The following is a 57,671-nucleotide window of genomic DNA, read 5'->3' on the forward strand; positions in this document are numbered from 1 at the left end:
CATCCAGCACACCGGCAACGCGCTGTTCACCCTGCTCACCCACCCCGGCCAGTTGCGCGAGCTGCGCGACGCGCCCCAGCGGATGGGCACCGCGGTGGAGGAACTGCTGCGCCACGTCCCGCTGATGAACGCCATCAACATCCTGGTCGCCCAGGAGGACTTCACCCTGCACGGGCAGCACATCCGTGCCGGGGACGCGGTCATCCCGGTGCCCGCCTCCGCCAACCGCGACCCCGCCGCGTTCACCGACCCGGACCGTCTGGACCTAACCCGCTCCCCCAACGCGCACATCGCCTTCGGGCACGGGCCGCACGCCTGCACGGGCGGGCACCTGACCAGGATGCAACTGTCCATAGCCATCGAGGTGTTGCTGGAGCGGCTGCCCGGCATCGAGCTCGCCGTGCCGGCGGAGTCGATCACCTGGGACGAGTCCACACCCCTGCGAGCCCCCGCCCGGCTGCCGGTGCGCTGGTGACGTACCCCATCGACCACCCACGACCGGACGAGAAAGGCACGACAGCGTGACGACCGCACCGCGCGAGGACCTGCCGCACTACCCCTTCAGCACCCAGGGCGACCGCCTCGCCCCCGAACTCGGCGATCTGCAGCGCCGCTGCCCCGTGGCCAGGGTCAGCACCAACTCCGGCGGCGAGGCCTGGCTGGTCACCGGCTACGAGCTGGCCCAGAATGTGCTGCGCGAGCGGAAGTTCGCCCGGTCCGTCCTGGGCGACCCCGACGCGCCCGGCCAGGACGCCCCGATCCTGGCGCCCGAACTGCTGGACGCCATGAACCACCTCCAGCAGGCCGGGCTGCGCGACGAAGTCCTCAAGGCACTCGGCCGCAACCAGCCCGAACTCCCCGCCGACTGGGTCGCCGGGATCACTCGTGAGGGCCTGGACGCCATGGTCCGGCAGGGCAGCCCGGGCGACCTCCAGCACCACTTCGCGGAATGGGTCGCCGCCCAGTGCATGTGCCGGTTGCTCGGCCTGCCCTTCGAGGACCACGAATGGCTCGCGGTACGGGCCGACCTCGACCTGACCATGGTGACCCCCACCAACGAGGAACTCGCCCGCAACTGGGAGGAGATCCGCGTCTACATGCACGAGTACATGGCCGCCCGCCACCCCGGCCGGCCACGCGGCCTCGTCGACCGCCTCGCCGACCTCAACGTACAAGGAAACGAACAAGGGAAGGGACTCACCGACGAGCAACTGTCGAACATCGTCTCCGTCCTGTTCGTCAGCGGTTACGAGGACTTCGCCGGCTTCCTGGGCGTCGCGGCACTCAACCTCCTCCAGCACCCGGAGGTGATGGAAGACCTGCGCACCCGGCCGGAAACCATGCCCCAGTGCGTGGAGGAACTGCTGCGCTGCAGCGTCGTCCTGGGCAACGCCATCCCCCGCTTCGTCACCGAGGACGCCAAGATCGGCACCGTGGCCGTACAGCCGGGCGACCTCGTCCTGCTCCAGCTGGACGCGACCAACCACGACCCCGCCGCCTTCACCGACCCCGGCGCCTTCGACCCCGCCCGCTCCCCCAACCCCCATCTGCGCTTCGGCTACGGCCGCCACCACTGCCCCGGCGCCCACCTGGTCCGCCGGCAGTCCGAGACCGCCTTCCGCGTCCTGCTCGACCAACTGCCGGGCATCCGCCTGGCGGTACCGGTGGAGGAGGTGCCCTGGCACCCGAACCGGATGGCGATCATGCCGGCCGGGCTGCCGGTCATCTGGTGACGGCCGACTGAACGGCAGAACGGCCGGGGCAAGCAGGGGCGGGAAGTCCCTGCTTGCCCCGGCCGTCGACGGCCGATGGGGGGATCAGCAGCCGCTGGTGTGGACCGGGCAGCCGGTGATCAGCGCCGCGGCGTGCTCCTGGCCACGGGCGTCCATGGACTCCTCGGGCAGTACCTGCAGCGCGTCGATGTCGTGCTCCATGACGTCAACCTCCTTGGGATCGATGACTGTTGCGAAGGGTCGCGGTCCGGATGGGGACCGCCTCCGGTGGCCGGCAGGACATTGCCGACGACCACCGAGGTCAGGGGGTGGCCGGATACCAGGGGCGGGCGCCGTGGTGCTCGGCGCGCAGGAGCAGGAAGAGGCTGCCGGCCAATCCGGTGGCGTACTCGGCGAGGACGGCCCTGCCGCTCTCGTCCGGTACCAGCAACCGGCCGTCCCGGAGGGTGGTCCGGACGGTGAGGTGTTCGATCAGCTGCTCCGCCCAGGTGCGGTACCGCTGGTCGCCGGTGAGTTCGGCCGCGTCGAGCAGGAACTCGGCATTGCCGACGAGCCCGTGACAGGCGGCGGGTGTGTCGCTGACCCGGCCGGCCAGCACCGCGCGGGCGGCCTGCTCCACCAGGCCGAGGAGGGTGTGGTCCGTACCCCCGGTGGCCCGCCGGAGCCGGACCAGGAAGCTGCCCACCCCGGACGAGCCACTGCACCAGTGCCGGGCCAGGTCGGGGTCGTCGGACAGGTGGCGGGCGCGGTCGACCGGCCAGAGCGCACCGGACGGTCCGGTCCGCGCGGCGGCGGCCATCGCGGCGCCGGCCTCCACCGCCGTGGCGCGGCAGCGCTCGTCCCCGGTCGCCTGCCAGGCGGCCAGCAGGAAGGTGGCGACCCCGGCCGTGCCGTGCGCGAAGCCGTAGTGCCAGGCGCCGACGAGCGTGGAGTCGAAGTCCTCGGGGACGGGCCAGAAGACGCCCTCCGGCGTCCGGCGGGCGGCGGCCAGCAGGCCCTCGGCGGCTTCGGCGGCGCGGGACAGGAAACGCGGATCGCCGGTGGTGCGCCAGAAGTGCAGCTGGGTCAGACCCGATCCGGCGGCGCCGTGGCAGATGTCGGGGTTGGGCCAGTGCAGCGGGAGGTCCAGGGCGAGGCCGGTGGCACGGGCGGCCAGCGCGGGATCGCCGAGCGCGTGGGCGGCGTCGAGCAGGGCCCAGGCGGTGCCGGAGCGGCCGTGGTAAAGGCCGGGGAGACGGCCGGGCAGTTCCTCGTGGCGGACGGCCGTCCAGTCGGCCGCCGCCCGCAAGCCCTCGCGCAGGCCGGGGAGGGCGTCGCCGAACGTGTGCAGGGCGCGGGCCAGGAGGGCGAGCGGACCGGCCGAGCCGTGCTGGACGGCGACCGGGTCAGCGGTGTCGCCGACGCCGCCGGAGGGCCAGAGCCGGTCGTCGTGGTCCGGGCGCATGGTGGCGAGCAGATGGACGAGACCGTCGCGCAGCAGCCGGGCCCGGGGCTCCGGCGCGGCGGGGGCGGCGACGGCAGGGGGCTGGGGGTGTGCCGCGTACGCGCGGGCCCGGGCCAACGTCCAGCGGTCCTCCGGGTCGTCGGCCATCAGACCGAGCACCAGCGGGGCGAAGCGCCGTACCGCAGGATGGTCACGGGCCAGCAGCCGGACCAGGTGCCCCACCCGCTCGGCGTTCGTCCGGGCCGCCACCGGCCTGTCCTCGGCGAACAGCGGGTCCGCACCACTCAGCGCGTGCAACACGGTGGCGCCCAGGGCGTACAGATCGGCGGTGGGCGGCAGGGCCGGTGCCACCCGCACTGCCGTGGGCAACTCGGGTGCCGCGTAGCCGGGGGTCGAGCAGAGCACCCAGCGCTCGCCCTGCCGGGCCGCCGTCTCCAGGTCGATCAGCCGCAGCCCGCCGTCCGGGGTGACCATGACGTTGTTGGGATTGAAGTCGTGCAGCGTGACGCCCTGTCGGTGGGCCGCCTCGACCAGGGCGAGCAGCCCGTCGACCAGCGCGTCGGCCATGGCGAGGTCGGGGCAGGCGCTGCCGGAGCGGACCAGCCGCTCGGCGACCGTACGGCGCAGCGTGGCGCCGGGCACCGACTCGACGGCCAGGAAGACGCTGCCCTGTTGTTCGAAGACCTCGGCCAGGCGCGGCACCACCGCACCGGTGTCCGCCGCCCGGCCGAACCGGCTCAGCAGGGCGGCCTCGTGGCGCAGTACGTCCCGGACGTCGAGGCCCTCGGCCCCGGCGCCGACGTGTGCCCGCGCCTGCTTGATGACGACAGGTTCGCCGGTGGTGGTGTCCTCGGCGCGGAACACGCCGCCCTTGTTGGAGTGCTGGATCGCCTCCCGGACCACGTAACGGTCGTTCAGGAGTACCGGTTTGGGGTCCGCACCGCTGCGCAGCGGTGCGACCGCCCGTTCCGGGAACGGTTCCCCGGCCCAGGCGGGCGGGGTGTACCAGGCGTTGCGCGGGTCCGCGACCCGGCGGCCCGAGGGGTCGGTGAGCCGGGTCGCGAGCACGCCGTCGTTGGTCAGTTCGGCGGCGGCGGAGAACACCCCGTAGCGGTAGTGGACCTGGCTGTCGGGGAGGTAGCGCCGGTCGGAGAGCACGGCGGGGCCGGGCAGGCCGAGGGTGGCACGGTGCAACTCTTCGGCGAGCAGCCGGAATTGCTCGTCGTCCGCCGGATAGACAGTGATGAACTTGCCGCCACCGCCCCGCGCGCAACGGCCAGAGACCAGCTCGGCCACCCGGCCGGGGGTGCCCGCGAACTTGAACCGGGCCCGGTGCGCGAGCAGCACCTCCGCCGCCCGGGCCAGGGTGAGTGCCGCCGACAGCGGGGTGGCCGAGATGTGCAGCTTCCAGCCCTGGGCACGCAGGGTCGCGCCGGGCGGGATGACGTGGCACCAGAACTCTCCCGGTTCGATACGCCAACCGTCGTGTCCGTCGCGGAGGACGGCCGCCCGGGCGATGTCGGTCAGCAGTGCCTCGTCGGCAGAGGGCCTGGTGGCGGCGCTCGGGGCGGATGTCACGATCGTTCGGCCTTCCGGTTGTTCACTGCCCGCAGGGCGGGTGCGAGCAGCTCCTGGCAGGGATCCTGCCGAGGCGGCCGGGTGTGATCAACCTGTTGCCCGTTGCCCGGCCGAACGGGCAACGGGCAACACTCGCGGTCAGCGGCAGGGCGCGAGCCGGGCGAGGCAGTGCCGGACGTCCTGTTCGCGCGCGTCCCCGAGCGATGCGTAGATCGCCCACGCCCGCAGCCAGGCCCGCCGTGCCTGTCGTGGCCGCCCCTGAAGGCTCAGGCAGGCGCCGAGCTGATGCAGGGCATGCGCGGTACCGGCGAACATGCCGGTCCGGCCGTGGAGTTCCAGCGCCCGTCGGTAGCACTCCTCGGCACGCTCGTGTTCGCCCAGCTCGCGGTACGCGGTCCCGGTGAGCGTCCAGGCCGACGCCTGGAGCCACAACGAGCCGTTCTCACGGTGCAGTTCGCACGCCCGGGTCAGGGCCGCGAGCGCCTCGCCGGGCCGGCCCTGGGCGAGGTGCGCCTCGCCGATCCCGGACAGCGCCGACGCCATCCCCCAGGTGTTGCCCGCGGCCGTCAACAGCTCCAGCGCCCGCTCCACCTGCCCGGCCGCCTCCGCCGTGCGTCCCTGACGGTGGCAGGACATGGCGTACCCGAGCAGCACGCCCCCTTCGCCCGCGTGATCCCCGGCGGCGGCGAACCGGTCGGCCGCCCGGCGGTAGTGCCCGTCCGCGGCCGCGTGCTCGCGCAGCCCGGCGCGCGCACTGGCCAGAACCACTTCGGCACATGCCTCGGCCAGCGGACCGCCGTCGGCGGAGGCGGCCTCGCGGGCGGTGAGCCCGGCGAGCAGCTGATCGTGGTGATGGAAGCGCAGGAAGAGGAAACTCCAGAGCGCGTAGGGAAGTTGCCAGGCCACCGCGCTGCCGGCGGCACGCGCGGCCCGGGCGCAGGCCAGCAGGTTCTCGCGCTCGTTCTCGAGCCACCGCAGAGCGTCCGCGGTGGAGGCGAAGCGACGTGGCTCGCAGCCCTCGGGCGGCGAACCGACCGGTATGCGGTGACGCCCCTGTCCCAGCAGTTGGTCGGCCGCGGCCTCGGCCGTGTGCAGGTACCAGGCGAGCACCCGCCCGGTGGAACTGCCGAGCGCTGCCGCGGACTCCTCGTCCCGGGCGCGCTCCAGCGCGTACTCCCGCAGCAGATCGTGCATGCGGTATCGCCCCGGCGCGACTTCCGCCACCAGATGCGCGGCGTGCAACTCGCCGAGCAGCCGCGAAGCGGCGTCGGGCGAGCCGCCCAGCAGCGCGGCCGCCGCGTCCGCCCCCGCCACGGCACCCGGGTGAAGCGCCAGCAGCCGGAAGGCTCTGGCCTGTTCGTCCGGAAGCGTCCGGTACGACCAGGAGAACACCGAACGCACTGCGGTGTCGGTCTCGCCCGGTAACGCCAGTACGTCCAGCCGCGAGCTCGTGCGCTCCAGTTCCTCGGCGAGCACGGCGGCGAAGGCGGGGCCCTGCCGGACCATCCGCTCGGCCGCGATCCGCAGCGCCAGCGGGAGATACGCGCAGTGTCGCGCGATCGCCGCCAGCACCGCATCGGTGCCCGCGGCGTCGTCGATCGCCCGCCGCAGGAGCAGCACGGCCTCACCGGCGGCCAACGGCTCCAGGCTCAGGCGAAACGCGCCGTGCCGCACACTCAGGCCCATCAACTGCCGCCTGCTGGTGACCAGTACGACACTGTCCCCCGCCCCGGGCAGCAGTGGCACCACCTGCGCGGCCGAGTCGGCGTCGTCGAGCACCACGATCACCCGGCGATCGGCGAGAGTGCCGCGCAGCAGCGCCGCCCGCTCGGCCGCGTCGACGGCCATGTCCTCCGGGGCCGCCCCCAGGGCACGCAGCAGCGCCGCGGCCACATCACCGGACGCCGCCGGGCCGTGCGCTCGCAGGTCGGCGAAGAGCACCCCGTCAGGACAGGACGGGCCCAGACGCCTGGCCAGCGCGACGGCGAAGGTCGTCTTGCCGACGCCGCCCATCCCGTCGACCGCGATCACGGCGGGGCGGCCGTGACACTGCGCGAGAAAAGCCTCGATGCGCGCTAACTCCCCGCATCTGCCCCATATCTCCCCCACGGCGGGAAGCTGATTGGGTACGGGATGCCTGCGCACCCTCGCCGCCGAAGCCACCGAAGTCGCCGGCTTCGTGGCCAGCCGGGCCAACTCGCCGTCCGTACCCATGACCTGGTCGCACAGCCGGACCAGTTCGAGGGACGGCGCGCGGGTGCCGTTCTCGACCCGGCTCAGATAACTCTTGCTGAAGTGAACGAGCTGCGAAAGCCGCGCCAAGGACCAGCCGCGCTCCATGCGCAGGGCCCGTATCCGCTCCCCGACCTGCACCCACGCCCCCGCCGTCAACACGCGCCGTTCGAGCGCACATCCTAGCCCGGGGCGATGCCGACGCCGTCGCACACCTCGGGGCAGCAGCACCGGGAGCTGGTGATCGGTGAGCCCTGCCCCAGGAGGCCATGCTGCAGCCGAAGGCCGCCTGGCCCTCTCACCCGGTGGCGAGGATCTGACCGGTGGGGCCGAGGGTGGTGAGCCGCTGGGTGAGCGCGGCGACGGTGCGGCCGTCTTCCCGCTTGCGGTACAAGGCGATTGCCGTGTCGAGGTGAGCGGTGGCTTCCTCGGTGCGCCCGTGGCTTTCGAGGAAGGTGGCGAACTGGGCCCGGGCGAGGCCGTGGAGGTGGTCGTCGCCGGCGTCGGCGCTCAGTTCGACGAGGCGGCGCCAGGTGGTCTCGGCCTCCGCGGTGCGGCCGAGCCGGTCCAGGACGTGGGCCTCGAAGCCCAGTGTGCCCAGGGCGATCTGGGTCAGCGGCCGGTCGGCCAGGAGCTGTCGAGCGTGACGGGCGCGGTGCAGCACGTCCTCGGGCGAGGCGACGGCCATGTCCGCCATGCACATGCGGTGCAGGACGAACGCCTCCAGGAAGGCGTCGGCGGAGGCGCGGGCCGCCTCGAGGGCCTCGGTGAAGGACTGCTGTCCGAGATCGCTGCGGCCCAGGTCGTGATGGATGCCGGCCAGCATGCCGATGGCGATGGTGCGGTGGCGATCGCCCGGCGGGTACAGCCGGAGCGCGCGCTCCAGGTGGGGCAAAGCCTCCTCGGGGCGGTCGAGCTGGCCGAGGACGATGCCCATCGTGGTGTGGGCCCGGGCGGACGTGGCCGGGTCCCGCAGCTGTTCGGCGGCGCGCAGGCCGAGGGTCGCGCACTCGAGCCATGCGCTGATGTCGGTGCACACGTAGTAGCCGGCGGTGTTGTGGGCCAGCCGCCAGGCACGCTCGTGGTCGCGCGACGCGGCGCAGATGTCGATGAGCCTGCGGATCACCGGCGCCTCGGGGCCCCACCAACGCAGCGCGTCCCGGGTGTCCTTGAGCCCGGGCAGGGCGCGGGGCACCTCGCCCACCGGCGGGAAGGGAGTGCGGTCGTCCCCGAAGACAACGGTGTTGGCCACGGCGGTCGCGGCCACGTAGAAGTCGGCGAGGCGCTGCGCGGCCCGTTCGCGATCGCGGGCGGTCAGCTCCTCTTCGAGCAACTGGCCGCAGTAGAGGCGGACCAGGTCGTGGGCCTGGTAGCGGCCGGGCCGGGATTCGGTGAGCAGGTGCAGTGCGGCCAGGTCCGCCAGGGCCCGCCGGCCGACGGCGAGCGAGTCGTCGAGGAGGGCGGCGGCGGCCAGGCCGTCGATCCCGGGACCGGGGTGGAGGGCGAGCAACGGCAGCAGCCGGGCCGCCCCGGACGGCAAGTGGCGTCGACTCAGGCCCAGTTCACGCCGGACGCTCCGGTCGCCGGACAGCCCCAGGGCGCCCAGGCGTGCCTGCTCGTCCTCCAACTCGTCGACGAGGTCGGCCACCGACCACTCCGGGTGCATGACCAGCCGGGCGAGGGCGATGCTCAGGGCAAGGGGCAGGAAGTCGCAGAGTTCGACCAGGCGGCGCGCCGCCTTGGGGTCCTCCAGTGTGCGCTCGTCGCCCAGTCGCAGGCGCAGGAGCTCGTGGGCGGCGGTGGCGGTGAAGGAGCCGACCGCCAGGTACGCCGCGTTCCCCGGCAGGATCAGTCCGTCCAGGGCGTGCCGACTGCACACCACGGTGTGCGCGTACCCTCCTTCCGCGAGGAAGGGAGCGATGTCGTCGGCGCACCGGGCGTTGTCGAGGACGACGAGCAGGCGGCGGTCGCGTATGCGGTCGCGGAAGAGCTCGGCGCGCGCCGCGGTGGCGGCCGGGATCTCGTCGTCCGGTACGCCCATGGCGCGCAGGAAGGCGTGCAGGATCCCGGCGGGGCCGGCAGGCCCCCGGGGATCGAATCCCTGGAGGTCGGCATAGAGCCTGCCGTCGGGGAACCGTTCGGCCGCCGTGTGCGCCCAGTGGACGACCAGCGAGGTCTTGCCGCTTCCGGCCGCCCCGGCGACGACGAGCACGCGCGGCACCCGCGCCCCGTCGTCGGCGCACGCCTCGTCGAGCCGCCGCCGTTCCTCGGGCCGGGCGACGAACCCCGCCGGCGGCTGCGGCAACAGCTGGGGGGCCAGGTACACGGACGAGGGCACGGCCGCCGCGGTGACGGCCGGCTCGGTGCCCGTCACCGGGGCGGCCAGGACGGGGTCGGCGCGCAGGATCCGCTCGTAGAGCGACCGGAGTTCGGGGCCGGGCGTGACCGCGAGTTCTTCGTCCAGATGCCGCTGGGTGTCCAGGTACGCGCCGAGCGCCTCTCCCTGACGGCCGGAGCGGTACAGGGCGAGCATCAGCAGCTCCGTCAGCCGCTCCCGCAGCGGGTGTTGTCTGACCAGACCGGCGAGGACGGGGACCGCCTCCGTGTGACGCCCGAGCTCCAGCCTGGCCTCCGCCAGTTGCTGCTCGGCGCCCAGCAGCAGCTCGGCCAGCCGGTCGCGCTCCCGTTCGGCGAACGGCCCCGGCACTCCGGCCAGCGGGGTTCCCCGCGACAGGCCGAGCGCCCGGGCGAGGAGCTCACCGGCCCGCCGGTGGTCCCCCGCCGACCGGGCGCGGCCGGCCTCGGCGAGCACGTTCTCCAGGACGCCGGCGTCGACGGCGTCGGTCCCCGCCTCCAGGGCGTAACCCCCGCCGGCCGAGACCAGCGGGCCGGAGCCGCTCGCCGTCCGCAGACTGTTGCGCAGCCGGGAGACGTACGAGCGCAGCGTGCCCACCGCCGAGGCGGGCAGTTCCTCTCCCCACACCGCGTACAGCAGCTCGTCGCGCCCGACCGGGCGGCCGTGGTGGAGCAGCAGCGTGGCGAGCACCGCCTGCTGCTGGGGACTGCCGAGGCCGAGCGCGTTCTCCCCGCGCCAGGCGCGCACCGGGCCGAGCACCGCGAACCTCAAGGCGGTGCCGTCTGCCTCCGCCATCACGTACGTACCCCTCGGCATCCACACACAACAAGACAAAATGCTGACGCAAGTTACCCGACGTTACGCGCCCCGCCAAACCGGGCCCTGTGCGCTTGCACGCTCGCGTCAATGATTCGCCAACCTTTCGCCAACCTTTTGGCAACCGCTCCTCGGCACGATGGCGAAGATCCCCACCCGGGGACCGTCAGGTCGAGCGGTGGCCTCGGCACCGACCGGAAGCCACCGCCCGCACAAGGAGCACCATGAAGCTTTACCCCCGTACATCCCTGTCGCCGTCCCGGGGCGCCCGCACAGTCTTCCAGCGCGTGGGCGCCCTGATCGTGGCCTTCGCCATTTCCCTCGGCCTGGTCGGCCTGGCGGGGACCACGGCCCAGGCCGACCCCAGCAGCAACTGGACCAAGATCGACTGGGACATCACGGGTCTGGAGAACGGAGGCGGCAACGCCGCCTCCCACTACTACGACATGGTGAACGCGCTGCACCGCACCGCCGGGCACCACTACGTCAATTCCGTGGACGAGACGACCGGGGACGGCGCCCGCCTGATCGAGATCCGCGTCAATGACAACGGTCAGCAGGTCATGTCGCTGTACCTGTGGGCGGACAACCTGTACTTCGCGGGCTACTGGGTGCCCAACGGCGGGCACTACGCCTTCAGCGGCGTGTGGCCGCAGGAGATGACGCGCATTCTGGGCGTCGGCGTGAACCTCCTGCCCTGGGACGGCAACTACGCCACCATGCCCGGCGGCGGCGCGACCGACCGCGCCGGATACTCGTTCAGCGGCCAGGGCGCACGCGAAGCTCTGCGCCGACTTCAGAACACCACGTCCTACCTCAACAACGGCGGCAACCGCGGCCAGTTGAGCATCGGCCTCATCCAGACCATCGCGATGACCTCCGAGGCCGCCCGGTTCGGCCGCATCTACGACACCGTCTACAACGCCATCAACGCCCGGGGAACGGCTCAGATGGGCGCGGACAACGTCGAGCTGGAGAACAACTGGGACCGCGTCTCCCGGTGGATCTACCAGCAGATGAACAACCTCGGCGGCGGCGTGCTCCAGGTGGCCGGACGACAGTTCACCACCATGTCCGGCTTCATCGCGTTCGCCCGCTACGTCATGATGCACAACCACCAGAAGGTCTGACGCGGACCAGGTACACGCATCGGGACCCGGTGGGTGGTCTCCGGCCTCGCGGCGGGAGACCACCCACCGGCCGTTTTTGCTGCCATCCCCTGCCGTCAACCTTTCGTCAACGTTTCGCCATTCCCCGTCCGGGAGTCTGCTCGCGGCCGACGAGCTCCCTTCGTCGGCCTGCACGGAGAGCAAGGAGGTGTCCCGTGGCACGGGACAGAGTTCGCATATCACGGCACCGTGCGGTGTCGACCGCCGTGGCGGCCGCGGCGCTGGCCGGCGGGCTGGGCCTCGGCCTGGCCCAGCCCGACGCGACGGCGGCCACGGCCCGCACGAGCGGTCCGGTGTCCGGCGGCGCGTGGCTGGCCCTGAAGGACGGTCACCTGGCCTACGGGCAGGACGCGCAGGGCAACCGGATCCCCGACTACTCCTACGCCGGGTACGAGGGCGGCGGCACGTCGTTGCCGAAGGCGCCCGTCAAGGAGACCGTCCCCGCTCCCGGCAAGGGAGACGCGACCGCGGCCGTCCAGGCGGCGATCGACAAGGTGGCCGCGCTGCCACAGGGCTCCGACGGGATCCGGGGCGCGGTCCAGCTCGCGCCGGGGCAGTACCACATCGCCGGGCAGCTGCACATCGGCGCGAGCGGTGTCGTCCTGCGCGGCTCGGGCACCGGCTCCACCACGCTCGTCGCCGACCAGCCGTCGGTGCGGACGCTGGTGACCATCGGGGACAAGTCCCGGTACACCCCCGTCGGCGCCACGCAGCAGGTGACCGACGACTACGTACCCGTCGGCGGCACGACGCTCACGCTGGGCAGCACCGCCGGGCTGAACGCCGGCGACGAGGTCGTCGTCGAGCGCCCGACCACGCAGGCGTGGATCGACGCGATCGGCATGACCGACGCGTGGACACCCAACTGGAGCCTGCGCTCGGAGCGCAAGGTCACCGCCGTCCACGGCAACAAGGTCACCCTCGACATCCCGCTGACGACGGCGCTGGAGAAGCAGTACACCCAGGCGACGGTCTACAAGTACACCTTCCCCCGCATCGACCACACCGGCATCGAGAACCTGAGCCTGGACGGCCAGGCCATGAACGGTGACCCGAACTACGCCAAGTCCTTCTACAACGCGGCTCCTTGGGAGTTCAACGCCGTCCAGGACTCCTGGATCAGCAACGTCACCTGGCGTCACTTCGGCGGCAGCGGCCAGACCTTCCTCGGCCCGCAGAGCCGCCGCATCTCCGTCCTGCACACCCAGGCACTGGACTTCAACACCACTGACTCCTCGGCCCGTTCGGAGGCCTACCTCCTCCAGGGCCAGCAGAACCTGGTCCAGGACTGCGCCGTCACCGCACCCATGATCCACGCCTTCTCCACCTACGGCCGCCAGTCCGGCCCCAACGTCTTCTCCCGCTGCAAGGCGACCCTGGTGGACAAGACCTACGACGCGGGCGGCCACGAGCGCTGGGGCAGCGGCACCCTCTACGACGACGTCCAGATCGACGGCTCGCTGCTGCTCGTCAACAACGGCAGCCGAGGCAGCGGCCACGGCTGGTCCGACGCCAACAGCACGGCCTACAACTGCACCACCCAGCAGTACATGGCCCAGGAGCCCCCGACCGCCCACAACTGGGCCATCGGCTGCACCGGCACGCTGATGAACGGCAGCGACGGCCAGATCGAGTCCAACGGCAAGCACGCCCTGCCCGACAGTCTCTACGACCAGCAGCTCCTCGACCGCCAGGCGGCGGCGCGGAGCCCCCGGCGCTGACACCTTTCGCAGCACACAGCACAGCTGCCGCAGGGCAACCGCCCTGCGGCAGCTGTGCGAACTCCGTTGATAACTTCAAATGCATACTTCCGATGCCTAGCATGACGCGCATGCATCCGTTCGCAACGGAGGACAGCAATGCCCAGCCACATATCAACTTTCAGCCCCGTCAAGTGGGTTGCGGCCACCCTGAGCGACGGCGGGCAGGTGCCGGGAGTCTGGACGAAAGATCTGCTCAACTCCGCCCAGGGCGACTCGTTCTCGCTCCTGCGGCTCGCGGCGGGCGGCGAGTTCACCCGCGCAGGGCACAGCGATGAACGGGTCCTCGTCCTGGACGGACGGCTCTCCATCGCGCCCGGCGCCACCGGACCCGCCGCGGAGTACCGGACCGGGGCCTACGCCGCGCTGCCCGGGTGCGGGCACGCAGTCGTGTCCAGCACCGACGGCGCCCTGGCCCTCGTACTGGCCGGGAAGCGGCTGGGGAATCCGGCCGACGACGTGTTCAGCCCGGAAGGGTGGCTGGAGTCGAGTCCGGGCCAGTGGTTCCGGCTCCTCCTCGACGTCGCTTTCGACGAGAACTTCGACGAACGGGTCGTAGGGCTGTCCCGGTTCGAGCCGGGCTCCTTCTCTCCCCGCCACCCGCACCGCACGGCGCACCGCTTTCTGTTCCTCGACGGTGAGGCCGACGACGAGCTGGTGTTCCCCGACGGGACCCGGCACACGGCGCACCGGGCGAAGGGCGACTTCGTCGACTACCCGTACCCCATCGAGCACCAGACCTTCAGCAGGACCGGCTGCACGGTCCTCTTCCTGCACGAGCCGGTCCCGGCGACGGAAGGGTGATGCGGGTATGGCGGCTCCCGGTCATGCCGTGCCGGCGAGTGTGAGGATGCGGTGGGCGAGGTCGTCGATGCTGTCGGCGTTGATGACCTCCATGGTGGGGATCTCATAGGCCAGTTCGCTTTGCAGGCTGACGACCAGTTCGGTGGCCATGAGGGAGTCCAGGCCCAGCGCGTCCATGCCCCGCGTGCGGTCGATGCGCTCGGGGGCGCACTGGGTGATACGGGCGACGAGGGTGACGAGCAGGTCGGCGAGCTCGTCCTTGCCGATGACCGGGCTGCCGCCGGCCGGCAGGCGGCGGGCTTCGGTGGTCGGGGCGCCGCCGGGTGGCTGGGCCGGCAGGAGTCCGGTGAACCGCGGTGTGTGCAGGATCGGCAGGATCGTGGCCATACGGCTGAAGTCGATGCGTGCCACCTGCAGGACGCCGGGGCCGGCTCCCGGGCCGGTCATGAGGTCGTCGAGAGCGGTGAGGATCCGGGCGGTGCTCATGGGGGCGAGCCCCATGCGTTCCAGTACCTGGATGACTTCGTCCAGGGCTGCCATCCCGACCTCGCCGGAGAGTCCCCAGCCGATGGCCAGGCCGGGGAGGCCGGCCGCCCGGCGTGTGCGGACGATTCCTTCCATGGCCAGGTTGGCGGCGGCATAGGCGGCCTGGGCGCGGAGGCCGACCATGGCGGAGGCGGACGAGTGGACGACGAAGAAGTCCAGGTGTGCGTCGCGGGTCAGGCGGTCCAGGATCCTGGTGCCGGTCAGCTTCGGCGCGAGTACCGCTCGGGCGGTCTCGTCGCTCAGTTCGGTCAGCAGTGCGTCGCCCACGGCCATGGCCGAGTGGATGACGCCGCGCAGGGGCCGCCCGGTGGCGGCGACGCCCTCGAGCACGGCGGCCATGGCGGCCGGGTCGGCCACGTCGGCGGCGTGGGCCGTCGCGGTGGCGCCCTTGTGGGCCAGGTCGGTCAGCAGGTCGTCCGCGCCCGGTGTGGCGGGGCCGCGGCGGGAGACGAGGGCGAGGTGGCGGGCTCCCCGGTCGGCGAGGAGGCCCGCGGCGGCGGCTCCGAGGCCGGTCAGGCCCCCGGTGACCAGGTAGGTGGCGTCCGGGTCGCACACGAGACGCCCGGGGGGTTCGGTGAGGTGGGGCCGGGGGGTGAGGCTGATGACCACCTTGCCGATGTGATGGGAGCGGCGCAGCAGCGCGAACGCGTCCATGACGGTGTCGGCCGGGTGGAGGTGGTACGGCAGCGGGCGGTACGTCCCCTGCTGGACGCGGCGGGTGAGCTCGGCGAAGTGCCGCGCGGACAGCTCTGTCTGGCAATTGAGCATCTGGAGAGCGTCGACGGCGTGGAAGGACAGGTTGTTGCGGAAGGCCCGCAAGGCCAGTCGGCCGCCCGTGTGGATGTCGCGCTTGCCGAGTTCGATGCAGCGGCCGCCGGGCCGCAGGATGTCGAGGTTGCGGGTGATGGCCTCGCCCGCAAGGGAGTTGAGGACGACATCGACGCCCTTGCCCCCGGTCAGTTCGAGCACCTGGTCGGCGAAGCCGAGGGTGCGGGAGTCCAGGACATGGTCGGCGCCCAGCAGAGCCAGCAGCGCGCGCTTGGCAGGACTGCCGGCGGTGGCGATGATCCGGGCGCCGACGTGCCGGGCGTACTGCAGGGCGGCGAGGCCCACCCCGCCGGCCGCGCCGTGCACCAGGAGCGTCTCCCCTTCTCCAAGGCGGGCCAGGTGCTCCAAGGAGTGGTGCACCGTGAAGAAGGCGACCGGAAGGGTCGCCGCTTCGGCGAACGACAGGTGGTCCGGGATACGTCCGGTGCATGCGGCGGGGACGACGACGTGCGAGGCCAGGGCGCCGGGTGCACAGGCGAAGACCCGCTCCCCCGCCCTCAGTTCCGTGCCCGGGCCGGCGGCAGTGACGATGCCCGCGCACTCCAGTCCCAGACTGTGTTCGCCGGGGGCGGGGACTTCGGCGCCCGGTGGCAGGGAGTCGGTGGCCAGCAGGACGTCACGGTAGTTGAGCCCGGCCGCCCGTACCTCGATGGTCACTTCGCCCGGGCCCGGGGCGGGTGGGGCAGGGGCGGGCACCCAGTCCAGGCCGAATCCGAGCCCTGGGCGGCGCAGCCGCAGCCGATGGCAGCGCCCGTCGGCTGCGACGGTGGCGGCGGGCAGGTCGCGTACCCGGGGGACGAAGCGGCCGGCAGGGGTGAGGACGATCTCGTCCTCCGCTGTCGGTGCCAGCAGTTCGCGGACCAGCCGGGTGGCGTCGGTCTCGGGCGACGGTCCTCGTTCGAAGGCCAGCCGTCGGGTGGTGGGCCGGGGCTGTTCGTTGGCGAGGCAGCGGGCCACGGCCCAGGGCACGCAGTCCTCCGGGGCCGGGCGGGCCCCCGCCTCGGGCACGGCTCCCGACAGGCGGGTGACCAGCCACAAGGAGGGGTCGACCGTGCCGGGAAGCCGTGCGCAGGCCTGAGCGATGGCGCGCAGGACGGCGGTGCGGGTGACGGCCTGCTCCAGGACGGTCCGGTCACGGTGCGGGTCGGTCGGGCCGTCGTCGTTCAACTCCGCGCTCTCGCCTGCCAGGAGGAGGACCACGGCGGGCTGGGACCGGTCGGGCCGGAGCCAGGCGCCCCACTGATCGGGATCGGTGACGGCCCGGACGACGGTCACAGGGGCGTCGCCCGCCGAGCCGAGGGCCTTGGCGAGGGCGTGGGCGAGCGGGTCGTCCGGGTGCTCGGCGGCGGCGATCCAACTGGTGGCCGGGGCAAGGGCTGTTCCCGTGGGGGCTGCTCCCTGGGCCGTCCGTCCGGGGGCACGTCGTGCGACGAGGACGGAGTGGTCGGCTTCGGCGCCGTCCGCGTTCAGCTGAGCTGTCTCGTCGAACCCCTGGGCGGCGAGCAGCTCATGCCACTGCCCGGCCGTCAAGAGCGGGGAACGGGAGCGAAGTTCGGCGTCGTCAACCTTCCAGAAGCTCTTCAGCTGGCCGAAACAGGGCAGGAGACGGTCGAGGTTGTGCGTCTCGGCGGCCAGCAGGTGGCCGCCTTCGCCGAGCAGATCGGCGAGGCGGGTGAGGCTTTCGCGCAGCCGGGTGGTGGCGTGCAGGACGTTGTCGGCCACGACGAGGTCGTACGCGCCCGGGGCGAACCCCTGGGTTTCGGGGTCCTGGTCCAGGTCGAGTGGGCGGTAGACGATGTGGTCGTGTCCGGCGAAACGGGCGCGGGCGCGGGGGAAGAACGTCGCGGAGATGTCGGTGAAGGTGTAGTGCGTACGCTCGGGCGGCAGAACGCCGAGCAGCGCCGCGGTCAAGGCCCCGGTGCCGGCGCCGACTTCCAGGACGCGCAGGGGCCGGCCCTCGGGCCAGTACCGGACGAGCTCGCGGACGAGGGCGGTCATCCGGGCTTTGTCACGGCGGGGCACGACGCCGGTGGAGTAGTAGTTCTCCACCCAGTGCCGGTCGCTCTCCCCGAAGAGCATGGCGACGGCGTCCTGACGGCCCACGAGCACCTCGGGCAGCAGAGCGCCGCAATGCGCGTGCAGCACCGCTTCCGTGGCGCACTCCGGGACCGCGCGCAGCAGCTCGGCCAGAACGCCTTGGGGATCGGGGCGGGCAGCCGGCATCCAGCCCCCGTCACCTTCGCCTTCGCCTTCGCGGTGCAACAGCCCCGCACGTTCGGCCTGATCGAGTGCGGCGTGCAGCAGGCGCCGGTAGACGGGGAGCGCACCGGCGCCGATGAGGCTGTCGGGCGTGTAGGCGGCGGCTTCGGGATCCAGAGTGCGGAGCGCCCGGAGGGTGAAGTGCGCGCTCAACTGGTCGATCAGACGGGTGCCTTGGGCGTAGCGCTGTCCGCCCCAGTCCGCTTCCCTGGTGCGCTCGGCCGCACAGGCCAGTTCACGCAGAGCGGGCAGAGGCGGGGCGGGCGCGACGGGGTCGAGCTCGCGCGGTGCTGCGCGCAGGACCGTGGCCAGGCGTCTCGGCGTGGTGTCGGCGGTCTCGAAGCGGCGCAGCCTGCAGCCTTCGGCCTCGGCGGTGACACGGCCCTGATCGTCCAGGAGGCGGATGTCCCAGGACACCTCACGGGGCGTGGCCTCGCGGCGGCGTACGTGGACCCAGCCCTCCGCGGGAGCCTCGTCCCATACCCGCAGGGCCGTGATGGCGGAGGGCAGATAGGGGGCGTCAGGTGTGCGTCCGCCCTGGGCGAGGAGGGGAGCACCCGCCTGGAGGGCCGCGTCGAGGAGGGCGGGGTGGAGCACGTACTGCGCGGGCGTGGCCGGCTCCGGGACACCGGGGAGTGCGTACCGGGCCAGGACCTCACCGTCACCGACCTGCAAGCCGGTGAGGACGGTGAAGGCAGGTCCGTAGGAGATGCCCACGGCGGCGGCGCCGGCATGGGCATCGGCTGCGGAGACGGTCTCCGGCAGACGGGCGCGCAGCGCCCGGATGTCGTCCCGCGCGGGCTGTTGGCGCAGCAGACGGCGTACGACGCCTCGGGCATGCGGGCGCCAGGGCCCGGTGCCGTCGCGGCTGGCGATGCGGACGGTGCCGTCGGCCGCGTCGAGCGAGGTCTGCAGGTGGACGTCCATGGCGGGGTCGTCGAAGGGCAGGGTCAGGGCTCGCTCGACGGCCAGGTCCTCGAGCTGGACGGCTCCTTGGAGGTGGAGGCGGCCGGCGCCCAGGGCCGTCTCGGCGAAGGCGGCGGCGGGCACGACGACCGCACCGGTGACGACGTGGTCGGCGAGCCACCGGTGGCGGGTGGGATCGATGCGCAGGTGCCACAGGGGTTCGGCGTGGGCGGCTCGCTCGCCGAGGAGCGGATGGTGATGCTGCCCGTCGCCGCAGCCCTGCCCGAACCATCGCGGGGAGCCGTGCCAGTGGCGTTCCCGCTGCCAGGGGTAGGCGGGCAGGTCCTGGACCCGGCCCGGCACGGGGAAGAACGCGTCGGCATCGGTGCGGGCGCCGGCGGCGAGCAGGGCGGCGACGGTCCGCTCCAGGGCATCGGCTCCGTCCCGGTCCCGTGACAGGGTGGGCAGTACGGTGGTGGGCCCGGCGTCGTCCACGGCGAGGATGCGGCGCAGGTAGAGGGAGAGAACGGGGTGCGGGCCGATCTCCACGAAGGCGTCACAGCCCGTGGCCGCCAACGCCTGGACAGCGGCCTGCAGTTGCACGGGGCGTCGGACGTTGTGCCACCAGTACTCGCCCGTCAGCGATTGTCCCGGCTGGAGGTTGCCGGTGACGGTCGAGGCGAACGGAAGCGTCCCGGCCCCCGGTTGCAGCGCGGCCAGAGCGGCGCGCAGGTCCGCCTCGACAGGGTCCATGTGCGAGGTGTGAAAGGCGTGGTCCAGGTCGAGCATCCGGAAGAAGACGCCCTGCCCGGCCAGCCTTCCGGCCAGTTCGTCGAGAGCGGTCTCGTCACCGGCGACCGTCACATCACGGGGACTGTTGACTGCTGCCAGCTCCAACAGCCCCTTGAAGAGGTCCAGTTCCTCCAACGCCCTGTCGACAGGAAGGCCCACGGCGGCCATCCGTCCGGAACCGGCGGTACGGCCCTGGACCCGGCTGCGGTGGGTGATGACCTCGGCGGCGGAGACGAGGTCGAGCGCGCCACAGGCGTGGGCGGCGGCGACCTCTCCGACGCTGTGTCCGGCCACACCGGCCGGGCGCACTCCGTACGCCGCCAATGCGGTGGTCAGCGCCACTTGCACGGTGAACAACAACGGCTGGGCGACCTCCGTCCGCGCCTGCCGGGCCGCGTCGGTGCCGTGGGCCAGCTCCTCCCGTACGGACCAGCCGAGCAGGGGTGACAGGACCGCGTCGACCTCGTCGACGGCGTCCCGGAAGGCCGTAGCGGCTTCATGCCCGGATGATGCGGTGAGCAACCGGCGCCCCATTCCCGTCCATTGAGCGCCATTGCCGCTGTAGACGAAGGCGGTCGCACCGCTCTTGAGTACGGGAGCGGGCAAGGCATCGCCGCCGGCGCGCAGGCGGACGGAAGCAGTACGGGCGTCGGCAGCCAGGACGACGGAGCGATAGGGGTGTCTGCCGCGCCGCGCGAGGGTGGTGTGGGCGATGTCGTAGAACGTGCCGGTGTCCGCACCGGTGGTGTCGAGGTGGTCGGCGAGTTCGGTGGCCGCGGCGGCGAGAGCCTCGGGTGTGCGCGCGGAGACCAGCACGGGACGCAGGCCCTCGGGCGGGTCCTGCCGTCGGGCAGGGGCGGGGGCCGGCGCGAGAACCGCATGGGCGTTGGAGCCGCCGAAGCCGAAGGAGTTGACGCCCACCAGCCCACCGCAGGCCGTTGCCAGCGGAGTGGCAGCGGTCACCGGGGCCAGGCCCAGGCGAGGGAAGTCGATGGCGGGGTTGACCGGCAGACCGTGCAAGGACGGCGGGATGACACGATGACGCAGGACGAGGACCGCCTTGAGCAGCCCGGCCAGCCCCGATGCGGACTCCAGGTGCCCGAGGTTGGTCTTGACCGACCCGATGGGCAGCGGCAGTTGAGCGGAACACCTGTGGGCAAGAGCCGTCGAGATGGCCTCGCATTCCAGGGGGTCGCCCACGGGGGTCCCCGTGCCGTGCGCCTCCATGTACACCAGCCCGCGGGCGTCCGGTCCCGACGGTCCGTACACCTGGCGCAGCAGGGCGGCCTGCGCCTGGGCGCTGGGCTGGGCCAGGCCGGGGGTGCGTCCGTCGCTGTTGGTCCCGGTGGCCACGATCACGGCGTGGATGCGGTCGTTGTCGGCGAGGGCCCGGCCGAGCGGCTTGAGGACGAGGAGTACGCCTCCCTCGGCCCGTACGAACCCGTCGGCGGCCGCGGAGAAGGCGCGGCAGCGGCCGGTGGGCGAGAGCATCGACGCCTTGGCGAAGCCGACGAACTCATGAGGCCCGATGAGGATGTTGACTCCGGCGGCCAGCGCCAGCTCCCCGCCGGAGCCGAGGAACGCGCACGCCTGGTGGAGGGCGACCAGGCTCGACGAACAGGCGGTGTCCACGGCCAGGCTGGGGCCGCGCAGGTCGAAGGCGTGGGAGAGGCGCCCCGCGGTGTTGCCGCTCGCGAGCCCGGTCATGGTGTGCCGGTCGACGGTCTCCAGCCGGCTGAGCTGGAGGGTGCCGTAGGCGTGGTTGGACACCCCGACGAAGACGCCGGTGCCGGAACCGGCCAGGCGGGCCGGGTCGATGCCGGCGTCGTCCACTCCCTCGGCGGCCAGCTCCAGCAGGATCCGCTGCTGCGGGTCCATGCGGTCGGCCTCGCGCGGGGAGAGGGAGAAGTACTCCGCGTCGAAGCCCGCGATGTCGTCGAGCACGCCGGCCGCCACCGTGTAGCTGCGCCCGGGCCGCCGCGGATCGGTGTCGGTGAACTCCTGCGCGTCGAACCGTTCGGCAGGCATCCGCGTGACCAGATCCCGCCCTTCGAGGAGCGCGGACCACAGCGCGCCCAGGCTGTTCAGGCCACCTGGGAGGCGAAGAGCGATCCCGACAACCGCCACGTCAGCGCGGCTGTCCGCTGGTGATTCCATTTCCGCCCCCACGACACCAGCCCCCTCAACCGACTTGTCGGAACCTGCCCATGCCGTGAAGGACGGAAAGGACGGGATCCGGTCATTCCCATGAAGGAGCGATGCAGCCTGGCATGGCGCCCGATGATGGACAGGTGAGAGCACTGGGTGACGGGCTGCTGTGGGACCTGACACCCGGACAGGGATGGGGCAGCCCGGATGCCGCGGTGCTGCTCCTCCCCGGAGTGGGGGGCAGCGCCGCGGACTTCGCGCACTGGCCCCGCCATCTCACCCCCGGATTCCGGATCCTGTCCGCTCGCTATCCGGGACGGCAGACCGGCGAAGCGCCTACCGACCCGACAACCGGCCTTGCCGGACTCGCCGTCCAGCTTGCCGACCGCCTGATGCACCACGTCACGGAACCCCTGCTGATCTTCGGACACAGCATGGGAGCTGCCCTGGGCTACGAGACCGCATGGCACCTTGCCCGTCACCGCCAGCCGGCTCTCGCCCTCCATGCCTGCGCCGCCTTCTCGCCACCCGAATACGCGAGCTTCGACCTGAACAGCCGGGCCATGGACGACGACGCCCTGACCACACTCGCCACCGCGCTGGCCATCCCCCTGCCCCGGGGAGAACTCACACAGCGGCACCGGGAGACGCTACGGGCACTGCGTACCGACCTCGCCCTGATCGATGCCTACGACTACGGACCGCACCTCAGACCGCTGGAGTACCCGATCACCGTATGGAGTGCCCGCGACGACACCGTCATCCCGGCCGCCTCGGCCCGGCGATGGCAGCCGATGACCCGCCACCCCCTCGCGCACCACACCCTCCCCACGGCTCACCACTGCCTCAACACCCTGCAGGCCATCGAACCGATCACCGGCGCCCTGCGGCGCGAGATCCCGTGACGACGAAGCGCCCTGACGACGGGCCCCGGCACCAATCTTTCGCCAACATTTCGACAACACCGGAAGGTGAAGGTGGTCCTGCGCACTTCAGCGCACCGATCGCCCGGTGGACCACACGCCACACCGGGCACGTAGGAGGAGCACCATGAAACTCACCGCCACAAAGCGGCAGACCGTACGCACGCTCGCGGTCCTCGGCGCCACCGCCGCGGCGGTCAGCCTCATCGGCGTCGGCCCGGCCAACGCCGTGACCCCCCACCAGCTCAAGCTGTGCAACAAGTCCGGCCCGGGCCGATTCGGCCCCATCGCGGTCTCGGTGGAACTCATCGACCGGAAGGCCTGGGTCCCCAATGTCCAGTCCGGGTACTGCACCACCTTCAACCTGACCGGCAATGGCGGCGAGCGCGCGGCGATCTGGGTCAAGCCCGAGTGGACGTGCGGCCCCGGCGCCTGGCCTGCCGAGACGTGCTTCCCGTACACCCCCTACAACGGAACGACCAACGGCAAAATGATCGGCATCCTGGACAGCAAGGGCACGGACATCACCCTCACCGGCCCTTACACCTACACCCAGCAGTAGCCCCGGCCCGGAACGGCGTCACCGCCACGCCGCCCACCCCTTCACCGCGAACCGGTCGCCGGCGCGCCGCACTTCGGCCGCGCCCGGTCCGGGGAAGTGCGCGGGGAACAGCAGGGCGCCCTGGTCCGCGGCCTCCCCCAGGACCCGGCGCCGGCTGTCCCGTGCGCGGGGCTCGTCCTCGTCGAAACCGGGGCAGTCGTCCGGCTCCGCGATCTGCAGCGGGCTGTGCACCAGATCCCCGGCGAACACCGCTCGTTCCGTGCCGGACCGCAGCCATACGACGGAGGAGCCGGGCGTGTGGCCGGGGCGGGCTCGATACGGAGCCGGGCGTCGATGTCGTAGTGGTCACCCTCCCACAGCACGGTCTGTCCGGCCCGGTGCACGGGAACGACGCTGTCCTCGAAGACATTGGCCATGCCGGGACCGGAGCGGGTCCGGTGTCCGTTGGCCGGGTTCCAGTAGTCGAAATCGGCGCGCGGGATCACGTACCGAGCGTTGGGGAAGGTCGGCCGCCACTCCCCCTCCTCCGTCAGGTGAGTGTTCCAGCCGACGTGGTCGCCATGGATATGAGTGCAGATCACGGTGTCCACGTCCGGCGGGCGGACACCGGCCGCGGCCAGTTCCTCGAGGTAGTGGGTCCTCAGGTGGTGGAAGGCCGGCATGGCCGGGCGCTCCCGGTCGTTGCCGATACCGGTGTCGATCAGGATCGTCCGTCCCGCGCTGCGGATCAGCCAGGTCTGGATCATGACGCGGACCTCGTCGGCGGCCAGGTCCAGGAAGGTAGGGGCGAGCCAGTTCTCGTTCGCCTGCCAGTGCTCGACGGGCACGTCGGGGAAGACGTAGCCGCGGGCGCGGCCTCTGGCGGGCAGCTCCACCACGCGGGTGATCTCCACGTTCCCGAGCACGAGGGTGTCCATACTCCCCAGCCTGCACGCCGGACGACGCAGGGGCGAGCACCGCGCGACGGGCGGCACCGGACCTTACGAGGTGATGACGTGCGGCACGCACCCGCACCGGCCGGCCGCGAGCGGCCTTAGCGTCGACGCATGCGCGTACTCGTCACCGGAGGGGCCGGCTTCATCGGCTCGCACATCGTGTCCGCCCTGCTCGAGCGGGGGCATGAACCCGTCGTCCTCGACGCCCTGTTGCCGTCCGTCCATCCGGTACGGCCCACCGTGCCGGATGGCGTTCCCTGCCTGGAGGCGGACGTACGGGATCCCGTCGGCGTCGCCCGGGCGCTGCGCGGCGTCGACGCCGTCTGTCATCAGGCCGCGATGGTCGGCCTGGGCAAGGACTTTGCCGACACGCCCGCCTATGTGAGCTGCAACGACCACGGCACGGCAGTGCTGTTGGCCGCGATGGCCGAGGCGGACGTGGGCCGTCTCGTGCTGGCGGGGTCCATGGTCGTCTACGGCGAGGGCCGTTACGACTGCCCAGGGCACGGTCCCGTACGCCCAGGTCCCCGGCGTGCCGGCGACCTGGCGGCCGGGCGCTTCGAGCCCCGGTGCCCGCGCTGCGGCGGAGAGCTCGTTCCCGGCCTGGTGGGCGAGGACGCCGCCATGGATCCGCGCAACGTGTACGCGGTGACGAAGCTCGCCCAGGAGCACCTGGCGCGGTCCTGGGCCCGGGCGAAGGGCGGCAGCGCGGTGTCGCTGCGCTACCACAACGTGTATGGTCCCGGCATGCCGCGCGACACCCCGTACGCGGGCGTCGCGTCCTTCTTCCGCTCCGCCCTTGCGCGGGGCGAGGCGCCGCGGGTCTTCGAAGACGGGCGGCAGCGCCGGGACTTCGTGCATGTCGGCGATGTCGCGCTGGCCAACGTGGCGGCCCTGGAGGCGCCGGAGGCGCCCGGCTTCGGCGCGTACAACTGCGGCAGCGACGCACCGCACACCATCGGGGAGATGGCCCGGGTGCTCAGCGCGGCGTACGGCGGTCCCGAGCCGGTGGTCACCGGCGAGTTCCGGCTGGGCGATGTCCGGCACATCACGGCGACCTCGCGCCGGCTGCGCGAGGCGTTCGGCTGGTGCCCGCGGGTGGGCTTCGCGCAGGGCATGGCGGAGTTCGCCCGTGCCCCGCAGCGGAACGCCGCTACCGCGCCCCGGAGTTGACCGGACGACGGCGCACCAGCCATCCCGCGAGCACGGCCGCGCCTGCCACGGCGTACGCCACCGTCCCGAGGAGGTCGGGGTCGGCGACGGCCCGCCCGCCGATGTATTTGGCCGCCCCCGCCATCGCGACGGTGAGCCATTCCCACCGCCCGTCGAGTGCCGCGAGGGCGATGAGGAGGAGCGCGTACCAGGAGTAGCCGGGGGTGGTGAGGAGGAAGGCGGCGCCCGTCACCAAGAGGGCGCCCCGCCAAGGCCGTTCGGGGTCTCCGCGTCGCAGTACGTACACCACCACCGCGGCCATGACGGCCAGGACCGCGGGCTGGGCCCACGAGGGCGGGAGGACGAGCCTGAGGAGGGCATAGCGGTTCTTGACGGTGGGGTCGTCGTAGCCCTCCTCCTGGGCGTAGCCGCCGAGGTAGCCGAGGACCGAGCCGTGCGAGACCAGGAGGTAGGGCAGGTAGGCGAGGGCGGTGACGGCCGCTGCCGGCAGGAGGACGACGAGGGCCCGCCGGAGCCCGCGACCGGCGAGAGCGCCGGGGAGGACGACGGCGGGCAGGAGCTTGGTGGCGATCCCCGCACCGATCAGGGCGCCGCCGCGGACCGGCCGGGCGCGCAGCGCCGTCAGACCGGCGACGGTGAAGAGCACGGCGAGCACGTCGACATGAGCGTTGTTGACGGCTTCGAACGCGACCGCGGGCGACCATGCCCAGTAGGCCGCCCAATGGGCGCGGCCACGGCGGCGCAGGGCGGCGAGCAGGAGCGCGGAGACAGCGACGGACAGGACGGCTCCGCCCACTTGGAACGGTTTGTGCCGCGCCCCGGGCGGCGAGAGCTGGTGGACGAGCAGGAAGTACCCCTCGGCGACGGGCGGGTAGATCGTGTGGACGGACGGGCGGTTGATGCGCGTGCACACCGTCGCACCGACCGTGAACCGTTCGGGGCGTGCGCACTCCGCGCCCCGAGGGAACAGCCAGTCGTCGCGCAGCCGGGCGAGGGCCGGGTCGCCGGGCACGTGGTCGTACGGCGAGATACCGGCGGCCTGCACCCGGCCGTCCCAGGCATAGCGGTACATGTCGGAGCTGGTGCGGGGTTCGGCGACCAGCCCGCTCGCGGCGACGGCCACGGACCCGGCCAGTACCAGGGGCACGACGTACCGGGCCGGCACCCGTCGCAGTGTCCATGCGGCCACGCCGAACAGCGCCCAGGCGGCGGCGTACCAGCCGGTGAGGGCGGCAGGGTCGGTCAGGTAACTGTCGCTGTGGACGGCCGACACAAGAATCGCGGTGAGTGCGGTGAGCGCGGCGATGGTGACGGCGGTGGCGGCAGCGGGGCGGGAGATCACCCCTTCACCCTGGCATCGGTGCGGCGGGCCGAGGGGCCGCCCGGCGGCGATGTCCGCGTTCCGTAAGGTCTTGGAGCCGGTTTCGGGCCGCTGCCCGGGGTGTGATGGGGGCATGAGGTTCCCCCCACACTCCCCCTCCCTCAAGTGGCCCGCGTTCACGGGCCGGTTGCACGACGCACGTACGGCCACGGCGGTGGGCCGCCTGCTCGGGGCGGCCGTCGCGGTCTGCTTTGTGACCGGGCTGATCAGTCACGTCCTGCAACACCCGCCCGCGGTACTGGCGGACGGCCTGCCCAGCCGTCCTGTCTGGGGGTACCGGGTCAGTCAGGGGCTGCACGTGGCGAGTGGGATCGCGGCGGTCCCGCTGCTGCTGGTGAAGTTGTGGACGGTGTATCCACGGCTCTTCGTCCGGCCGCCCGTGCGCTCGGTGCCGCATGCCCTCGAACGGCTGTCGGTCGCGGTGCTGGTGGCCTCGGCACTGTTCGAGCTCTTCTCGGGGCTGCTCAACATCGCGCAGTGGTATCCGTGGCCGTTCTCCTTCGTGCCCGTGCACTTCGCGGTCGGCTGGCTGCTGATCGGCTCGCTGCTGCTGCATGTGGCTGTCAAGTACCCGCAGATCGCGGCGCATTGGAGGCGGCGGTCGGCCGGCACGCTCGCCCTTCCGGCCGAGGACGCCGTCGACCGTCGCTCGCTGCTGGTCGCGACGGGCGCGGCCGTGGGCGCGGTGACGCTGACCACGGTGGGCCAGTCGGTCACCCCGCTGGCGGGCCTCGATCTGCTGGCGCCCCGCCACCCCGGCCACGGGGAGCAGGGCCTGCCGGTCAACCGCACCGCGGCCGCCGCGGGGATCACCGCGCGGGCGCTGCGGGAGTGGCGGCTGTACGTGGGAGGCCCGCGCCCGTACGAGCTCACCCTGGACGAGCTGCGCGCCATGCCGCAGCGTGAGGTGACGCTGCCGATCGCCTGTGTGGAGGGGTGGAGCAAGTCGGCCCGCTGGACCGGGGTGCGGGTGCGCGATCTGCTGGACCGGGCCGGGGCTCCGGAGGGTGCTTTGATCCGGGTGACGTCGTTGCAGCAGTACGGCGCCTACCGGGTCATGGTCATGCCCCATACCTATGCGCGCGATCCCCTCACGCTGCTGGCCCTGGGGCTCAACGGCCGCGCGCTCTCGCCGGATCACGGCTTTCCGGCGCGGATCATCGCTCCGAACCGGCCCGGTGTCCTGCAGACCAAGTGGGTTGCCCGGATGGAGGCGTTGTGATGGGTGGTGCGGTCCGTGTGCTGCTCGGCGTCTGCGGGGTCGGCTTGATCACTGTGGGCGTGCTGCTTCTGCACCAAGGGGACTTCTGGCAGGTCGCCCGCTGGCTGGCGGGTCCGCTGCTCGTGCATGACGGGGTCATCGTCCCGTTGACGCTGCTGACCGGCTGGGCCGTCGCGCGGCTCCCCGCCCGCCGCGCGGTGCGCGGCGGGCTGCTCGTCGTAGCGAGCCTGACAGCGGTCGCCCTGCCGGTACTCCTCCGGCCCGGGCGCACCGCGAATCCGTCCGTGCTGCCGTTGGACTATCCGCGGAACTGGCTGCTCGCCGTCGGGGGCGTCGCCGTGGTGACTCTCGTGGTCGCGCTCGTGGGCGTATTGCGCAGGGGCCGAACCAGCAGGAAATGAGGGCCCGTTGGGCCTCCTGCGGTCAATTGCCGCGCCGCAGGGCGACGAAGGCGCGCCCGGCGGCGGTCCATTGCTCTGTCACGTGCCACCCGGCCGTGCTCGCGTGGCGCGTGAGGGCGGACACCCCGGCGCGGGCCCAGGGGAACACGGGCCCGGCGCGGCCGCGGCCGTCGTCGACGCGGACCAGGTGACGTTCGTCGGCCTCCGCCGCGGCGGCCTCCGCCAGAAGGAGTCCCCCGGGCGCCACGACGCGGGCCACCCGGGCGAGCAGCGCCCGGGGGTCGCCGCCGATACCGATGTTGCCGTCGAGGAGGAGAGCCGTGCCCCAACTCCCCTCGCCTGGCAGGGAATCGAAGACCGAACGGCACAGCGCGGTGCCGCCGGCCCGGCGGGTGCGGGTGACGGCCGCCCGGCTGATGTCCACCCCGAGCACGGGGTGACCGTGTCCGGCCAGCGCGACGACGAGCCTGCCGGGGCCGCAGCCGAGGTCGATGACGGAGCCCTGGCACCGCTCGAGCACCGTCATGTCGGCGGGGACGGCTTCGGCGCACCACCGCTCGATCTCCAGGGGCAGCAGCCAGCCGTCGGCCCGGCGCAGGAAGAGCGGTCCCTGCCCGGTCCGCATCGCATCGGCGTAGGGGTCGCCGTGCCAGGGGGCCGGAACGTGGGTGCGGGTCGCCCGCTCACCGGTCAGCACAGCCGCTCCCCCACCGCCCGGAGGGCCCTGGCGAAGCGGCTGCCGGGCGCCGTCGCCGCGACCTCGGCCGCGTCGGCGGCGGTGTCGACGTCGAGCAGCTCGGGCAGGTCCCGTACCCGGAGCCCCGCGGCCACCAGCCGTTGCCGCTGCACGGCACCGGTCCGCGCGGTGGACATGGGAACCCCGCGGAGCAGGCCGGGCCGTGGCTCGGCCAGGCCCAGGGTCCAGAATCCGCCGTCCCGGGCGGGCCCGAACCAGGCGTCGCACCGCGCCCAGCCGTCCGGCCGAAGGGCCGGGGCCAGCAGCCGCGGTGTGAGCTGGGGAGTGTCCATGCCGACGAGCAGGGCCGGGCCCGTACAGCCGGCGAAGGCGGCGGCGAGCCGTTCGTCGAGGCCGCCCGCGCACTGCGGGACGACCTCGTAGCCGTCCGGCAGCCAGGGGCCGGGCCGGCCGTCGAGGACGAGGACGCGGCGCCGGGCGGGCATGGCCCGTACCGCCCACAGGGTGTCGGCCAGCGCGGCCTCGGCCAGGGCCGCCGCCTCGGCGGGCGTGTAGGGCGGGGTGAGCCGGGTCTTGACCCGGCCGGGCACGGGCTCCTTCGCGATGACCAGCAGCGTGGTGGGGCTCACTGTGCCGCTCCTTCCCGGAGCACGGCCCGCATGTCCCGTACCGCGTGCCACGTTCCGCGCCAGGTGCCGGTCACCTTGGAGGCGCCGGTCCGGGGCAGGTAGGGGACGTCCGTCTCCGTCACCCGCCACCCGGCGTCGGCGGCACGTACCACCATCTCCAGCGGGTAGCCGCTGCGGCGGTCGGTCAGACCGAGCCCCAGCAGCACTTCCCGGCGCGCCACGCGCATCGGTCCCAGATCGCGCAGCGGCAGACCGGTGCGCCGCCGGACCATGCGGGCCAGGGCGATGTTGCCGATACGGGCGTGGAGCGGCCAGGCGCCCGCCCCCTGCGGGCGGCGCCGCCCCAGCACCAGGTCGGCGGCGTCGTCCCGGACGGCCGCGAGGAGACCGGGCAGCAGGCCGGGGTCCAGGGAGGCGTCGCAGTCGCAGAAGCACACGAAGTCGGCGGTGGCGGCGAGCAGTCCGGCGTGGCACGCGGCACCGAAGCCGCGGCGCGGTTCATGGACGACGGTGGCGCCGAGCGTACGGGCCACGTCCGCCGAACCGTCGGTGGAGCCGTTGTCGACGACGACGGCCCGCCAGCCCGCGGGGATCCGTTGGAGCACCCAGGGCAGGGCGGCCGCCTCGTCGAGGCACGGCAGCACGACGTCCGCGGAGGGAGTGGTGGAGTGGGTCACGCCTCCACCCTACGGAGACAATTCCGACATATCGGGCGCAAGGTCCTTACGAAACAAGGACGTTGCCCCGGGCCCGCCGCAGCGCCGCACCGGCCGGCTCCCGGCAGTGCGAGGCTTGAGGGCATGTCCACCGAAGTCCCCGCCGAAGTCCCCGCGCGCGTGCTGGTCGTCGACGACGACCCGACCGTCTCCGAAGTCGTCGCCGGCTACCTCGGCCGGGCCGGCTTCACGGTCGAACGGGCCGCCGACGGCCCGGCCGCGCTGCGCCTCGCCGCCGCCGTCCACCCCGACCTCGTCCTGCTCGACCTGATGCTGCCCGGCATGGACGGCCTCGAGGTCTGCCGCGTCCTGCGCGCCGCCGGCCCCGTCCCCGTCCCCGTCATCATGCTGACCGCCCGCGGCGACGAGGAGGACCGCATCCTCGGCCTGGAGGTCGGCGCGGACGACTACGTCACCAAGCCCTTCAGCCCCCGCGAACTGGTGCTGCGCGCCGAGGCCGTGCTGCGCCGCGCCCGCGCCCTGTCCGCGGCACCGGCCCCGGCACCGCCCCTGCGTGCCGCCGGGATCACCCTGGACCCGGTGGCCCGCGTCGCCACCCGGCACGGCGGCGAACTCGCCCTCACCGTCCGCGAGTTCGATCTCCTCGCCCATCTGATGCGCCACCCGGGCCGGGCGTTCGGCCGCGAGCAGCTGATGCGGGAGGTCTGGGGCTGGGAGTTCGGCGACCTGTCCACCGTCACCGTGCATGTACGGCGGCTGCGCGCCAAGGTCGAGGACGACCCGGCCCTGCCACGGCTGATCCACACGGTCTGGGGCGTCGGCTACCGCTTCGACGCCGCCGGTTTCGACGCCACCGGCGAGGCCGGGGACGACGATGCGTGACGTCCTGCTGATCGCGCTCTACGCGCTCGCCGGTGCGGCGACAGCCGGGGCACTCGGCGCCCTCACCCTGTGGCGGCTGCGTCACCGCTCCGTCGCCGTCTCCCTCACGGTGGTGGCCGCGGTCTCGGTGACGGCCATGTTCGCCGGCACCCTCAGCGTGGCCCGGGCGATGTTCCTCTCCTCCCACGACCTGACCGTGGTCACCATGGTGTGCGCCATGGCCACCGTGGTGTCGCTGGCCACCGCGCTGCTGCTCGGCCGCTGGGTCGTCGCCCGCAGCAACGCCCTGACCGTGGCCGCCCGCGACTTCGGCCACAGCGGCAGCTTCGCCGCCCCCGGCGGCGGGGCCACCGCCGAACTCACCGCCCTCGGCCGGGAGTTGGCGGCGACCAGCGCCAAGCTCGAGGAGTCCCGGGCACGGGAACGCGCCCTCGACACCTCGCGGCGCGAACTGGTCGCCTGGATCTCGCACGACCTGCGCACCCCGCTGGCCGGGCTGCGCGCCATGGCCGAGGCGCTGGAGGACGGCGTGGCCGAGGAGCCGCGGCGCTATCTCCGGCAGATCCGGGCCGAGAGCGACCGGCTCGACGCGATGGTCGGCGACCTCTTCGAACTCTCCCGCATCCACGCGGGCGTTCTGCCGCTCAGCCCGAGCCGCATGTCGGTGTACGACCTGGTGGGCGACGCCCTCGCCGGGGCGGAGCCGCTCGCCCGGGAACACGGCGTCCGCCTGGTCGGGGAGCGCGTGGACGCGGCGCCCGTGGAGGTCGACGGCAAGGAGATGACCCGGGTGCTGGGCAATCTCCTCGTCAACGCCATCCGCCGCACCCCCGCCGACGGCACGGTCGCCGTCGCCGCCCGGCAGGAGCCGGGCGGCGTCGTCCTCTCGGTCACCGACGCCTGCGGCGGCATCCCCGAGGACGACCTGCCCCGGGTCTTCGACACCGGCTGGCGGGGCTCCGAAGCCCGTACGCCCCCGGCCGGGGCGGGCCTCGGCCTGGCCATCGTGCGCGGCATCGTCGAGGCCCACGCGGGCCGCGTCACCGTCCGCAACGTCCCCGGCGGCTGCCGCTTCGACGTCTCCCTGCCGACGGCACCGTGAGCCACGCGCTCAGGTACGAGCCTGCAACCCGGCTGCCGGGCTCCCGACCGGCTCCCACCGGCCGTCGCCGATAAAATGTCGGAGGAGAGGTGCCGTCATGACCGAACAGATCACCTGCCGCCGAGTCTACGAAGAGACCTCCTCCAAGGACGGCAAGCGCGTACTGGTCGACCGCGTCTGGCCACGGGGCATGCGCAAGGAGGACGCGCACCTGGACGAGTGGCTGCGCGACGTGGCCCCCTCGACCGGGCTGCGGAAGTGGTACGGCCACGAGCCCGGCCGTTTCACCGAGTTCCGCCGCCGCTACCTGACCGAACTACGTGACACCGAACACCGGCAGGCCGCGAAGCACCTACGGGACCTGGCCTCCCACCACAGGCTCACACTGCTGACCGCCACCAAGGACGTGGACCACAGCCAGGCCGCCGTCCTCGCCGAGTGGCTGGCCGGGAAGCCGTGACTGGCGCTCACGAGCGCTCCGACCCGGTTCCCCGGACCTTGCCGGCGCCGTGTCGCCGGATCTGGTCCCGGTTGGTGAGGATGTGCTCGCGCATGAGGAACTCGGCCCGGTCGGGCGGGCCATCGACGAGTGCGTGGACGATGCGCCGGTGGTCGGCGAGGGCCTGACGGACTTCGTCGTGGGTGAACCACCGGGCCAGTTCGCCGTGTTCGCGGTGCATGGCGGCGTCATGGATCCGCGCGGCGCGACGCGCCTGTTCCACACCCTGGACGAGGTAGGGATTCCCTGCCGCGGCGAGGATGGTGTTGTGGAAATCGAGGTTCAGATCGAGCCATCGGCCCTGCTGCTCAGCGGTCCACTCGTCATGTTCCACGACCTCGGCGGCGCGGTCGAGGTTGGCCGTCAGCGACTCCACGGTCCCGGCGGGGACGCCCTGGCCGGTGAGCGTGCGGCATGCCATGCCTTCCAGCGCGATGCGCATGTCGAAGGCGTGCAGCACGTCGGCGAGGCCGAACTGCCGCACCACGTACCCGCTGTGCGGTGAGTAGTCCAGCAACCCCTCGCTGGCCAGCACCTGCAGCGAATCACGGACGGGCGTGCGGGAGACGGACAGCAGCTGCGCGAGAGCGCGCTCCTGCAGCCGGCTTCCCGGAGGGAACTCGCCGTCGAGCACTTTGACACGCAGCTGTTCGGTCACCGACTGCGTCGTGGTGGAACCCGTCATGCGACCACCCTAGACAAACGATCACCCCTCATCCAATGGCATGCCATTGAGGCCAGATCTCGCGAACATCTTGACGCATCTCCCTGCACAGGCGAAGGATGGCATGCCATCGGGGGACTTCAAGCGAAAGGAGAGACCGTTGTCGCACGACAATCCGGCGGCACGTCTGAAAGAACTCATCACCGGCCCGGAGTTGCTGGTCATGCCGGGGGTCTTCGACCCGCTCAGTGCCAAGCTCGCCGAACAGGCCGGATTCCCCGCAGTCCAGTGCACCGGACTCGGCATCTCGGCCGTGCACCTGGGCTACCCCGACTACTCGATGCTGTCGATGACGGACATGGTCACGTTCACCGAACGCATCGTGCGCAGCGTGGACATCCCGGTGATGGGCGATGCCGACGCGGGCTTCGGCAACGCGGTCAACGTGCACTACACCGTCCGGGCCTTCGAACGGGCCGGGGCCGCGGGCATCAATCTGGAGGACCAGGTCACGCCCAAGAGGTGCGGCCATCTCGACGGCAAGCAGGTGATCGGCCTCGACGAGGCGGTGGCGAAGGTCCGGGCGGCCGCGACGGCCCGCCGCGACCCCGGCTTCGTCATCAACGCCCGCACCGACGCACTGCCGGTCGAAGGCATCGACGGCGTGCTGCGTCGCGGGAACGCCTATCTGGAAGCCGGTGCCACGATGGTCTTCGTCGACGGCATCTGCTCCCGGGAGCAGATCAGGACCGCGGTCGAGGGCATCGACGGGCCGGTCGCCGTCAACATCGTCGAAGGCGGAAAGTCCCCGCACGGCCTGACCTTCACGGAGCTGCGGGAGCTCGGCGTCGCCCGGGTGAGCCTGCCCGGCGTGCTGCTGATGTCGGCACTCCACGGCATGCGTGAGGCGTTGTCGCGCGTACGGGCCGACGACGGCACCTGGAACCTGCGCGACCTGACGATGCCCTTCCGCGAAGCCCACGACCTCGTCGGCACACGGGAGATCGAGCGGTTGGAGGCCCTCTGCTATGCCCGGTGACGGACGGTCCATCATCGACAAGATCTGGGACGAGCACCTCGTCACCGAGCTCGACGACGGCACGTCCCTGCTGCACATCGACCGTGTACTGCTGCACGAACGCAGCGGCGCGATGGCACTGCGGAGCCTGCGCGAGGAAGGCCGCCAACTCTACGACCACAGCATGGTGTTCGGCACCATGGATCACGTGGTCGACACCCGGCCGGGCCGCGGCGACGCGACCCCGGTCCCCTCCGGAGAGATGTTCATCCACGGCTTCCGGGACGAGGCCCGCGCACGCGGCATCACGCTGCTGGACATCGGGGACGCCGAACAAGGCATATCGCACGTCGCCTTCCCCGAACTCGGCGTCGCCCTCCCCGGGGCGACCATGGTGTGCGCCGACAGCCACACCTGCACCCTCGGCGGAGTGGGCGGCCTGGCGTGGGGCGTGGGCGTCACCGAGATGGAACACGCGCTGAGCACCCAGACGTTGGCGGTCCGCCGTCCGCCCACGATGCTCGTCCGCTTCGACGGCCGGACCGCCGACGGCGTCCACGCCAAGGATCTGATCCTGGCGCTGATCGCACGCATCGGTGCCGCGGGCGGCCGCGGACACGCGATCGAGTTCGCCGGTTCCGCGATCGCCGCGATGGGTGTCGAAGGGCGCATGACCCTGTGCAACATGGCCGTGGAATGCGCCGCTTGGACCGGCCTGGTCGCCCCGGACGGGATCCTGCTGGACTACGTGCGCTCTCGCCCGTACGCGCCGGCCGGAAGCTCCTGGGAGCAGGCGGCCACGGCCTGGCTGTCACTGCGCAGCGACGCCTGCGCCCGCTACGACCGTACTGTCGCCATCCCCGTGGACGAGCTGCCCCCGCAGGTCACTTGGGGCACCAGCCCGCAGCACGCGGTGGGAGTGGACGACCGGATACCCGACCCCGGCCGTCTCGCCGACCCCGCCGCCGCGCGGCGTGCGCTGGCGTACATGGACCTGGCCCCGGGCCGGAAGATGCGGGACGTGCCGGTGGACGTGGCCTTCCTCGGCTCGTGCACCAACTCCAGGATCGGCGACCTGCGCGTCGCCGCTCGGATCCTGCGGGGCCGGAAGGTCGCCGACGGGGTCCGCGCGATCTGCATCCCCGGCTCCGGCTCGGTCCGGCGCGCCGCGGAACGCGAGGGCCTGGACAAGGTCATCACCGAAGCCGGCTTCGAATGGCGGGAGCCGGGCTGCGGCTTCTGCTTCTTCGCCGGGGGCGAGGGATTCCCCGCCGGGGCGAGGACGATCAGCTCGACCAACCGGAACTTCGAAGGACGCCAGGGACCCGGCGTGCGCACCCACCTCGCGAGCCCCGCGACCGTCGCCGCGTCCGCCATCGCGGGACACATCTCCGACCCCCGGGAGTTGCTGTGACCGGTGATCCCCTGACCACCGTGCGCGGTGTCGCCGCCCCGCTGCTGCGCGCCGACATCGACACCGACGCCATCGCACCGTCCCGCGTGCGCGTCACCTCGCTGAGCAAGAGCGGCTACGCCAAGGCCCTGTTCGCCAACTGGCGCTTCGACCGGCAGGGACGCGAAGACCCGGACTTCGTCCTCAACCAGGAACCGTACCGGCAGGCATGCGTGCTCGTCGCCGGCCCCAACTTCGGCTGCGGCAGCTCCCGCGAAACGGCTGTGTGGGCCCTGCGGCAGTCCGGATTCCGCGTGGTGATCGCGCCGGGTTTCGGCGCGATCTTCGAAGCCAACTGCTTCCGCAACGGCCTGCTCCCGCTGACCCTCCCTGCCCGGGAACACCACGCGCTGGTCGCGGAGATCTTCGACGCCCAGGAGCGGCCCGAGGTCCACGTGGATCTGCGGCGGTGCCAGGTCAGGGCCGCCGACGGTCCCGTCCACCGCTTCCACGTGGACCGGCGCGGCCGCCGGCTGCTGCTCGACGGTCTCGACACCATCGGGGAGACGCTCCTGCTCACCGACTCGATCGAGGCGTTCCGTTCACGGGACCGGGCCGAACGCCCCTGGATCCATCACACCCCCGCGGTCAGGCCAGTTCAGCGGTGATCTGCCAGAACGGCAGCTGAACCCGGCCGTGTTGGTCGACGGACACGATGTCGGCGCGCTCCGGGGTATCCGATACGGCGGGTACCAGGTTCTGCCAGGCCTGCAGGTCCAAACCGGTCGTGTAGTGGCGGTGCTCCATGCGCCGGATCGTCCAGCCGTCGCGGAAGGCCTCGCGCAGGCCGCGTTCGCCCATGTCGGCCGACAACTCCAGGAGAGCGGCCAACTCGGCGCGGAAGCACAGGACATGAAGCCTCGCGCCGGGCGCGCACACCCGGCGCAGGGCGGCGAGGTACGCCCGCCGCTGATCGGCGTCCAGGCAGTGCAACATGGCGCTGTCGACGACCGTGCGGAAGCCTTCGGGGATGCCGTGCAGTTCCGTCGCGTCGGCGACCGTGAAGGTCGCCGGGCTGCCGGCGGCAGCGGCCTTGGCCCGGCAGCGCTCGATCGCGGACGGTGCGACGTCGAAGGCGGTCACGTCATGGCCGCGGCCGGCCAGGAACAGGGCGTTGTCCCCGAGCCCACAGCCGCATTCCAGAACCGGCCCGGTGATCTCGCCCGCCGCGTCCAGCTCGACGACCAGCGGCTGGGGGCCGTCCAGTTGCCATGGGATCAGTTCCGACCGGGTGCCGTCCGATCCGTAGGCGATCTCACGCCCCTGGTACAGCGCCTCGAAGTCCATCTCGACCATCCGACCCTCACCTCTTTTAGTAGACGGGGGTGTTCACTAAAGCGAGTGTAGGCAGGAAGGAACGCCGGCGTCTACTGTCGAACCCATGACGGAAAGCACGACGCCCGGCCGAAGCCGCCGCCGGGGTACGGAACTTGAGCACGCGATCTACGTCGCGACGCTCGACGAGCTGGCCGCGAACGGCTATGGCCGGCTCACCATGGAGGGCGTCGCCGCCCGCGCCGCCACGGGCAAGGCCGCGCTCTACCGGCGCTGGCCCGGCAAGCGGCCCCTGGTCCTGGACACCCTGCGCCACGCCCTGCCCCCACTGCCCGAGACGGACCCGGAGCGCTCGACCCGGGAGAACCTCGCCGACGCCTTCACCGCGTTCTGCGACGTACTGGCCGGCCGGACTCTCCTGCCGGGCATCGAGTTCGTCGGCGAGCTGCTGCGCGAGCCGGACCTGCGGGCCCTGTTCGCCGACGGGATCGTCGCACCGCGTCTCGAGCGCATCGAAGCCATCCTGCACGAGGGCGTGCACAGCGGCGAGTTGGCCCCCGAGGTCCTGCACCCGCTGGCCGCCCGCACCGGCCCCTCCCTGATCCTGCACACCTTCCTGCTCACCGGCGAGCCGCCGAGCCCGCAGGAGCTCGGCCTCATCATCGACACCGTGCTCCACCGGGCCACCCGGCAGCCAGGTCCTACGGGGTGATGCCGGCGTGGATACAGAAGGGCTGGCCGGATGGGTCGAGGAGGACGGTCCAGTGCTTTCCGCCGGGCTGGTGGGCGGGCTTGGTGGCGCCCATTTCCAGCAGCCGCTTCTCGGCCCCGGTGACGTCGGGGAAGGAGAAGTCCATGTGGAACGGCAGCTCGTCCTCGGGCCAGTTGGGGGCCTGGTAGGAGGGGGATGTATAGAAGAGGTACATCGCCCCGTTGACGTAGAAGCCGCAGGCGGCCTCGTTGCCGTCCTCGTCGGGGTAGCTCTCGGTGACGGTGGCGCCCAGGGCGGTGGCGTAGAAGTCGGCCAGGGCGCGGCCGTCGCGAGCCCACATCGCGTGGCACATGATCGTCCCGTTCAGGGGCCCGCCGGTCCTCGTCGTCATGGTCAACGGACGACCTTGATGCCGAAGTGGCCGCCGAACTGCTGGCCCAGGCCGAAGCCGATCGCGGAGTGCATGTGGGCGTACATCTCCATGCCGCGGGCGCACACGAGCGGGCCGAGGTCGAGGATGTCGGTCCAGCCGTAGGACTTCAGCAGATCGGTGGCCTGCCGCTTGGCGTCGGCGTCCTCGCCCGCGACGAACATGGTGTGGTCTCCGCCGCCGACACCGGCCGGGTCGACGACGGTGGTCTGCTCCTGGGTGACGAAGGACTTGACGACCTTGGTCCGGGGCAGGGCGCGCTGGATCTGCTCACCGAGACTGTCGATGTCCACCGGCTCCAGCTTCGGCATGATTCCCCACGGGGTCGGCCAGGGGTGCTCCGGCTCGTGCTGGTAGACGAACGGGACGGCGTAGTCGATGAGCGTCTTGCCCGCGAGCTCATCGGCGATGGCGGACAGGGCCGCCACCGCGTTGTGGCCGTCGATGCCGCTGATGACCAGTCCGTCGGCGGCGGCCGCGGCCTCGCCGAAGGACAGCAGCGTGATGCCGGGGTGCTCGGCCAGGAACTGGCCGAAGGGCGCGTTGCCCATCATGTCGGGCTCGGTGCGGGCCAGCGTGGCCTGCGGATCGCGGGTGCCGACCACCACCTCGTGGCCGAGTTCGAGCAGCTTGGCGATGTGGGCACGGGCACCGCCACCGGTACCGAGAACGGCGATCTTCATGGGAATCCTCCTGGTTTGCTCCGTGTGGGCAGAACCCACGCTAAGAGGATTTGAGGACAACCTGTGTCCTTTGACACGGGCATCATGGAATTCATGACGAGCGACATGACCGCCCGCATGCTGCGGCTGCTGTCCCTGCTGCAGACCCGCCGGGAATGGTCCGGCGCCGGCCTCGCCGAACGGCTCGGCGTGACCGTGCGCACCGTCCGCCGTGACATCGACCGGCTGCGCGAGCTGGGCTACCCCGTCGACAGCGCCCGGGGGCATGCCGGCGGCTACCGCCTCACCTCCGGCAGCGACCTGCCACCGCTCCTCCTCGACGACGACGAGGCCGTCGCCATCGCCGTCGCCCTGCGCACCACGACCGGCAGCGGGCTGTCCGGCATCGACGAGAGCGCCCTACGGGCCCTGGCCAAACTCGAGCAGGTCCTCCCCCGCCGTCTGCGCGGCCAGGTCGGCGCCCTCCAGTCCTCCCTCACCGGCATCACCTGGGAGGAACGCGGGCCACGCGCCGACCCCGCCCTGCTGGCCGCCCTCGCCGTCGCCTGCCGCGACCACGAGATCACCGCCTTCGACTACACCACCCGGCACGGCACCGGCACCCGGCGCCGCGTCGAGCCGTGCCACCTGGTCGACTCCGGCGGGCTCTGGTATCTCGTCGCCCACGACACCGAACGGGACGACTGGCGCCTCTTCCGCCTCGACCGCATCACCGACGCCGTACCCACCGGGCGGCGCGTCGCGCCCCGGCCCGTCCCCGGCGGCGATCCCGCCGCCTTCGTCGCGGGCCGGCTGTCCGCCGCCCCCACCCGCTACCGCGCCATCGCCACCGTCCACGCCCCCGCCGACCACGTCCGCGCCCGTACGCGCGACCTGGCCACCCGCCTGACGCCCGTCGACGAACACACCTGCCGCGTCGACGCCTCCGACGACTACGTGCCCCGCATCGCCCAGATCCTCGCCAGGCTCGACGCCGACTACACCCTGGACGCCGATCCGGAGGTCGTTGCCCATCTCCGCGCCGCCGCCCACCGCGCGCTGCGTGCCGTGAGCTGACCTCCTTCGCAGGCCGCACGGATCCACACACAGTTGAAGGTCATAGCACTTCTCGGAATCGCTTCACCACCGCCCTGAAGGGCGATGCACTGCGATTGGCCTCGGTAGCAGCGCAACGGCACATACCCCGGCGCGTATGCCGTCCGTCACTGGGCGGGGAGCTGGGTGCACGCCTCGGCGACGCAAGGCTCCAGGAACTCGAGGTGGTTGCCGACCTTGTCGAAGGTGTGGAGACGGTCGAAGCCGGGGAGACCGTCCTCCCAGGTGACCGGGTGGCCCTTGTCTTCCAGGCGCCGTGCGAGATCTCCGAGGCAGCGCACCAGGATGGCCGGGTGTGCCCTGCGGAACGGGCGGAAGTCGCTCTCCACCACCAGGTGGACCTCAAGGCGGCCGCCGCGGAACCGGCAGCCGTCCAGGTTCCCCAGTTCGACGGGCTTCTCCAGCTCGGCCATCCCCAGGAGGTCTCCCCAGAACACCCGGCTCAGGCCCTCGCCGCCCGGCGGTATGGCGAGTTGGAGGTGGTGCACACCGTCGAAGGCGAAGTCGAAGGCGTAGTCATGGATGGCTGCGGCGGTCATGGTGTCTCCTCCCCGGCCGCTCGGTCGTACGGACTTCACGACGCCGCCTTCGACGGTTCGAACGCGTACCCGGTCTGCCCGGCGTCCGTGATGACGGCCCCGTACCGGGAGCCGAGCTTGCGCCGCAGGCGTGCGATATGCGTGTCGACCGTACGTGTCTCGCCGACGGCGGAGCGCTGCCACACCAGCTCCATCAACTTCTCATGCTTGTACGGGCGTTGGGGATGCGTGGCGAAGTGGGCGAGGAGTTCGAACTCCATGCAGGTCAGCTTGACCGGCCGGCCGTCCGCCGAGACCGTGCGGCGTTCGAGGTCGAGGACAAGGCCGCCCACGCGGTGTACCGGTGCGTGCGGAGACTCCATGTCGTCGGCAACCGCCGACGGCCGGCGGTCCAGATGCCAGTGCAGGTCGCTGACCGCGGGCTCCAGCCAGACGAGGGAGAGCAGTTGCGACAGGACGGTGACGATGGGGCCCTGCGTGGCGAAGCCGGCCTCCAGGAGCGCGGAGCCGGGCGTCTCACTCCGGCTGGACATCTCCGTCAGGCACACATCGGGGCCGGTCAGGGCCCGGGTGAGCCGGGCCCGTACCCGAGGTTCGTCGACCGTGTCGCACATGACGTGGGCTACGCCGTGCAGGGGGGCGTTGACGGTCGCGTACGAGGCACTGTCAATGAGACGTTCGACGGTTTCCTGCAGGAGTCCGGCTGGAAGGAACATGTCGGAGTCTCCTCTCTGTTCAAGGCTGTCAGGCGTGGGACAGCACGGCGGCTCCGGCGATGCGGCGCGCGGCGGGCAGGGGCAGGCCGGTGAAGTGCGAGAGCCAGTGGGCGTCGCGCCCCTGCTGGGCGAGGATGTAGGCGAGGTGCACCCGCGGGTCGTACGCGGCGTGCGGGGCATAGGGCCGGGGGCAGGTGCCGGGATCGTCGAGCCGGTAGGTCCGCTCCGGTCCGTCGCCCAGCACCAAGTTCACGTGCGGGCAGGCGTATTCGGGGCAGCGCCTGCGGCCGACGGCCGGCGGCAGGCACTGGCGGGTCGGCGCGGAGAGCTCGGCACGGTGTGCGAGAAGGCGCACGGTGCCCTCCCTTCTCCATGGGAAGTCGTCGGGCGGGTCGGAATGCGGGGAAGAGGACCGTCGTGACACAGGACAACGCCCCGGACCGGCATCAGGCCGTACGGATGCCAGGGCGGTGCCGCGCGTGTACGCGGGAAAGGTGATTACCTCACGCCAGGCCGGAGCGAGGGCAGGCAAAAGCGGGGCCTACTGTGGCCCGGACTGCTCGGACTGCAATCCATGTCTCTCGCCTCCTCCCGGCCGGGGCGCACGCGGGCGCCGTGATGGACGCGGCAAGGAGCGGACCGGCCGGTACGGCCGACTCACCCCAACTCGTCAGAGCTTTGGCACTGCACGGCGTAATCCCCTTGCCGGGGAAGCCACTTGGGGTCACCCCTTAGGCCGGGGAGACCTGTCCTGAACCTGGGCGTCTCTCGACGTCGTGGGGTCAGTGGCCTGTGTCCGTGCAGACGCCTCACCGAACGAGGTGCCTCATACGGTCCGAGCGTAGCGCCGCAGTTGTGCGTGCGCGCAAGCGTTTGACCCAACTTTGACGCCCCCGCAACAAATCGGGCATCCGGCTACAACGCGTTCTGGGCGCCGGGTTCCAGGGTCAGTTCACCGTCGTCGTGGTCGTAGTCGTACAGCTCGGCGTAGCGGCCCCAGTCGATCGCGGTCTCGAGCTGGTTGCGGGCCTCCTCGGCGGAGAAGCCGCGCCGCAGCAGGTCCAGGAAGAAGCCTTCGCGCAGGGTGTGGCCCTCGGTCGCGGCCAGGGCCTGGACGATGGCGCGGATCAGGGGCGCGCGGGTCGCGGCGTGGCGGGCGAAGAGCTTCTTGCTGGTGAGGATGTCGGCCGCGGAGAACTCGCGGCCGGTGTCCGTGATGGTGATCCGCGGGCCGTCGACCCGGGCGAGGCCGAGCATGACGGCGGCGTCGACGAGCGGGAGGAGGTCGTCGACCTCGAAGTTGAGCTCGTCGGCGATCTCCGCCAGGCCGTCCTCGCCTCCGCGGGCGATCAGGATCTCCAGCAGGCCGGCCAGTCCGCCGACGCTGACGTCCGGCAGCGGGGCACTGATCGGGGTCGGCGCGGGGGCCGGGCGGGCCGGGCCGCCCGCCGGTGCCTCGACGGCCTCGGCAGCCGCTGCCTCGCGGCCGGTGAGGATGGCGTAGACCGTGTCGACGAGGGCTTCGAAGCGGGGGTGATGACGGTCGCGGGGACGTGGCAGGCCGACGGTGAGTTCGGCTTGGATCCGGCCGGGATTGGAGGACAGCACCAGGATCCGGTCCGCCAGCAGCACGGCCTCCTCGATGTTGTGCGTGACGATCAGGATCGACTTCACCGGTGCCTCGTGCCCCTCCCACAGGCCGACGAGTTCGGTTCGCAGGTTCTCGGCGGTCAGCACGTCCAGGGCGGAGAACGGCTCGTCCATCAGCAGGGCGTCGGGCTCGACGACGATGCCGCGGGCGAAGCCGACCCGCTGGCGCATGCCGCCGGACAGCTCCTTGGGGTAGGCCGACTCGAAGCCGTCCAGGCCGATCAGGTCGATCGCCTTCAGAGCCCGTCGGCGGCGGTCCTCCTCGCCGACGCCCAGGGCGGCGAGGCCGAGTTCGACGTTCTGCTGCACGGTGAGCCAGGGCAGCAGCGCGAAGGACTGGAAGACCATCGACACCCCCGGATTGGCGCCGGTCAGCGGAGTGCCGCGGTACGAGACCGAGCCGGCCGTCGGGGCGATCAGGCCGGCGACGCACCGCAGCAGCGTGGACTTGCCGGACCCCGACTTGCCCAGCAGGGCGACGATCTCGCCCTCGGCCAGGTCGAAGCTGATTCCGTCCAGCACCGGCAGCGAACTGCCTTCCGGGGTGGTGAACGCCTTGGTCACCGAATCGGCCCGTACGATCACCGCCCCGGGCGGACGCGGGCTGGAGGGGAGGGCTTCGCTGCTGGACACGGATCCTGCCTCGGGGAGTGGACGGGGACGGACGGATCCGGACGGATCCGGGGGGACGGGATCAGAGGGCGTAGCGGGTCTCGGCCAGCCGGTACAGGCGGCGCCAGAACAGCCGGTTCGCGGCGACGACGTAGAGGCTCATGGAGAAGATGCCCACCATGATCTTCGGGAAGTTCCCGGTGGCGGTGGCTTCGGTGATGTAGGCACCCAGCCCGGTGGCGGTCAGATGGTGCTGCCCGTAGTCGACCACCTCGGCGACGATCGAGGCGTTCCACGCCCCGCCCGCCGCCGTGATCCCCCCGGTGACGTAGGAGGGGAAGACGGCGGGCAGGATGAAGTCCCGCCAGCGCAGCCACCCGCTCACCCGGAACGTGGTCATCGCCTCCCGCAGATCGGAGGGGATCGCCGAGGCGCCCGCGATGACGTTGAAGAGGATGTACCACTGGGCCCCCAGCGCCATCAGCAGCACCGCCCCGAAGTTCAGCGAGATGCCGAGCGCGACGAAGGCGGCGGTGGCGAACGGGAAGAGGAAGTTCGCCGGGAAGCTCGCCAGCACCTGGACCACCGGCTGCGCGAACCGGGTCACCCGGGGGTTCATCCCGATCCACACCCCGGCCGGCACCCACACCGCTGTCGCGGCCACGATGAGGACGATCACCCGCCCGAAGGTGGCCGCGCCCAGCGCCAGCGCGTGGCCGAACGCGCCCAGTCCGACGGTGGAGTTCACATAGCCGAAGGCCTTCCAGGCCCCGTAGGCCACGATCGCGCTGACCACTCCGGCGAAGAACACATCGCCGGTCCGCTCCCGCACCGGGGAGACGCCGATGGCGTGCTCGGCCAGTCCGAACGGCCGCGTCATCCGGTCGAGCGCGGGCCCGAGCGGCTTCAGCGGACGGCCCATCAGCCGCGGCACCTGCGAGCGCCGCAGGAAGTCCAGCACGAAGCTGCGCGGGTGTTCGGCGGCCCCGGACTCCTCCACCCGGAACCGCTCCGCCCAGGCGGTGACCGGCCGCCAGAAGAAGGCGTTGACGCCGATCACCAGCACGACCATCACGGCGATGGCGTAGCCCACCTTGCCCAGGTCCCCCTGGGCGATCGCGGCCGCGGCGTAGGAGCCCATGCCGGGCAGCGCGTACTGGTGGTTGAGCACGGAGATGGACTCCGAGGCGGCCAGGAAGAACCAGGCCCCGCCGAAACTCATCATCCCGTTCCACACCAGGGGGATGACGCCGCTGGGCACGTCCAGCTGCCAGAACCGCTGCCACTTCGTCAGCCGCATCACCCGGGCCGCCTCGTCGAACTCCTGCGGCTGGGAGACCAGTGAGGCGTAGAAGGCGAACGCCATGTTCCACGCCATCGCCGTGAAGATCGCGAAGATGGAGGCGCACTCGAGCCCCAGCTCGGAGCCCCGGAACAGGCTGATGAACGCGGTGACCGTCACCGACAGGAAACCGAGGACGGGCACGGACTGCAGGATGTCCAGCACCGGCAGCAGGACCTTCTCGGCCCTGCGCAGCCGGGCCGCCGCCGTGGCGTACACGAAGGTGAACAGCACCGACGCCACGAGAGCGACGAACATCCGCAGCAACGACCGCGCCGCGTAGAACGGCAGGTTCGACGGATCCGTCGACACCGTCTTGGGCGCGGCGCCCGGCAGAAACGGCGCGTTGAGCGACGGTGCCAGCCGCAGGAGCCCGTACAGCAGCGCCACCAGTGCCACCACGACCACCAGGTCGACCCACCGCAGCGCGGGCCGCCGCCACACCCCGCTGGAGGGAAACCCGCTCGGATCCACCATCAGCTGCCTCCGTGCAGCACTCACGGAACGCCCGTCCCGGTCAGGAGAACACGCCCGGAAGACTTCACGCCGCACCTCGGCCACCGACACGTGGAAAGGCCGCCCCCGCATCGTGCGAGAGCGGCCTTTGGCCTACGGAAAGCGGAGCTTCGGTGTGTCAGTGGCGCTGGGGCTTGCCGCCGCCGGACTGGTCCTTGCCATCCTTCGGTGTGTCATCCTTCGGTGTGTCGTCCTGCGGGGTGCGCGGCTGGGGGATCTGTATGGCTCCCTTGCCGTGTGCGAGTTGCACCTCGCGCTGCACCTTGGGCATCGGCAGGCGTATCGCGAACGCCTGCACGCCGCCGATCTTCAGATACGGCATGACCCATCCCTCCAGGTCGACTCCCGCGAACAGCTTCCAGTCGGCGTTGGCCGCGGCCTTGCCCTCGGTCGAACCGCTGACTCCGCCCTTGACCTCGGTGCGCACGTACGGCGCGGCGATGTCGCCCTTCACGCCCACGCTGCCGTAGAGGCCGAGGTTCGCCTCGGTGCCGAACCGGACCTTCGCGTTGACCGCGGCCGAGGCGCTCGCCTTGAGCGTCGCGGGGGTGAAGTCCGCCTTGGCCTCCGGCTGCCACCCCTCCTTCAGGCTGAACGCGGAGCCGAGGGTGAAGTCGCCCTTCACCGGGTCCTGTTGGACGTCCAGGCTCGCCTTGCCGTCGGCGTCGATCAGGACGTAGCAGGTGAGGTCGATGTTGACGGTGACCGGAAGTTCACCGATGTAGAAGGTCGGGTTGGCGTGCAGGACGACGAACGGTATCCGCACCGGCTTGCCGTTGGTCGTGGGCGCCGTCCGCCCCTTGAAGTGGAACCCCGAGGACCAGTCACCGGTCAGCCGCAGGCCGGCCCCCGAGGGGCCGTCGCCGGAGCCGCCGCCGTAGTAGTTGAAGTCGACCTCGGGTGCGAGCTGGACGAAGCCCTTGAACGACGCCTTGGCGGGGCTCTCCACCCCTTCCCCCTTCGCGTCCTTCTCCGTGTCGACCGTGGTGTCGACGTCTACGCGCAGGCTGCCGAAGGGCAGCTTGAGGCCCTCGGGTCCGGCGTGGACGTTGCCGCGCTTGGCCCAGGAGAACTTCACCCCCGGCACGAGCGAATCGGCCTTGAAGCCGGACGGGTCGACGGGCAGCTTGTTCTTGACCTTGGCGTCGCCCAGCACCGTGGAGAGATCGACCGGGGTGGTACGGACCTCGGTGCCCTTCGGGGTCTTCTTCTCCACCTTCGTGACCTTGGCCAGGACACCCTGGGGCGCGCCGGGCACGGGCTTGCTGGCGACGATGTCGCCCACGGCGACGGACTTCTTCGCCGCAGGCGTCGCCGACGGCCCCGGCGTGCCGGACGCGCCCGGGGTGGCCTGCGCGACGGTCTGGGAGATGACGGCGCGCCCGCTGTCGCGGTCGATGGAGTCGACCTTCACCGGCGACTTCTGCGCCTTGATGCCGCCGCCCGCCGGAATGGCCACCGCGCCGGGCCCGGCTCCCCCGGGGGAGGGTTCGCCGAGGCTGAAGTCGACCCTGGGGGGAGCAGTGGTTTCCCTGGTGTTCGCCGTCTCGTCCGAGGCGTTGGTGGAGCCGCCTTCGAAGGGCGAGCAGGCGGCCAGGGCGAGTGAGAGGGAGGTGAGCAGCACTGGTGCCAGGGCCGCTCTTCTGCGGAGGTTGCGCATGGGGATCCTCATGGGTTGGTGTGAAGGGTCTGTTTTCTCTGCGCGAGAAATGTCGGGAACATGTCAGATCGGGGCATGGGTGGGTCAGTTCGCCCCCGCCGCCAGGGCCTCGAGGTGCGCGGCCGCGGCCGCGGCGCCCCCCGCGGCGCGGAACGACGCGCGCACCCTCCCGGCCGCCTCGCGACAGCCGGGCTCGCCGAGGACGGTGTCCAGCGCCGCGCCCAGCACTTCGGCGGTCGCCCGGTTGAACCGGACCCGTACGCCCGCCCCGGCGTCCGTCACCTGGGCGGCGATGGCGGGCTGGTCGTCCCGGATGGGCGCGACGACCAGCGGGAGGCCGTTCCACAGCGCCTCGCACACGGTGTTGTGCCCGCCGTGGCAGATGACCGCGTCGCACCGTTCCAGCAGGGCCAGTTGAGGAACGCGCGGCCGGACCAGCACCCGGTCGGCGAACTCCGGCACCGTGCCCGTCGGGTCGACGACCACCGCCTGCGCCCGGTCCGGCCGTCCGCGCACCGCCTCGGCGCACGCGGCGAGGAAGCGGGGCGCCACCTCGGCGTTGGCCGTGCCGAGGGTGATCAGCACGGTGGGCGTCCGGGGGTCGAGCCGGTGCCAGGGGAAGTCGTCCGCGGCCGGGCGGGCGGCGAGCGACGGGCCGACGAACCGGACCTGTTCGCCGGCGGACGGGACCGGTCCGGCGAGGGCCTCGGTGCTGAAGGCCAGCACCAGCCGGTCGGACATCCGGGGGTCCGCGGTGCCGCGCGGGTCGCCGATCCGGTGCCGCAGTTCCTGGATCAGCCCGGCGATCCAGGAGTCGACCTTCGGCAGGCCGGACAGCGAGGTGAAGCCCGCCGTGGTGGTCGCCGAGGTGGCCCACACCAGTCCCAGCCGCTCGGCCACGAGGCCGCCGGCGACGGCCTGTTGGTCGGCCACCAGGACGTCCGGCCGGAACTCCGCAGCGGCCGCCCGCACTCCGGGCGCCATGTGCTCGGCGAGCGGCCCGAGGAACCGCTCCCACAGGAACTTCAGCGCCGCCGGGCCGCGGAGCGAGGGCGGCCGCAGCAGGGCGGGGTCGGCCAGATCCGGGGAGGAGCACCGGAACACGGTCGCGCCCTCGCCCACCAGCGGTCCCACGACCTCCGGCAGACCGGCCCAGGCCACCTGATGCCCGCGCCGGGCCAGTTCGGCGGCGACGCCGACCGTGGGGTTGACGTGCCCGGCCAGGGGTGGCACGACGAACAGGAAGCGGCTCACCGGATCACGTCCCCGGCCGCCGGTACGGGCGGTGTGTGCGCTACGGGCGTGTGCGCTACGGGCGTGTGCGCGCGGATCCATTCCAGGATCAGGTCGCCGGTCAGCTCCGTGGCGCCGACCAGGAGCCAGTGCTCCTGGTCCGGCACCACCACGGTGCAGCATTGCGGCAGCAGCGACCTCAACCAGCCCGCCTGCACGGCGAGTTCGGACTCGGCCCCGTAGAGGGCCAGCACCGGGCAGTCCACCGCGCGGACGGCGTCCTCGTCGAGGACCCCGCTGGCGGGGACGTCCCGCACCGTGGTGGTGGAGTGCAGCAGCCGGGCGGCCGACCGGACGCGTTTGGTCACGTGCTTGCCGTGCTTCTCGGTGAGCTCCTCGAAGAGGCCGTCGCGGGCGAGTTCCTCCGCCCCGCGCGCGAGGTTGGCCGCCATCTTGCGGGACCAGGCGCCGGTGGCCGGCTCCGACTCGATCATCGAGACGCTGGCCACCCGGCCGGGATGCCGCGCCGCATGGCCGAACGCGATGGTGCCGCCGTAGGAGTTGCCCACCAGGTGCACGGGGCCCGCCGGGTCCAGCCGGTCGAGCAGGGCCTGGAGGTCGTCGAGGTGGTCCTCCAGCCGGTAGCCGGCCGGCGGCCGTTCGCTGAGGCCCTGCCCCCGCAGGTCGTACATGATCACATCGAGCCCGGCGGCGGCGAACCTGGGCGCCAGGGTGAAGTAGTAGCTGATGAGGCTGTCGATGAGCATCCCGTGGATGAGCACCACAGTGGGCGGCGGGGCCGTGCCGGCCGTCGTCCGCGCGGGCATCCGTTCCACGTGCAGCGCAAGGCCGTTGGCGTCGATCATAGCCATGGGTCACCCCTCCCCGGGGGCCCGCAGGCAGCCGGCGATGTGCTCGACGAGCTGTCCGACCGTCAGGCCGATGATCTCCTCCAGCCCGAGCCCGGCCAGGTACTCGGCGAAGTTCACCGACTCCCCGTACCGCGCCTGGAGGTGGCCGCCGAGGGTGACCAGGTCGATGCTCTCCAGGTCCAGGTCGTCGTGGAACCGGGTGTCCATGGTGATCCCGGCGTCGTCCACGCCCCCGTACTCGTCGAGGACGGTGCGGAGCATGCCGGTGACCTCCTCGAACACCGCCTGCCGGGCCGCGGCGGCCGGTGCCGCCTGGCTGCTGTTCACTTGGGCTCTCCTCGCGTTGCCGGTCCAGCGCACTCCGCGGACCTGTGGTTCCGGCCGGGGGTCCGGGGGGTGTCCCCCGGGGAAACGCAGTACTGCTGGCTCTCCTGTCGTTCGTCTTCCGGGTGCCCGGCCACCGGCCCGGCGGTCCACGCGACCACGTACTCCCGATCGGGCAGGCCCTCCGGGTTGGTGACGGTGCGGCAACGCACCGGGTACCGGCGGCCGTTGACGGCCACCACCAGGTCGTGCGTCCGGGCCTCGAGGACGGCGAAGTCCTTCGGGCGTCCCCGCAGCCCGGTGCCCTCGGCCTTGGCCACCGCCTCCTTCGCCGCCCAGAACCGGGTGAACCACAGCGGCTGTGGTTCACCGGTCCGGAAGCACAGCGCGACGAGGAGTTCGCGCTCGGCGGGGCCGAGGGCGGCGGCCAGGGTGCCCGGCGGCCGGTGGGTGACCTCCTCGACGTCGATGCCGACCGGCGCCGGGAGCCCGTCCGTACCGCGCGGCCGGACCAGGGCGACCGCGGCCTCGGCCCGGTGCGCCAGCGAGACGTCGAGGGCGGGCAGGACCCGGCCGTGCGCACCGGTCACCCGCGGCCGGCCGGACGCGTCGTTGTCCACCCGGATCTCGGCGGGGAAGACCGGCCCCTCGCCGTGCTCCCACAGCCATCGGCGGACCGCGTCCTTGGCCGCGATGCGGCCGAGCAGCCACTGGCGGCGGCCGGACGGCGGGCGCCGCTCGTGGTCCTCGCGCTCGGCGGTGCCGAGGTGCCGCCGCATCACGAGGTCGCGGGACGCGAGGTCGTGGCACCCGTCGAACAGGAGCACCCAGCCGCCCGGTTGGACCGCGGAGAGTGTGTGCTCCCCGGGGAACCGTTCCTGCGCCTTGGTGTCCGTACGACTGTCGAACCGGTGGTCCTGCCAGCCGCCGATCTCCGCCCAGACGTGACCATCCACGAGCAGCTGCACGTCCGCCTCCACCGTGGCGTCGGTGACCGAGACGATCCTGATGAGGCACTCGACCCGGGTGCCGGGCGACGGGTGCGGGCCGAAGAACCGGATGTGCCGCACGCGGACGGGGAACACCAGGGTCCGCTCGGTCAGGGTGGTGAGGATCCAGTAGCCGAGCAGCTGCCCCACGTTGTCGAGCAGGGCACCCGGCGCGGACGGGGCGGTGAGCACGCCGCGCACATGCGCGTCGCCGACCGCCGTCAGCTCGGTGACGCCCTGGAACGCCGGACCGTGGAACATCCAGCGGTCCTCGTACAGTTGCCCGGCCGTGATCCCGGGAGCCCGTTCCTCCCCGGGCGCCCACCGCCAGGGCCGGGGCGCGCCGCCGGGGTAGCGGTCCGCGAGTTCCACCTCGCCGTGCGCGTACGCGCCGAACGTCACACCGGCCCGGCCGCTCCCGCGCGCCTCGACGGTCACGGGTACGTCGACGGCGGGGGCCGCGGCCACCCAGCGGTTCAGCCGCACCTCGTGCACCGCCACCGCGGTCGTCCCGGGCCGGGCCCGTGCGGCGTGCTCCATCATGTGGTGCACCACCGTCGTGGCCGGGACCACCGGCCAACGGTCGGCCTCGTCCGGCCAGTTGGCGCGCTGCGCGAAGAAGCAGTGGTCGCGCAGGTACGGCATGGTGTCCGTGGACACCCGCAGCACGGTGCGGACCGTACGCGCGGCCGTGGCGCGGGTCACCGCGACGGCCGCCTCGGCGGTGTCCTTCAACAGGGCCCGCAGCTCGGCGTCCAGCGCGGAGCCGTCCGGGACATCCACACCATCCGGCGCGCTCCGGACGGCGAGCGCCGAGCGCACCGCGGCCACCGTCTCCCGGTCCAGGGACACCAGTTTGCCGCCCAGGTCCAGCCGCGAGGGCGGCATCCGGCGGGCACCGGCGGCGGTCGGGCCCCCGAGATCCGGGCCCCCGAGGTCCGGGTCGCCGCCGGCGGTCCACAGCGCCGTGGCGACCCGGAGCAGTTGCGCCGTCCCGTGCCGGTGCGGGGAGTTGGCCGTCACGACCAGGTGCGGGAGGCCGCGCAGGGTGCTCTCGACGAGCGAGCCCACCTGGCCCGTACCGGCCTGGACGAAGACCCGGAAACCGGCCGCGTACATGGCCTCGATCAGCGGGCGGAAGCGGACGGGCTCCAGCAGGTGGCGTACGAAGAGCTCCCGCACCCCGGCCTCGTCGCCGGGGTACGGTGCGGCAGTGGTCGCCGACCAGACGGGCACGGCCGGCCGGTGCAGCTCGAACAGGCCCGCGTAGTGCCGGATCTGGTCGAGGTACGGGGCCAGCATCGGCGTGTGGAAGCCAGAACGGAACGGCAGGACCTGCCCGATGACGCCGCGTGACCGGAAGTACCGTACGAACTCCTCCACTTGATCGGGAGGACCGCAGACCATCGACTGCTCCGGGGCGTTGTCGTGCGACAGCACCACCCCGGGATGGGCAGCGAGCGCGGCGGTGACCTTCCCGGCCGGTGCGCCCAGCGCGGCGAAGGACAGCCCGGCGACCCGCACCTGGTCCGGGTCGAAGGAGCGGGTGAAGTCGTCGACCGCGTCCCCGGCGTACAGCCCGGCGGTGGCCATGGCCGTCCACTCGCCGATGCTGTGGCCCGCGACGGCGTCGGGCACGATGCCCATCCGGCGCAGCGCGGCGTCCAGCACCCGCCCCACGGCGATGACCGAGGCCCCGTGCCGTCCGACGTCCGCCACGTCGGCCCCGGAGGAGCCGAACCCCTCGGGCAGCAGCGCCGAGAGGCCGAACCGTTCGACGACGTCGTCGATCCGGGGTCTGAACTCGGCTTCCAGGCCGGGGAAGACGAAGGCCAGCCGCCCGCCCGCGGGGCCGCCGAGCAGCGGCTCCGGGGAGAACCACACGTCGCCGCGCCCGCGCCAGGGGGAGCCCTTGGCCACCGCTTTCCGGGCCAGGGCGAGGCGCCCGGCGGTCGGGGCGACGACGCCCAGCCGGGTGCGTCCGTCGTGCGCGGACCGCCGTGCACGGACGACGGCGTCGTCGGCGTCCAGCAGCGCGGCGAGCTCCTGCGGGGTGTCGGCGGCCAGCCGCAGCACCTGTTCCGGCTCGCGGACCGTCGCCCGGGACCGGGCCGGACGGCCACTCCGACTGGGGTCTTCTTCCAGCACCACATGGGCGTTGATGCCGCCGAAGCCGAACGCGTTGACGCCCGCTCGCCGGGTCCGTCCGTCACCGGTCCCCCAGTCCCGTGCCGCGGCGATCGTGCGGAAGCGGGTGCGGGCCAGGGCCGGGTGGGGCTCCTCGCAGTGCAGGGTCGGCGGCAGTACGCCGTGGTGCACCGCGAGCGCCGCCTTGACCAGACCGGCCACACCGGCGGCCGGCATGGTGTGCCCGATCATCGATTTCACGGACCCGAGCACCGGCCGGTCCCCGTCGCCGCCCGGGCCGAACACCTCGGCCAGGGTGGCCAGTTCGGCCGCGTCCCCCGAGGGGGTGGCGGTTCCGTGCGCCTCCAGCAGCCCGACCGACCCCGGTGCGGCGGGATCCAGCCCCGCCTCGCGCCAGGCCGCCCGTACCGCCTTGACCTGGCCCGAGGGGTCGGGGTTGACCAGGCTGCCGCTGCGGCCGTCGCTGGCCACCCCGGTGCCGCGGACGACGGCGTAGACGCGGTCACCGTCGCGCAGGGCGTCGGAGAGGCGCTTGAGCGCCACCACACCGGTGCCCTCGCCGATCAGCAGCCCGTCCGCGTCCCGGTGGAACGGGCGGATCCGCTGGCTCGGCGACATCGCGCGCAGCCGGGAGAACAGGGACCACAGCGTGATGTCGTGGCAGTGGTGGACCCCGCCGGCCAGCACCAAGTCGCAGCGGCCCGTGGCCAGTTCGCCGACCGCCTGGTCGACCGCTACCAGCGAGGACGCGCAGGCGGCGTCCACCGTGTACGCCGGGCCGCGCAGGTCGAGCCGGTTGGCCACCCGGGAGGCGGTCAGGTTGGGCACGAGGTTGATCGCCTGCTCGGGCTCGTCCGGTCCCAGCTGTTCCGTGTACGCCCGCCGGACCCGCTCCAGCAGTCCGGTGTCCAGCTCGGGCAGCAACTCGGCGAGGGTCCGTACGAGTTGGTTGGACGTCTGGACGGACTGGGTGCCCCGCGCCATCCCGGGGGACAGATAGCCGCCCCGGCCCAGGACCACCCCGATCCGGTCCCTGTCCGGCAGCCGCGCCTCGCCGCCCGCGTCCGCGATCGCCTCGGCGGCCACGTGCAGCGCGATGAGCTGCTCCGGTTCGGTGCCCGGCACCGAGTTGGGCATGATCCCGAACCGGGTCGCCTCCACCTCGGCCAGCTCGTCGACGAATCCGCCGCGGCGGCAGTACACCCGGTCCGAGCGGCCACCGGCGGCCGTCGGATCGTAGAAGGAGGGGTCCCAACGTGCGGCCGGGACCTCGGTGATCGCGTCGAGGCCCGCCGTCAGGTTGCGCCAGTACGTCGCGAGGTCCGGCGCGCCGGGGAAGAGGACCGCCATGCCGACGATGGCGACGGGGGGCCGCCCGGCCGGTGTGTGGTGCGTCGTGCTCATCTTCACCAGCCCGATGCGGTGTAGACCACGGCGTCGGCCGATTCCTCGCCCCAGGCGAGCTCGCGCAGCAGGCACAGCGCCCCCTCCTCGGGGTCGATGAGTCCGATGCCGCGCCGCGCGTACTCCCGGGCGAGCTCGGGGGTCACCATGCCCGCGTGCTCCCCGTCCGGCGCCCAGGGCCCCCAGTGCACGGTCAGCGTGCGGCACTTGGACTTCTGGGCCCACCGTCCGCCGAGGGACTGCAGGGCGTCGTTGGCGGCCGCGTAGTCCGCCTGACCCCGGTTGCCGAGGACGGCCGCGATGCTGCCGAAGAACACGGCGAACCGGGGGGCCTGCGGCAGGCCGTCCAACGCCGCCAGCAGGGTGTGCGCGCCGTCGACCTTGGTGGTGTAGACCCGGCGGAAGGAGTCGGGGTCCTTCTCGGCCAGGACCCGGTCCTCGATGATCCCGGCCGCGTACACCACTCCGTCCAGACGGCCGTGTTCGGCGTGGACGTCCGCCACCAGCCGTCGCACCGCCTCGGGGTCCCGGACGTCCACCGTGTGATAGCGCACCGGGCTGCCCAGGTTCCGCAGCGAGTCGAGAGTGTGGCGGACCTCTCGCCGGGCGAGGATCTCCGAGACGGACCGTTCGATGTCGGCCGGGGAGCGTTCTCCCTTCGCGGCCAGGGCGGCCCGCAGCGCGGCCCGGTCCGGCGCGTCTTCGAAATGCTCGGGAGCGTCCGGCAGTTCGGTCCGGCCTGCCAGCTCGATCCGGCAGCGGGAGGCCGCCGCGAGCGTCGCGGCGATCCGCGCGGAGATGCCCCGGGCGCCGCCGATCAGCAGCACCACCGCGTCCCGGTCCAGGCCGATGGCGGCCGCCTCGGCCGTACCGTCCCCGGCCGGGCCCGCGCCGCGGTCGCCCAGGGCGCCCAGGCCGGCGGCCACGGCCTCGAGGCCGGACCGGACGCCGTCCGGCGACCGCAGCACCACCGGGGTCCGGTCCCCGGCCGTCAACTCGCCCACCAGCGCGGCCGCCACCTCGTCGGCGGTCAGCCGCGGGGCCAGCCCGACGAACCGGGCGAGGGTGTCCGGGTACTCCCGCGCGACGGTGCGGAACATGCCCCGCAGCCCGTCCGCCCGGCCATCGGGCTCAGCGGGCTCAGCGGGCGCGGCCGCGAGCAGCCAGCGCGGCCCGCGCCGCAGCGCGGCCTGGAACACCGGGAAGGACCCGGGCAGGAGCGGCCCGCCGCCGTCCTGCGACAGCGCCTCCAGGTGGAACACCCCGTCCAGCGGGCCGTCCTCGTCCGTGAGCACGTGGTCCGGCGGCAGGACGACCGTCTCCGCGCCGTGGGCGCCCAACCGGGCGGCCAGCGCGTCCGGCACCGGTCCGGCACCGCCCAGCAGGGCGAACCGGGTTCCGTCCAGTATCGCGAAGTCCCCGTCGGGGGACGGGAGACGGACGCTGCGCAGGACCAGCCTGCCGGGCGCCTCGCCGGTGACGGCCGGACCGGGGTCCTCCGCAGGGGCGGGGACCCGCTGCGCGGAGGCCGCTCCCCCGCCGGGCAGCCGCTCCTCCAGCAACTCGGCGATGCCGGAGGCCGTACGGGCCTTGGAGACCGCTTCCAGCTCCGCGTCGTCGAGCCGGGGCAGCTCCGTCCCGCCGGCGCCGAAGCCCAGCCGTGCGGCCAGCTCGCCGACGATCTCGACCCGCTTGATCGAGTCGATGCTCAGGTCGGCCTCCAGATCGAGACCGGGCTCGATCATGTCGAGGGGATAGCCGGTGCGTTCGCTGATGATGCCCAGGACGGTCGTCAGTACGTCCGCCGGTGCCGCGGGCGGCGCCGCCGGGGACGCCGCAGCAACGGCGACGGGAACGGCGACGGGAACGGGCTCCTCCGGCACGGCCGGCGGGAGCGCGGCCAGAACTGGCGCCGGAGCGACCGGCGGCACATTCGCCGCCCCGCCGAGGTATGTCAGCAGCACGTCGCGCTGTGCCGCGACCAACTCCCTGCTGCTGCGCAGGAATTCTTGGACCATCCGGTCACGGTCGTCCGCCGTGCCACCGTCCTGGGCCCGGATCACTGTCATCTCCTCCATCGGAATGGGTCGGGCGGGTGCGAGCGAGCCGGGCAGCAGGCCACCGTCGCGGGTGCGTGTCAGCTGCCCGTTGACGATCCAGCCGGGTGCCGCGGGGCAGGTCCCGGGGACGGCTTCGACGCTGTCGCGCCCCCGGTGCGTCCAGCCGGTACGGACAGGGACACCGGCGACGGCGAGCCGGGCGAGCAAGCCCAGGAAGCCGCGCAGTCCGGGGCCTTCGGGCCCCTCGCACGCCACCGCGGTGTGCGGACGGTCACCGAGGATCCGGCCCACCAGGCCCGTCAGCACCGAACCCGGCCCGGCCTCCACGAAGACCCGGACACCGGCCTCGTACATCCGCTCGATCTGCTGCGCGAAGCGCACGGGGGAACCGATCTGGGCCGCCAACTCGGCCCGTATCCCGTCTGGTTGACCGGGATGGACGGCGGCCGTCCGGTTCGCCCACACCGGTATCTCCGGTACGGCCACGTGCCGGGCGGCGAGGACCTCGGCGAACCGCTCGCCCGCCGGGGCCACCAGGGGACTGTGGAAGGCGCACGCCACCGGCAGGGGCTTGGCGCCCAGGCCCCGCTCGCGCAGCCGGCGCACCGCCTCCCCGACCTCCTCGACGGGACCGGAAATCACGGTCTGCCGCGGTGCGTTGTGGTTCGCGACCACCACCCGGCCGGCCAGCCCGGCCGTCCGCAGTTCCTCGGTGACGTCCTGGTGCCCGGCCGCCACGGCGGCCATGGTCCCCGGCTCCGCGCCGGCGGCGGCCAGGATCGCCTCCGCGCGCGCCGCGCTCAGCTCCAGCAGCGTCTTGGGGTCGAACGCCCCGGCCGCGCACAGCGCGACCAGTTCGCCGTAGCTGTGCCCGGCCACCGTCGCGGGCCGGACACCGGCCCGGCCCAGCAGCTCGGACACGGTCAGCCCCATGATGCCCAGCGCGGGCTGGGCGGTCCTGGTGTCGGTGACCCGGGCGCGCCGTGCCTCCTCGGCGGCGGGGTCGAAGGCGGTCGGCGGGAAGATGACGTCCGCCCACTCGTCGCCGGTCCGCAGATACCGCTGGACCTCCGGGAAGGCGATGAACAACTCGGCGAGCATGTCCGGACGTTGACTGCCCTGGCCGGGGAAGAGGAACGCCACCTCGCCGCCGTCCGACCGCTCCTCCCCCGTCGCGCCGAAGACTCCTGCCCGGGGATCGTGCTCGCCCTCCCTGGCCCGTCCCAGCAGCCCGGGCAGCTCGTCCAGGTCGCGGGCCACGACCGCCGCCCAGGCCGGTTTCCCGGACGCGTCGGCGCGCCGGGCGGCGCTCAGCGCCAGGTCGCGCAGCCGCCAGGAACGGCCCTGCCGGTCGTTCTCCGCGACCAGTTCCAGCAGCCGGCCGATTTCCCGGGCGGCCTCCGCCCGGTCGGCTCCGTGGAAGACGAACAGCTCCGCCGGCCAGGCGTCGAGCCCGTGCCGGGGCGGCGGCCCCGCCTCGTGCCCGCGCAGCACCACGTGGAAGTTGGTGCCGCCGAAGCCGAACGCGCTGACCCCGGCGACCCGTTCGCCGGGCACGGCCGCCCATGGGCGTGCGACGGTGTGGAAGGCGAACGGGCTGCTCCCGGCCTCCCAGGCCTCATTGGGCCGGGTCAGCTGTGCCGTGGGCGGCCTGACCCCGGTGTGCAGGGCCAGGGCCGCCTTGATCAGGCCGGCCAGTCCGGCCGCGCACTTGGTGTGCCCGATCTGGGACTTGACCGAGCCGAGCGCGCATCCGCCCGGCGCCGCCCCGGCCTCGGTGAACACCTCGGTGAGCGTGGTGAGTTCGGTGCGGTCGCCGACG

Annotated in this window: 42 protein-coding genes, 1 pseudogene and 1 riboswitch (2 of these 44 running past the window's edge); of the genes and pseudogenes, 18 read left to right on the forward strand and 25 right to left on the reverse strand. The window is 72.6% G+C overall.

What is annotated here, in order from left to right:
• Window positions 1-475, forward strand: the final stretch of a protein-coding gene (locus ACV530_RS22525) for a cytochrome P450 family protein (protein ID WP_494334405.1). 737 nt of this gene lie to the left of the window's left edge; the window shows 475 of its 1,212 coding nt (coding positions 738-1,212); its start codon lies beyond the left edge, outside the window; its stop codon occupies window positions 473-475.
• Window positions 476-521: 46 nt separating this feature from the next.
• Window positions 522-1,733 (forward strand): cytochrome P450, encoded by a 1,212-nt coding sequence (locus ACV530_RS22530; protein ID WP_494334406.1) that lies wholly within the window; start codon window positions 522-524, stop codon window positions 1,731-1,733.
• Window positions 1,734-1,817: 84 nt separating this feature from the next.
• Here ACV530_RS22530 and ACV530_RS22535 read toward each other — a convergent pair whose 3' ends face one another.
• The 4 genes from ACV530_RS22535 to ACV530_RS22550 form a co-directional block, all read right to left on the reverse strand.
• Window positions 1,818-1,934 (reverse strand): ALQxL family class IV lanthipeptide, encoded by a 117-nt coding sequence (locus tag ACV530_RS22535; protein ID WP_494334407.1) that lies wholly within the window; start codon window positions 1,932-1,934, stop codon window positions 1,818-1,820.
• Between the two features lie 100 nt (window positions 1,935-2,034).
• Window positions 2,035-4,755 carry a class IV lanthionine synthetase LanL gene (lanL, locus tag ACV530_RS22540; RefSeq protein WP_494334408.1) on the reverse strand — a complete coding sequence of 907 codons (2,721 nt, stop codon included), beginning with the start codon at window positions 4,753-4,755 and terminating at the stop codon, window positions 2,035-2,037.
• 138 nt (window positions 4,756-4,893) lie between these two features.
• On the reverse strand, window positions 4,894-7,149 hold the full coding sequence (locus tag ACV530_RS22545) for an ATP-binding protein (RefSeq protein WP_494334409.1): 2,256 nt from the start codon (window positions 7,147-7,149) through the stop codon (window positions 4,894-4,896).
• A 136-nt stretch (window positions 7,150-7,285) separates the two neighbouring features.
• Complete coding sequence (locus tag ACV530_RS22550) at window positions 7,286-10,138, reverse strand: AfsR/SARP family transcriptional regulator (RefSeq protein WP_494334410.1); 2,853 nt, start codon at window positions 10,136-10,138, stop codon at window positions 7,286-7,288.
• A gap of 245 nt (window positions 10,139-10,383) precedes the next feature.
• On the opposite strand from ACV530_RS22550, the gene ACV530_RS22555 reads away from it, so the two are divergent.
• From ACV530_RS22555 to ACV530_RS22565, 3 genes are all read left to right on the forward strand, one after another.
• A complete protein-coding gene (locus ACV530_RS22555) occupies window positions 10,384-11,289 on the forward strand; it encodes a ribosome-inactivating family protein (RefSeq protein WP_494334411.1) in 906 nt (301 codons plus the stop codon).
• A 194-nt stretch (window positions 11,290-11,483) separates the two neighbouring features.
• Window positions 11,484-13,049 carry a peptidoglycan-binding protein gene (locus ACV530_RS22560; protein WP_494334412.1) on the forward strand — a complete coding sequence of 522 codons (1,566 nt, stop codon included), beginning with the start codon at window positions 11,484-11,486 and terminating at the stop codon, window positions 13,047-13,049.
• 138 nt (window positions 13,050-13,187) lie between these two features.
• Entirely contained in the window at window positions 13,188-13,892 is a 705-nt protein-coding gene (locus ACV530_RS22565; protein ID WP_494334413.1) for a hypothetical protein, read from the forward strand.
• Between the two features lie 21 nt (window positions 13,893-13,913).
• Here the strand turns inward: ACV530_RS22565 and ACV530_RS22570 are convergent, their stop codons facing one another.
• Complete coding sequence (locus ACV530_RS22570) at window positions 13,914-21,380, reverse strand: SDR family NAD(P)-dependent oxidoreductase (protein WP_494334414.1); 7,467 nt, start codon at window positions 21,378-21,380, stop codon at window positions 13,914-13,916.
• 134 nt (window positions 21,381-21,514) lie between these two features.
• On the opposite strand from ACV530_RS22570, the gene ACV530_RS22575 reads away from it, so the two are divergent.
• Together ACV530_RS22575 and ACV530_RS22580 are read left to right on the forward strand one after the other, a co-directional pair.
• The gene (locus tag ACV530_RS22575) at window positions 21,515-22,276 is read left to right on the forward strand and encodes a thioesterase II family protein (RefSeq protein ID WP_494334415.1); all 762 of its coding nucleotides are present in this window, start codon (window positions 21,515-21,517) and stop codon (window positions 22,274-22,276) included.
• A 145-nt stretch (window positions 22,277-22,421) separates the two neighbouring features.
• Window positions 22,422-22,856, forward strand: coding sequence for a hypothetical protein (locus ACV530_RS22580; protein WP_494334416.1), 435 nt, complete (start codon window positions 22,422-22,424; stop codon window positions 22,854-22,856).
• A gap of 18 nt (window positions 22,857-22,874) precedes the next feature.
• Here the strand turns inward: ACV530_RS22580 and ACV530_RS22585 are convergent.
• Window positions 22,875-23,773, reverse strand: a pseudogene (locus ACV530_RS22585) (MBL fold metallo-hydrolase).
• 129 nt (window positions 23,774-23,902) lie between these two features.
• On the opposite strand from ACV530_RS22585, the gene ACV530_RS22590 reads away from it, so the two are divergent.
• The gene (locus ACV530_RS22590) at window positions 23,903-24,964 is read left to right on the forward strand and encodes an NAD-dependent epimerase/dehydratase family protein (protein WP_494334417.1); all 1,062 of its coding nucleotides are present in this window, start codon (window positions 23,903-23,905) and stop codon (window positions 24,962-24,964) included.
• Here the strand turns inward: ACV530_RS22590 and ACV530_RS22595 are convergent.
• The gene (locus ACV530_RS22595) at window positions 24,945-26,303 is read right to left on the reverse strand and encodes a glycosyltransferase 87 family protein (RefSeq protein ID WP_494334465.1); all 1,359 of its coding nucleotides are present in this window, start codon (window positions 26,301-26,303) and stop codon (window positions 24,945-24,947) included. The two genes, ACV530_RS22590 and ACV530_RS22595, sit on opposite strands and share 20 nt — an antisense overlap.
• 115 nt (window positions 26,304-26,418) lie before the next feature.
• On the opposite strand from ACV530_RS22595, the gene ACV530_RS22600 reads away from it, so the two are divergent.
• The gene (locus ACV530_RS22600; protein WP_494334418.1) at window positions 26,419-27,567 is read left to right on the forward strand and encodes a molybdopterin-dependent oxidoreductase; all 1,149 of its coding nucleotides are present in this window, start codon (window positions 26,419-26,421) and stop codon (window positions 27,565-27,567) included.
• Complete coding sequence (locus ACV530_RS22605) at window positions 27,567-27,968, forward strand: hypothetical protein (protein ID WP_494334419.1); 402 nt, start codon at window positions 27,567-27,569, stop codon at window positions 27,966-27,968. The genes ACV530_RS22600 and ACV530_RS22605 overlap by 1 nt, the downstream gene beginning before the upstream one ends.
• A 22-nt stretch (window positions 27,969-27,990) precedes the next feature.
• On the opposite strand, the gene ACV530_RS22610 is transcribed toward ACV530_RS22605, so the two are convergent.
• The 3 genes from ACV530_RS22610 to ACV530_RS22620 all read right to left on the reverse strand — a co-directional run bounded on the left by ACV530_RS22610 (window position 27,991) and on the right by ACV530_RS22620 (window position 29,971).
• Window positions 27,991-28,593, reverse strand: a complete 603-nt coding sequence (locus ACV530_RS22610) for a class I SAM-dependent methyltransferase (protein ID WP_494334466.1) — start codon at window positions 28,591-28,593, stop codon at window positions 27,991-27,993.
• Between the two features lie 65 nt (window positions 28,594-28,658).
• A complete protein-coding gene (locus ACV530_RS22615; protein WP_494334420.1) occupies window positions 28,659-29,294 on the reverse strand; it encodes a TIGR04282 family arsenosugar biosynthesis glycosyltransferase in 636 nt (211 codons plus the stop codon).
• Window positions 29,291-29,971 (reverse strand): glycosyltransferase family 2 protein, encoded by a 681-nt coding sequence (locus ACV530_RS22620; protein ID WP_494334421.1) that lies wholly within the window; start codon window positions 29,969-29,971, stop codon window positions 29,291-29,293. The genes ACV530_RS22615 and ACV530_RS22620 overlap by 4 nt, the downstream gene beginning before the upstream one ends.
• Before the next feature lie 123 nt (window positions 29,972-30,094).
• Here ACV530_RS22620 and ACV530_RS22625 point away from each other — a divergent pair, with 123 nt between their 5' ends.
• The 3 genes from ACV530_RS22625 to ACV530_RS22635 all read left to right on the forward strand — a co-directional run bounded on the left by ACV530_RS22625 (window position 30,095) and on the right by ACV530_RS22635 (window position 32,415).
• Window positions 30,095-30,853, forward strand: coding sequence for a response regulator transcription factor (locus ACV530_RS22625; protein WP_494334422.1), 759 nt, complete (start codon window positions 30,095-30,097; stop codon window positions 30,851-30,853).
• Window positions 30,846-31,955, forward strand: coding sequence for a sensor histidine kinase (locus ACV530_RS22630; RefSeq protein WP_494334423.1), 1,110 nt, complete (start codon window positions 30,846-30,848; stop codon window positions 31,953-31,955). Before ACV530_RS22625 ends, ACV530_RS22630 begins: the two co-directional genes overlap by 8 nt.
• Window positions 31,956-32,052: 97 nt before the next feature.
• Window positions 32,053-32,415, forward strand: a complete 363-nt coding sequence (locus tag ACV530_RS22635) for a DUF488 domain-containing protein (protein ID WP_494334424.1) — start codon at window positions 32,053-32,055, stop codon at window positions 32,413-32,415.
• 7 nt (window positions 32,416-32,422) lie between these two features.
• On the opposite strand, the gene ACV530_RS22640 is transcribed toward ACV530_RS22635, so the two are convergent.
• Window positions 32,423-33,139 (reverse strand): GntR family transcriptional regulator, encoded by a 717-nt coding sequence (locus ACV530_RS22640; protein ID WP_494334425.1) that lies wholly within the window; start codon window positions 33,137-33,139, stop codon window positions 32,423-32,425.
• Between the two features lie 139 nt (window positions 33,140-33,278).
• On the opposite strand from ACV530_RS22640, the gene ACV530_RS22645 reads away from it, so the two are divergent.
• From ACV530_RS22645 to leuD, 3 genes are read left to right on the forward strand one after another with little or no spacing between them, the layout of a single operon-like run.
• Window positions 33,279-34,157: an isocitrate lyase/PEP mutase family protein gene (locus ACV530_RS22645; RefSeq protein WP_494334426.1), complete on the forward strand. Its 879-nt coding sequence runs from the start codon at window positions 33,279-33,281 to the stop codon at window positions 34,155-34,157.
• Window positions 34,147-35,550, forward strand: coding sequence for a 3-isopropylmalate dehydratase large subunit (locus ACV530_RS22650; RefSeq protein ID WP_494334427.1), 1,404 nt, complete (start codon window positions 34,147-34,149; stop codon window positions 35,548-35,550). Before ACV530_RS22645 ends, ACV530_RS22650 begins: the two co-directional genes overlap by 11 nt.
• Complete coding sequence (gene leuD, locus ACV530_RS22655; RefSeq protein WP_494334428.1) at window positions 35,547-36,197, forward strand: 3-isopropylmalate dehydratase small subunit; 651 nt, start codon at window positions 35,547-35,549, stop codon at window positions 36,195-36,197. Before ACV530_RS22650 ends, leuD begins: the two co-directional genes overlap by 4 nt.
• On the opposite strand, the gene ACV530_RS22660 is transcribed toward leuD, so the two are convergent.
• Complete coding sequence (locus tag ACV530_RS22660; RefSeq protein WP_494334429.1) at window positions 36,178-36,885, reverse strand: class I SAM-dependent methyltransferase; 708 nt, start codon at window positions 36,883-36,885, stop codon at window positions 36,178-36,180. The two genes, leuD and ACV530_RS22660, sit on opposite strands and share 20 nt — an antisense overlap.
• An 85-nt stretch (window positions 36,886-36,970) precedes the next feature.
• On the opposite strand from ACV530_RS22660, the gene ACV530_RS22665 reads away from it, so the two are divergent.
• Window positions 36,971-37,576, forward strand: a complete 606-nt coding sequence (locus tag ACV530_RS22665; RefSeq protein ID WP_494334430.1) for a TetR-like C-terminal domain-containing protein — start codon at window positions 36,971-36,973, stop codon at window positions 37,574-37,576.
• Here ACV530_RS22665 and ACV530_RS22670 read toward each other — a convergent pair.
• Window positions 37,566-37,967 carry a VOC family protein gene (locus ACV530_RS22670; protein WP_494334431.1) on the reverse strand — a complete coding sequence of 134 codons (402 nt, stop codon included), beginning with the start codon at window positions 37,965-37,967 and terminating at the stop codon, window positions 37,566-37,568. The two genes, ACV530_RS22665 and ACV530_RS22670, sit on opposite strands and share 11 nt — an antisense overlap.
• A gap of 2 nt (window positions 37,968-37,969) precedes the next feature.
• Window positions 37,970-38,689, reverse strand: a complete 720-nt coding sequence (locus ACV530_RS22675; RefSeq protein WP_494334432.1) for an NADPH-dependent F420 reductase — start codon at window positions 38,687-38,689, stop codon at window positions 37,970-37,972.
• 93 nt (window positions 38,690-38,782) lie between these two features.
• On the opposite strand from ACV530_RS22675, the gene ACV530_RS22680 reads away from it, so the two are divergent.
• Window positions 38,783-39,745, forward strand: coding sequence for a helix-turn-helix transcriptional regulator (locus ACV530_RS22680; protein ID WP_494334433.1), 963 nt, complete (start codon window positions 38,783-38,785; stop codon window positions 39,743-39,745).
• A 146-nt stretch (window positions 39,746-39,891) separates the two neighbouring features.
• Here the strand turns inward: ACV530_RS22680 and ACV530_RS22685 are convergent, their stop codons facing one another.
• The 11 genes from ACV530_RS22685 to ACV530_RS22735 all read right to left on the reverse strand — a co-directional run.
• Window positions 39,892-40,323 carry a VOC family protein gene (locus ACV530_RS22685; protein ID WP_494334434.1) on the reverse strand — a complete coding sequence of 144 codons (432 nt, stop codon included), beginning with the start codon at window positions 40,321-40,323 and terminating at the stop codon, window positions 39,892-39,894.
• A gap of 35 nt (window positions 40,324-40,358) precedes the next feature.
• Entirely contained in the window at window positions 40,359-41,039 is a 681-nt protein-coding gene (locus tag ACV530_RS22690) for a winged helix-turn-helix domain-containing protein (RefSeq protein WP_494334435.1), read from the reverse strand.
• Between the two features lie 28 nt (window positions 41,040-41,067).
• A complete protein-coding gene (locus ACV530_RS22695; protein WP_494334436.1) occupies window positions 41,068-41,394 on the reverse strand; it encodes a hypothetical protein in 327 nt (108 codons plus the stop codon).
• Window positions 41,395-41,693: 299 nt separating this feature from the next.
• Window positions 41,694-41,867, reverse strand: a riboswitch (M-box (ykoK) riboswitch).
• An 87-nt stretch (window positions 41,868-41,954) separates the two neighbouring features.
• Window positions 41,955-43,322 (reverse strand): ABC transporter ATP-binding protein, encoded by a 1,368-nt coding sequence (locus tag ACV530_RS22700; protein WP_494334437.1) that lies wholly within the window; start codon window positions 43,320-43,322, stop codon window positions 41,955-41,957.
• Window positions 43,323-43,383: 61 nt separating this feature from the next.
• Window positions 43,384-45,120, reverse strand: coding sequence for an ABC transporter permease (locus ACV530_RS22705; RefSeq protein ID WP_494334438.1), 1,737 nt, complete (start codon window positions 45,118-45,120; stop codon window positions 43,384-43,386).
• Window positions 45,121-45,277: 157 nt separating this feature from the next.
• On the reverse strand, window positions 45,278-46,831 hold the full coding sequence (locus tag ACV530_RS22710) for a hypothetical protein (RefSeq protein ID WP_494334439.1): 1,554 nt from the start codon (window positions 46,829-46,831) through the stop codon (window positions 45,278-45,280).
• A gap of 72 nt (window positions 46,832-46,903) precedes the next feature.
• Entirely contained in the window at window positions 46,904-48,073 is a 1,170-nt protein-coding gene (locus ACV530_RS22715; protein ID WP_494334440.1) for a glycosyltransferase, read from the reverse strand.
• Window positions 48,070-48,924, reverse strand: coding sequence for an alpha/beta fold hydrolase (locus tag ACV530_RS22720; protein ID WP_494334441.1), 855 nt, complete (start codon window positions 48,922-48,924; stop codon window positions 48,070-48,072). Before ACV530_RS22720 ends, ACV530_RS22715 begins: the two co-directional genes overlap by 4 nt.
• Window positions 48,925-48,927: 3 nt before the next feature.
• Window positions 48,928-49,185, reverse strand: a complete 258-nt coding sequence (locus tag ACV530_RS22725) for an acyl carrier protein (protein ID WP_494334467.1) — start codon at window positions 49,183-49,185, stop codon at window positions 48,928-48,930.
• A 62-nt stretch (window positions 49,186-49,247) separates the two neighbouring features.
• Window positions 49,248-53,789 (reverse strand): type I polyketide synthase, encoded by a 4,542-nt coding sequence (locus ACV530_RS22730; RefSeq protein WP_494334442.1) that lies wholly within the window; start codon window positions 53,787-53,789, stop codon window positions 49,248-49,250.
• 2 nt (window positions 53,790-53,791) lie between these two features.
• Window positions 53,792-57,671 carry the 3' portion of an SDR family NAD(P)-dependent oxidoreductase gene (locus ACV530_RS22735; RefSeq protein ID WP_494334443.1) on the reverse strand. Its footprint extends 2,978 nt past the window's final position, so only the last 3,880 of its 6,858 coding nucleotides appear in the window; the start codon falls outside the window, past its right edge — the gene reads right to left on this strand; the stop codon is at window positions 53,792-53,794.

Source organism: Streptomyces sp. SX-6, assembly GCF_059089585.1.

Coding starts and splice junctions, on each gene's coding strand:
- ACV530_RS22535 (WP_494334407.1), bottom strand. CDS start 1,934: ATGGAGCACGACATCGACGCGCTGCAGGTACTGCCCGAGGAGTCCATG.
- ACV530_RS22550 (WP_494334410.1), bottom strand. CDS start 10,138: ATGGCGGAGGCAGACGGCACCGCCTTGAGGTTCGCGGTGCTCGGCCCG.
- ACV530_RS22555 (WP_494334411.1), top strand. CDS start 10,384: ATGAAGCTTTACCCCCGTACATCCCTGTCGCCGTCCCGGGGCGCCCGC.
- ACV530_RS22565 (WP_494334413.1), top strand. CDS start 13,188: ATGCCCAGCCACATATCAACTTTCAGCCCCGTCAAGTGGGTTGCGGCC.
- ACV530_RS22570 (WP_494334414.1), bottom strand. CDS start 21,380: ATGGAATCACCAGCGGACAGCCGCGCTGACGTGGCGGTTGTCGGGATC.
- ACV530_RS22580 (WP_494334416.1), top strand. CDS start 22,422: ATGAAACTCACCGCCACAAAGCGGCAGACCGTACGCACGCTCGCGGTC.
- ACV530_RS22590 (WP_494334417.1), top strand. CDS start 23,903: ATGCGCGTACTCGTCACCGGAGGGGCCGGCTTCATCGGCTCGCACATC.
- ACV530_RS22600 (WP_494334418.1), top strand. CDS start 26,419: ATGAGGTTCCCCCCACACTCCCCCTCCCTCAAGTGGCCCGCGTTCACG.
- ACV530_RS22605 (WP_494334419.1), top strand. CDS start 27,567: ATGGGTGGTGCGGTCCGTGTGCTGCTCGGCGTCTGCGGGGTCGGCTTG.
- ACV530_RS22610 (WP_494334466.1), bottom strand. CDS start 28,593: ATGCGGACCGGGCAGGGACCGCTCTTCCTGCGCCGGGCCGACGGCTGG.
- ACV530_RS22625 (WP_494334422.1), top strand. CDS start 30,095: ATGTCCACCGAAGTCCCCGCCGAAGTCCCCGCGCGCGTGCTGGTCGTC.
- ACV530_RS22630 (WP_494334423.1), top strand. CDS start 30,846: ATGCGTGACGTCCTGCTGATCGCGCTCTACGCGCTCGCCGGTGCGGCG.
- ACV530_RS22635 (WP_494334424.1), top strand. CDS start 32,053: ATGACCGAACAGATCACCTGCCGCCGAGTCTACGAAGAGACCTCCTCC.
- ACV530_RS22640 (WP_494334425.1), bottom strand. CDS start 33,139: ATGACGGGTTCCACCACGACGCAGTCGGTGACCGAACAGCTGCGTGTC.
- ACV530_RS22650 (WP_494334427.1), top strand. CDS start 34,147: ATGCCCGGTGACGGACGGTCCATCATCGACAAGATCTGGGACGAGCAC.
- ACV530_RS22660 (WP_494334429.1), bottom strand. CDS start 36,885: ATGGTCGAGATGGACTTCGAGGCGCTGTACCAGGGGCGTGAGATCGCC.
- ACV530_RS22665 (WP_494334430.1), top strand. CDS start 36,971: ATGACGGAAAGCACGACGCCCGGCCGAAGCCGCCGCCGGGGTACGGAA.
- ACV530_RS22670 (WP_494334431.1), bottom strand. CDS start 37,967: ATGACGACGAGGACCGGCGGGCCCCTGAACGGGACGATCATGTGCCAC.
- ACV530_RS22675 (WP_494334432.1), bottom strand. CDS start 38,689: ATGAAGATCGCCGTTCTCGGTACCGGTGGCGGTGCCCGTGCCCACATC.
- ACV530_RS22680 (WP_494334433.1), top strand. CDS start 38,783: ATGACGAGCGACATGACCGCCCGCATGCTGCGGCTGCTGTCCCTGCTG.
- ACV530_RS22685 (WP_494334434.1), bottom strand. CDS start 40,323: ATGACCGCCGCAGCCATCCATGACTACGCCTTCGACTTCGCCTTCGAC.
- ACV530_RS22690 (WP_494334435.1), bottom strand. CDS start 41,039: ATGTTCCTTCCAGCCGGACTCCTGCAGGAAACCGTCGAACGTCTCATT.
- ACV530_RS22705 (WP_494334438.1), bottom strand. CDS start 45,120: ATGGTGGATCCGAGCGGGTTTCCCTCCAGCGGGGTGTGGCGGCGGCCC.
- ACV530_RS22710 (WP_494334439.1), bottom strand. CDS start 46,831: ATGAGGATCCCCATGCGCAACCTCCGCAGAAGAGCGGCCCTGGCACCA.
- ACV530_RS22720 (WP_494334441.1), bottom strand. CDS start 48,924: ATGGCTATGATCGACGCCAACGGCCTTGCGCTGCACGTGGAACGGATG.
- ACV530_RS22725 (WP_494334467.1), bottom strand. CDS start 49,185: ATGCTCCGCACCGTCCTCGACGAGTACGGGGGCGTGGACGACGCCGGG.
- ACV530_RS22730 (WP_494334442.1), bottom strand. CDS start 53,789: ATGAGCACGACGCACCACACACCGGCCGGGCGGCCCCCCGTCGCCATC.